Source organism: Proteus hauseri (genome assembly GCF_040139125.1).
Taxonomy (GTDB): domain Bacteria; phylum Pseudomonadota; class Gammaproteobacteria; order Enterobacterales; family Enterobacteriaceae; genus Proteus; species Proteus hauseri_B.
The window spans coordinates 57672-115342 of record NZ_JBEEUB010000008.1 but is presented as its reverse complement, the minus strand read 5'-3'; the positions used below and the strand labels follow the sequence as shown (position 1 = coordinate 115342).

The 57671-nt window shown below is 38.4% G+C and carries 49 protein-coding genes and 1 tRNA gene (2 of these 50 cut by a window edge); 21 read left to right on the top strand and 29 right to left on the bottom strand.

Features of this window, described 5'->3' with window-relative positions; genetic code table 11:
• The 12 genes from ABN099_RS13940 to greB all read right to left on the bottom strand — a co-directional run.
• Nucleotides 1-1169 carry the 5' portion of an NCS2 family permease gene (locus ABN099_RS13940; protein ID WP_432807516.1) on the bottom strand. 184 nt of this gene lie to the left of the window's left edge, so the window shows 1169 of its 1353 coding nt (coding positions 1-1169); it begins with the start codon at nucleotides 1167-1169; the stop codon falls past the left edge of the window.
• Nucleotides 1170-1404: 235 nt separating this feature from the next.
• Nucleotides 1405-2157 (bottom strand): amino acid ABC transporter permease, encoded by a 753-nt coding sequence (locus ABN099_RS13935; RefSeq protein WP_349464467.1) that lies wholly within the window; start codon nucleotides 2155-2157, stop codon nucleotides 1405-1407.
• A 1-nt stretch (nucleotide 2158) separates the two neighbouring features.
• Entirely contained in the window at nucleotides 2159-2896 is a 738-nt protein-coding gene (locus tag ABN099_RS13930) for an amino acid ABC transporter permease (protein ID WP_349464465.1), read from the bottom strand.
• A 108-nt stretch (nucleotides 2897-3004) separates the two neighbouring features.
• Nucleotides 3005-3844 (bottom strand): ABC transporter substrate-binding protein, encoded by an 840-nt coding sequence (locus ABN099_RS13925; protein WP_349464464.1) that lies wholly within the window; start codon nucleotides 3842-3844, stop codon nucleotides 3005-3007.
• Nucleotides 3845-4078: 234 nt separating this feature from the next.
• Nucleotides 4079-4810: a phosphate signaling complex protein PhoU gene (gene phoU / locus ABN099_RS13920; RefSeq protein ID WP_349464462.1), complete on the bottom strand. Its 732-nt coding sequence runs from the start codon at nucleotides 4808-4810 to the stop codon at nucleotides 4079-4081.
• Nucleotides 4811-4824: 14 nt separating this feature from the next.
• Nucleotides 4825-5601 carry a phosphate ABC transporter ATP-binding protein PstB gene (pstB, locus tag ABN099_RS13915; RefSeq protein WP_349464460.1) on the bottom strand — a complete coding sequence of 259 codons (777 nt, stop codon included), beginning with the start codon at nucleotides 5599-5601 and terminating at the stop codon, nucleotides 4825-4827.
• A 28-nt stretch (nucleotides 5602-5629) separates the two neighbouring features.
• Nucleotides 5630-6532: a phosphate ABC transporter permease PstA gene (gene pstA / locus ABN099_RS13910; RefSeq protein WP_349464459.1), complete on the bottom strand. Its 903-nt coding sequence runs from the start codon at nucleotides 6530-6532 to the stop codon at nucleotides 5630-5632.
• 1 nt (nucleotide 6533) lies between these two features.
• On the bottom strand, nucleotides 6534-7493 hold the full coding sequence (gene pstC, locus ABN099_RS13905) for a phosphate ABC transporter permease PstC (protein ID WP_349464458.1): 960 nt from the start codon (nucleotides 7491-7493) through the stop codon (nucleotides 6534-6536).
• Nucleotides 7494-7569: 76 nt separating this feature from the next.
• Nucleotides 7570-8610, bottom strand: a complete 1041-nt coding sequence (gene pstS / locus ABN099_RS13900; RefSeq protein WP_349464456.1) for a phosphate ABC transporter substrate-binding protein PstS — start codon at nucleotides 8608-8610, stop codon at nucleotides 7570-7572.
• Between the two features lie 217 nt (nucleotides 8611-8827).
• A complete protein-coding gene (gene envZ / locus ABN099_RS13895) occupies nucleotides 8828-10168 on the bottom strand; it encodes a two-component system sensor histidine kinase EnvZ (protein WP_349464455.1) in 1341 nt (446 codons plus the stop codon).
• Nucleotides 10168-10887 (bottom strand): osmolarity response regulator transcription factor OmpR, encoded by a 720-nt coding sequence (gene ompR / locus ABN099_RS13890; RefSeq protein ID WP_349464454.1) that lies wholly within the window; start codon nucleotides 10885-10887, stop codon nucleotides 10168-10170. The genes envZ and ompR overlap by 1 nt, the downstream gene beginning before the upstream one ends.
• Nucleotides 10888-11036: 149 nt before the next feature.
• Nucleotides 11037-11516, bottom strand: coding sequence for a transcription elongation factor GreB (gene greB, locus ABN099_RS13885; RefSeq protein WP_349464453.1), 480 nt, complete (start codon nucleotides 11514-11516; stop codon nucleotides 11037-11039).
• Between the two features lie 181 nt (nucleotides 11517-11697).
• On the opposite strand from greB, the gene ABN099_RS13880 reads away from it, so the two are divergent.
• From ABN099_RS13880 to hemN, 5 genes are all read left to right on the top strand, one after another.
• Nucleotides 11698-14040: a Tex family protein gene (locus tag ABN099_RS13880; RefSeq protein ID WP_349464452.1), complete on the top strand. Its 2343-nt coding sequence runs from the start codon at nucleotides 11698-11700 to the stop codon at nucleotides 14038-14040.
• 482 nt (nucleotides 14041-14522) lie between these two features.
• Nucleotides 14523-15197, top strand: coding sequence for a CsgG/HfaB family protein (locus ABN099_RS13875; RefSeq protein ID WP_349464451.1), 675 nt, complete (start codon nucleotides 14523-14525; stop codon nucleotides 15195-15197).
• 25 nt (nucleotides 15198-15222) lie between these two features.
• Nucleotides 15223-15576, top strand: a complete 354-nt coding sequence (locus tag ABN099_RS13870) for a DUF4810 domain-containing protein (protein ID WP_349464450.1) — start codon at nucleotides 15223-15225, stop codon at nucleotides 15574-15576.
• Complete coding sequence (locus ABN099_RS13865) at nucleotides 15573-16232, top strand: DUF799 domain-containing protein (RefSeq protein WP_349464449.1); 660 nt, start codon at nucleotides 15573-15575, stop codon at nucleotides 16230-16232. The genes ABN099_RS13870 and ABN099_RS13865 overlap by 4 nt, the downstream gene beginning before the upstream one ends.
• Nucleotides 16233-17109: 877 nt before the next feature.
• Complete coding sequence (gene hemN / locus ABN099_RS13860; protein ID WP_349464448.1) at nucleotides 17110-18483, top strand: oxygen-independent coproporphyrinogen III oxidase; 1374 nt, start codon at nucleotides 17110-17112, stop codon at nucleotides 18481-18483.
• Nucleotides 18484-18500: 17 nt separating this feature from the next.
• Here the strand turns inward: hemN and glnG are convergent, their stop codons facing one another.
• The 3 genes from glnG to glnA all read right to left on the bottom strand — a co-directional run bounded on the left by glnG (nucleotide 18501) and on the right by glnA (nucleotide 22581).
• Entirely contained in the window at nucleotides 18501-19922 is a 1422-nt protein-coding gene (gene glnG, locus ABN099_RS13855; protein WP_349464447.1) for a nitrogen regulation protein NR(I), read from the bottom strand.
• A gap of 10 nt (nucleotides 19923-19932) precedes the next feature.
• The gene (gene glnL / locus ABN099_RS13850; RefSeq protein WP_349464446.1) at nucleotides 19933-20979 is read right to left on the bottom strand and encodes a nitrogen regulation protein NR(II); all 1047 of its coding nucleotides are present in this window, start codon (nucleotides 20977-20979) and stop codon (nucleotides 19933-19935) included.
• Nucleotides 20980-21171: 192 nt separating this feature from the next.
• A complete protein-coding gene (gene glnA, locus ABN099_RS13845; protein WP_349464445.1) occupies nucleotides 21172-22581 on the bottom strand; it encodes a glutamate--ammonia ligase in 1410 nt (469 codons plus the stop codon).
• Nucleotides 22582-22940: 359 nt separating this feature from the next.
• Between glnA and typA the strand changes: the two genes are divergently transcribed.
• From typA to rluF, 5 genes are all read left to right on the top strand, one after another.
• A complete protein-coding gene (gene typA, locus ABN099_RS13840) occupies nucleotides 22941-24776 on the top strand; it encodes a ribosome-dependent GTPase TypA (protein WP_349464444.1) in 1836 nt (611 codons plus the stop codon).
• A 450-nt stretch (nucleotides 24777-25226) separates the two neighbouring features.
• Complete coding sequence (gene yihX, locus ABN099_RS13835) at nucleotides 25227-25844, top strand: glucose-1-phosphatase (protein ID WP_349464443.1); 618 nt, start codon at nucleotides 25227-25229, stop codon at nucleotides 25842-25844.
• Between the two features lie 83 nt (nucleotides 25845-25927).
• Entirely contained in the window at nucleotides 25928-26365 is a 438-nt protein-coding gene (gene dtd, locus ABN099_RS13830; RefSeq protein ID WP_349464442.1) for a D-aminoacyl-tRNA deacylase, read from the top strand.
• A 33-nt stretch (nucleotides 26366-26398) separates the two neighbouring features.
• Nucleotides 26399-27313, top strand: coding sequence for a fatty acid biosynthesis protein FabY (fabY, locus tag ABN099_RS13825; RefSeq protein ID WP_349464441.1), 915 nt, complete (start codon nucleotides 26399-26401; stop codon nucleotides 27311-27313).
• Between the two features lie 180 nt (nucleotides 27314-27493).
• Entirely contained in the window at nucleotides 27494-28369 is an 876-nt protein-coding gene (rluF, locus tag ABN099_RS13820) for a 23S rRNA pseudouridine(2604) synthase RluF (RefSeq protein ID WP_349464440.1), read from the top strand.
• A gap of 82 nt (nucleotides 28370-28451) precedes the next feature.
• Here the strand turns inward: rluF and ABN099_RS13815 are convergent, their stop codons facing one another.
• The 4 genes from ABN099_RS13815 to ABN099_RS13800 form a co-directional block, all read right to left on the bottom strand.
• A complete protein-coding gene (locus ABN099_RS13815) occupies nucleotides 28452-28691 on the bottom strand; it encodes a hypothetical protein (protein ID WP_349464439.1) in 240 nt (79 codons plus the stop codon).
• An 89-nt stretch (nucleotides 28692-28780) separates the two neighbouring features.
• A complete protein-coding gene (locus tag ABN099_RS13810; protein WP_349464438.1) occupies nucleotides 28781-30454 on the bottom strand; it encodes an AsmA family protein in 1674 nt (557 codons plus the stop codon).
• Nucleotides 30455-30557: 103 nt separating this feature from the next.
• Nucleotides 30558-31109: a hypothetical protein gene (locus ABN099_RS13805; protein ID WP_349464437.1), complete on the bottom strand. Its 552-nt coding sequence runs from the start codon at nucleotides 31107-31109 to the stop codon at nucleotides 30558-30560.
• A 156-nt stretch (nucleotides 31110-31265) separates the two neighbouring features.
• The gene (locus ABN099_RS13800) at nucleotides 31266-32657 is read right to left on the bottom strand and encodes a uracil-xanthine permease family protein (RefSeq protein ID WP_349464436.1); all 1392 of its coding nucleotides are present in this window, start codon (nucleotides 32655-32657) and stop codon (nucleotides 31266-31268) included.
• 242 nt (nucleotides 32658-32899) lie between these two features.
• Here ABN099_RS13800 and gltS point away from each other — a divergent pair, with 242 nt between their 5' ends.
• Nucleotides 32900-34123, top strand: coding sequence for a sodium/glutamate symporter (gene gltS / locus ABN099_RS13795; RefSeq protein WP_349464435.1), 1224 nt, complete (start codon nucleotides 32900-32902; stop codon nucleotides 34121-34123).
• A 230-nt stretch (nucleotides 34124-34353) separates the two neighbouring features.
• On the opposite strand, the gene recG is transcribed toward gltS, so the two are convergent.
• The 6 genes from recG to ABN099_RS13765 all read right to left on the bottom strand — a co-directional run bounded on the left by recG (nucleotide 34354) and on the right by ABN099_RS13765 (nucleotide 41201).
• Complete coding sequence (gene recG, locus ABN099_RS13790) at nucleotides 34354-36441, bottom strand: ATP-dependent DNA helicase RecG (protein ID WP_349464433.1); 2088 nt, start codon at nucleotides 36439-36441, stop codon at nucleotides 34354-34356.
• Between the two features lie 7 nt (nucleotides 36442-36448).
• On the bottom strand, nucleotides 36449-37168 hold the full coding sequence (gene trmH, locus ABN099_RS13785; RefSeq protein WP_349464432.1) for a tRNA (guanosine(18)-2'-O)-methyltransferase TrmH: 720 nt from the start codon (nucleotides 37166-37168) through the stop codon (nucleotides 36449-36451).
• A 2-nt stretch (nucleotides 37169-37170) separates the two neighbouring features.
• Nucleotides 37171-39297, bottom strand: coding sequence for a bifunctional GTP diphosphokinase/guanosine-3',5'-bis pyrophosphate 3'-pyrophosphohydrolase (gene spoT / locus ABN099_RS13780; protein WP_349464431.1), 2127 nt, complete (start codon nucleotides 39295-39297; stop codon nucleotides 37171-37173).
• 28 nt (nucleotides 39298-39325) lie between these two features.
• Nucleotides 39326-39601: a DNA-directed RNA polymerase subunit omega gene (gene rpoZ / locus ABN099_RS13775; RefSeq protein ID WP_064718162.1), complete on the bottom strand. Its 276-nt coding sequence runs from the start codon at nucleotides 39599-39601 to the stop codon at nucleotides 39326-39328.
• Nucleotides 39602-39655: 54 nt separating this feature from the next.
• Nucleotides 39656-40279, bottom strand: coding sequence for a guanylate kinase (gmk, locus tag ABN099_RS13770; protein ID WP_349464430.1), 624 nt, complete (start codon nucleotides 40277-40279; stop codon nucleotides 39656-39658).
• 304 nt (nucleotides 40280-40583) lie between these two features.
• A complete protein-coding gene (locus ABN099_RS13765; RefSeq protein ID WP_349464429.1) occupies nucleotides 40584-41201 on the bottom strand; it encodes a trimeric intracellular cation channel family protein in 618 nt (205 codons plus the stop codon).
• A gap of 136 nt (nucleotides 41202-41337) precedes the next feature.
• Between ABN099_RS13765 and ABN099_RS13760 the strand changes: the two genes are divergently transcribed.
• The 3 genes from ABN099_RS13760 to ABN099_RS13750 all read left to right on the top strand — a co-directional run bounded on the left by ABN099_RS13760 (nucleotide 41338) and on the right by ABN099_RS13750 (nucleotide 44158).
• Nucleotides 41338-42624, top strand: a complete 1287-nt coding sequence (locus ABN099_RS13760; protein WP_349464428.1) for a DUF3748 domain-containing protein — start codon at nucleotides 41338-41340, stop codon at nucleotides 42622-42624.
• Between the two features lie 216 nt (nucleotides 42625-42840).
• A complete protein-coding gene (locus tag ABN099_RS13755) occupies nucleotides 42841-43725 on the top strand; it encodes an endonuclease/exonuclease/phosphatase family protein (RefSeq protein WP_349464427.1) in 885 nt (294 codons plus the stop codon).
• Nucleotides 43718-44158 carry a hypothetical protein gene (locus ABN099_RS13750; RefSeq protein ID WP_349464426.1) on the top strand — a complete coding sequence of 147 codons (441 nt, stop codon included), beginning with the start codon at nucleotides 43718-43720 and terminating at the stop codon, nucleotides 44156-44158. The genes ABN099_RS13755 and ABN099_RS13750 overlap by 8 nt, the downstream gene beginning before the upstream one ends.
• A gap of 57 nt (nucleotides 44159-44215) precedes the next feature.
• Here ABN099_RS13750 and glyS read toward each other — a convergent pair whose 3' ends face one another.
• Together glyS and glyQ are read right to left on the bottom strand one after the other, a co-directional pair.
• Nucleotides 44216-46288, bottom strand: a complete 2073-nt coding sequence (glyS, locus tag ABN099_RS13745) for a glycine--tRNA ligase subunit beta (RefSeq protein ID WP_349464425.1) — start codon at nucleotides 46286-46288, stop codon at nucleotides 44216-44218.
• Nucleotides 46289-46297: 9 nt separating this feature from the next.
• Nucleotides 46298-47203 (bottom strand): glycine--tRNA ligase subunit alpha, encoded by a 906-nt coding sequence (glyQ, locus tag ABN099_RS13740; protein WP_004246832.1) that lies wholly within the window; start codon nucleotides 47201-47203, stop codon nucleotides 46298-46300.
• A 238-nt stretch (nucleotides 47204-47441) separates the two neighbouring features.
• Here glyQ and ABN099_RS13735 point away from each other — a divergent pair, with 238 nt between their 5' ends.
• Entirely contained in the window at nucleotides 47442-48026 is a 585-nt protein-coding gene (locus ABN099_RS13735; RefSeq protein WP_349464423.1) for a DNA-3-methyladenine glycosylase I, read from the top strand.
• 170 nt (nucleotides 48027-48196) lie between these two features.
• Nucleotides 48197-49456, top strand: a complete 1260-nt coding sequence (locus ABN099_RS13730) for a valine--pyruvate transaminase (RefSeq protein WP_349464421.1) — start codon at nucleotides 48197-48199, stop codon at nucleotides 49454-49456.
• 270 nt (nucleotides 49457-49726) lie between these two features.
• Here the strand turns inward: ABN099_RS13730 and ABN099_RS13725 are convergent, their stop codons facing one another.
• Entirely contained in the window at nucleotides 49727-51385 is a 1659-nt protein-coding gene (locus ABN099_RS13725; RefSeq protein ID WP_349464420.1) for a putative transporter, read from the bottom strand.
• A gap of 405 nt (nucleotides 51386-51790) precedes the next feature.
• Here ABN099_RS13725 and ABN099_RS13720 point away from each other — a divergent pair, with 405 nt between their 5' ends.
• Nucleotides 51791-52120, top strand: coding sequence for a YceK/YidQ family lipoprotein (locus ABN099_RS13720; protein WP_349464419.1), 330 nt, complete (start codon nucleotides 51791-51793; stop codon nucleotides 52118-52120).
• Nucleotides 52121-52176: 56 nt separating this feature from the next.
• On the opposite strand, the gene ABN099_RS13715 is transcribed toward ABN099_RS13720, so the two are convergent.
• Nucleotides 52177-52479 carry a DUF5339 family protein gene (locus tag ABN099_RS13715; RefSeq protein WP_349464417.1) on the bottom strand — a complete coding sequence of 101 codons (303 nt, stop codon included), beginning with the start codon at nucleotides 52477-52479 and terminating at the stop codon, nucleotides 52177-52179.
• A gap of 298 nt (nucleotides 52480-52777) precedes the next feature.
• Between ABN099_RS13715 and ABN099_RS13710 the strand changes: the two genes are divergently transcribed.
• From ABN099_RS13710 to dppB, 4 genes are all read left to right on the top strand, one after another.
• Nucleotides 52778-52854: transfer RNA gene (locus tag ABN099_RS13710), tRNA-Pro, on the top strand.
• Between the two features lie 192 nt (nucleotides 52855-53046).
• Nucleotides 53047-54735, top strand: a complete 1689-nt coding sequence (locus ABN099_RS13705) for a ShlB/FhaC/HecB family hemolysin secretion/activation protein (protein WP_349464416.1) — start codon at nucleotides 53047-53049, stop codon at nucleotides 54733-54735.
• 523 nt (nucleotides 54736-55258) lie between these two features.
• Nucleotides 55259-56866, top strand: coding sequence for a dipeptide ABC transporter periplasmic-binding protein DppA (gene dppA / locus ABN099_RS13700; RefSeq protein ID WP_349464591.1), 1608 nt, complete (start codon nucleotides 55259-55261; stop codon nucleotides 56864-56866).
• 167 nt (nucleotides 56867-57033) lie between these two features.
• Nucleotides 57034-57671: the 5' portion of a dipeptide ABC transporter permease DppB gene (gene dppB, locus ABN099_RS13695; protein WP_349464414.1), read on the top strand. The gene runs 382 nt beyond the window's last position; only the first 638 of its 1020 coding nucleotides appear in the window; it begins with the start codon at nucleotides 57034-57036; the stop codon falls past the right edge of the window.

The following is a 57671-nucleotide window of genomic DNA, read 5'->3' as shown; positions in this document are numbered from 1 at the left end:
ATTACTGCAGTAATAAATGCAGGAACAGACTCCGTTAAATCATCCCATTTCACACGAGTTAGACTGGATGTCATTAATACACCAACATAAATCAATGCACCTGCTGTTGCGTAACTTGGTACCATACCGGCTAATGGCGAAAGGAAAATTGCCAGTAAGAATAAGATGCCGACAACAACCGCAGTTAAGCCAGTACGGCCACCAACAGAAACCCCAGATGTGCTTTCAATAAATGCGGTAACTGAAGAAGTCCCCATTGCAGAGCCTGCAACAGAACTTAAGCTATCAACATAAAGCGCTTGCTTCATGTTAGGAAATTTACCTTTATCATCCGTTAGACCCGCTTTATCAGTGACACCAATTAAAGTGCCTGATGAGTCAAATAAGTTAACCAACATAAAGGCAAAGATAACACCCGATAAACCGATATCTAACGCACCCATAATATCGACTTTACCCACAACGGTGGTAATTGAAGGTGGAAGCGAGAAGATACCTTGATAGTGAACATCGCCTAACAGCAGACCAATTACGGTGGTAATAACGATAGAGATAAGAATTGCCGCATGAATATTACGCGCTGCTAAAATGGCGATAATAAAAAAGCCTAAAGCGCCAAGTAATACGTTATGGGAAGCAAAGTTACCAATAGTAACGATAGTGTCGTTATTAGGAATGATAATACCGGAGTTTTTTAGCCCCATCATGGCAATAAAAAGACCAATACCACTGGTGATACCCACTCGTAAACTCAGTGGAATATGGGCGATTATCCAGTAACGAATACGGAATAGAGTAAGAAGAAATAATCCAACAGCACCCCAGAAAATAGCTCCCATTGCCACTTCCCATGAATAGCCCATTGCACCGACAACCACAAAAGCAAAAAAGGCGTTAAGCCCCATTGCAGGCGCAACAGCTATCGGTAAATTGGCGACTAATCCCATCAAGATACTACCAAATGCAGCTATCAGACAGGTAGTAACAAAGACTGCTTTGATATCCATATTTGCCGCAGCAAGGATTTGAGGGTTAACGAAGATAATATAAACCATCGTTAAGAAAGTGGTGACACCTGCAATAAGCTCTGTGCGGGCTGTAGTGCCATGCTCTTGTAGCTTAAATACACGCTGAAGCAAACCCTGCGATGCAGAATTTGGTGATGACATGCTCATAGACAAAGGATCCCAAAAAAAATGTTTTTCGCTTTATCCTACACAAATAAAGCCAGAACTGCACCTAAAAAAGTAATCGATTGCGTGGGGAGGTTAAGTATTGGATGTAAAAATAAACTAAGATCCTTGATAAGTTAAGTTGGATAAATATGAGGTATTTAATAATGATATCGACATGATGCAATTTCAGTAGAATAAAAAGGCTAAATTTCTTTAGCCTAGTAATGTATTAACCGACACTCTTTTCAATAAATTGTCGTTTTTTAACTGGGAAAATTATTTGCCAAAAAGGGCGCTTCTCTTTTTGGGTTGAAAACCGTTTAGTCACGCTATTGGCAATAATTTCTAACGAAAAACAGAGCACAAAATAGATAAAAGCAACGAATAAGAACACTTCCATTGGGTAGACCATACTGCGGTTATTAACCTGCGTAGCTAAAAATGAAAGTTCACCCACACCAACAACATAAGCCAAAGAGGTATCTTTAATTAAGGCTATCCACTGGTTGATAAAAGAGGGCACCATCATACGTAATGCTTGTGGCAACACGATATACCAAAGCACTTGCCAACGATTAAAACCGAGTGATAATCCAGCCTGCCATTGTCCTTTACCTATTGCCAGAATACCCGCTTTTACACCATGAGCGATATAAGACGAAGTAATTAAGGCTAATGCGCAAATAACCGTGGTAATTTCTGGTATATCCATACCCAATGCCACGGGTAACAAGAAATAGAGCCAAAATATCAACATAATGACGGGAATAGCGCGGAAAAAACCTAAAAATGCAGCAAATAGATTAACCCAAATACCACGAAGCATCGCTAATGCAATACCGCCCAATGTGCCTAAAATAATAGAGGCGATACCCGCAATCAGACTAATAAAAATCGTCAATGCTGCGCCTTCTAAAGGACCATCAGGATAAGCGCCAAACAGAAGGTACTGCCAGTTATCGGCGATAACAGTAAAATCCATCTTAATACCCCTGCGCTAATTTACGTTGCTGGTGCCATTGTCCCCATGCTTCCATCAATGCAATAGCCGCAATATAAAGGATTGTTGCAACACCAAACGCCTCAAAAGTTCGTAGTGATTCTGTTTCTACTTGTCTTGATGCATAAGAGAGCTCTGCAACACCAATTGCCATTGTTAGTGATGAGTTTTTTATCACATTCATATACTGACCTAACAAAGGAGGAAGTGCGATACGAAATGCTTGAGGTAAAATGACATAACGCATTGATTGCCAATGTGTTAATCCGAGTGCCAGAGAAGCATATTTCTGTCCTTGCTTCACACCCTGAATACCCGCACGTAACTCCTCTGCAATAAACGGTGCAGAATAGAATGTCAGCCCAAGAACACCCGCTAGAAACTCAAAAGAAGGCCAAGAGAGTGTAATTCCCAATAATGAGGCTTCATGAGGGGTGTTTAACCACATCATTGCTGTTTGTGGCAAAATTTCGCCAGAAGCAAAATACCAAAAAAACAGTTGTACCAATAATGGTGTATTACGAAACAGTGATGTGTAAACGGCTGCTAACCAGCGTAAAGGCGCTAAAGCGCTATCACGTGCTGCTGTTAGGGCAAAGCCTAACAACGTGGCGATAACAATGGTCCAAAAAGAGATGAGCAAGGTGATTAAAAAACCATTCCATAGCCAGCTTAAATAGTGAGGCTCAAGAAGATAGTGAGTAAGAAATTGCTCAAACATAGTGATTACCTATTGCAGACACCAAACCCCGCTTAAGCGGGGTCGGTGTTTTAATAAAGGAATAACCTTTTTATTGATTAGCTGAGTTATTAACGACTTCTTAGATAATTAAGATTGTGGTGCTTGCTCAGATAACGGTGCAAATTTAAAGTCACCACGTGGTTGTGCTGATTTTGTTTCGGGACCAAACCAACGGTTATAAATCTCGTCAGCTTTACCCTCTTTTTCTAATCTTAATAGGGTGTTATTAATTTCGTTAATTAAGCGATCTTCACCTTTTGCAGCGGCAACCGCTTGGTATTCGCGGGTGATACTAAAAGGGGAAATTTCAAAGTCTGCTTTAATGGCGTCAGGTAAATTAGCTAATAGTCCCACCAGCTTGGCATCGTCTTGGGTAATTGCTTGGACGTTACCATTACGCAGTGCAGCAAAGGCTAACGGTGTGTCATCATAAGAGATAACTTTGGTATCAGGATAACGTTCACGCAGTGTTATCTCTTGTACTGTGCCTTTATCAGCGCCAATACGCAGCGAGTGAATTTGTTCTGGATTAGTTAATACCCCTTTACGTGCAATAAATTTTTGCCCGGTTGCAAAGTAAGGTACGGAGAAATCAACTTGTTTTGCACGCTCATCCGTAATAGTGAAGTTAGCGGCAATTAAATCAATTTTCTTTGAGCTAAGAAGCGGAATGCGGTTTGCTGGATTGGTTGGGCGCAATTCCAGTTTAACACCTAAATCTTTTGCGATTTCATTTGCGATATCTGCATCATAACCAGCAAGTTTTTTAGTTTGTGGGTCAACAAAGCCAAACGGTGGGTTGCTATCAAAAATAGCAATGCGTACCACACCGGTTTTTTTTATGTCATCTAACTTATCTGCTTTTGCAATACCAGAAAAGAGTACAGAGCCTGCAATTAATGCAGTTGCCAGAACACGTAATTTCATTATTCACCCCAGAAAAAGAATTATCATCATCGTTATGTTGAGTATCACGCTATCAAGTTGTCCTAAGTTCATAAAATAATAAAAATTGATATGGATATTCTTTTATGGAATAAGTGTTGAAAAGTGAGAAGGGTAATTTGATTCAAAGTAGCAAAGTGAATGGCTATAAATAAAAAAACAGAGGCTAAAAAGCCTCTGTTGGTAACAGAATAGAGATATTGATTGGATTACTGATTAAGATGATGAATTATCATCATTTCTTGTTAGCATCTTTTCAACTTGGTCACCACCGATATGGCGAAAATCATGACCTTTAACATAGTAGAAAATAAACTCACAAATATTTTGGCAACGGTCACCAATACGTTCAATAGAACGTGCACAAAATAGCGCAGTGAGGACGCTTGGAATTGTACGTGGGTCTTCCATCATATATGTCATTAGCTGGCGTACAATACCTTCATATTCATTATCAATTTTGGCATCTTCACGATAAATACGAACAGCTTCTTCTAAGTCCATACGAGCAAAAGCATCAAGAACATCATGCAACATCTGTACTGCATGTTGACCTAATGATTCTAAGCTTACCAACAGTGGTTGATGCTGATGTGAAAACTTCTCAAGTGCTGTCTGGCAAATTTTTTCAGCTACATCCCCAATACGTTCTAATTCAGCGATAGTTTTTGAAATCGACATAATTAAACGTAAATCACTGGCTGTAGGTTGGCGTTTTGCAATAATGCGGACACAAGCATCATCAATAGCCACCTCCATCATATTGACCTTATGGTCACCTTGAATAACTTCATTTGCCAATGCTTGGTCTTGATTGTGCATCGCCATAATGGCTTTTTTTAGTTGCTCTTCAACTAAACCGCCCATAACCATTAGTTCAGTACGGATATGCTCTAACTCAGCATTAAATTGCCCAGAAATATGCTTGTTGTGATTTAAATTATCCATTTTTCGCCTCGTTATCAGCCATAACGCCCAGTGATGTAATCTTCAGTTTGTTTTTTCGCAGGACGCGTAAATAACGTATCCGTATCGCTAAATTCGATTAATTCGCCTAAATACATAAATGCGGTGTGGTCTGAGCAACGCGCGGCTTGCTGCATGTTATGTGTAACGATAACCACGGTATATTCTGATTTAAGTTCGCTAATAAGTTCTTCAATACGACCTGTAGAAATAGGGTCTAGTGCTGAACAAGGCTCATCAAGTAGCAATACATCAGGGCGAATAGCAATACCTCTTGCGATACATAAGCGCTGTTGTTGACCACCAGACAAACTATATCCACTCTGATGCAGTTTATCTTTTGTTTCGTTCCATAGTGCGGCTTTAGTCAAAGCCCATTGAACTCGCTCATCCATATCAGCACGAGATAATTTCTCAAATAAACGCACACCAAAGGCGATGTTGTCATAAATAGACATTGGGAATGGCGTTGGCTTTTGGAATACCATTCCTACTTTGGCACGTAATAGGGCGATATCTTGCTTGTCTGTCAGAATATTGTTGCCATCTAACAAAATCTCACCTTCTGCACGTTGCTCGCCATAAAGCTCATACATTTTGTTAAAAGTACGCAGTAAGGTTGATTTACCACAGCCTGAAGGCCCGATAAATGCAGTCACTTTATTTTTGGCAATATCTAACGAGATGTTTTTTAGCGCATGGAATTTACCGTAATAGAAGTTCAAGTCGCGAACTTGGATTTTATTTCCTGCGTTATCATTAGCCATAGTCATTAACGTTCTCTCTTACTTAGCTTTGGCGTTAACCATGCTTGCTTTTAGCAAACAGCACGCGCGCAATAATATTGATAAATAGAACACAGAGGGTGATAAGTAATACGCCAGCCCAGGCAAGTTGTTGCCACTCAGCAAACGGACTCATGGCGAACTTAAAGATAGTCACTGGTAAGTTGGCTATCGGTTCGTTTAAATCTGTGCTCCAGAATTGGTTTGATAGTGAAGTAAATAGCAGCGGTGCAGTTTCGCCAGCGATACGCGCTATTGCTAATAAAACACCTGTTATAATGCCTGACACCGAGGCTTTTAACGTGATCTTTGAGATCATCTTCCACTTAGGTGTGCCTAGTGCATAAGCTGCTTCACGTAAGCTATCAGGGACCAACTTCAACATATTCTCAGTGGTACGTATCACGATAGGTATTTGTAGTAGTGCTAATGCCACAATACCTGCCCAACCTGAAAAGTGCTGCATTTGTGCTACAACGATGGTGTAAACAAATAAGCCCACCACAATCGATGGTGCTGACAGTAAAATATCATTAATAAAGCGAGTGATTTCAGCCAGCCATGAACGACGACCATATTCCGCAAGATAGATACCAGCGAGAATACCTAATGGTGTACCGATAACTGTTGCCCATAAAATTAATAGACCACTACCTACGATAGCATTGGCAAGTCCGCCACCTTCTGTATTGGGCGGTGGAGTCATCTCTGTAAACAGTGCCAAAGACATACCATCAAAGCCTTTGGTCACGGTAGAAAATAAAATCCAAACCAGCCAAAAAAGACCAAATGCCATCGTTGAAACGGAAAGGAACAACGCGATACGGTTTTTTTGACGACGCCACAATTGACGTTTACGGCGTGTACGCAATTCACTTTCTGTTTGGCTCTGTAATGAAGCAGGTGATGTTTTAGACATATCAACGCGCTCCTTCACTTTTAGATAAACGCAGTGTCATAAACTTAGATATCGCTAATACAATAAACGTAATGACAAACAGGATAAGACCTAGTTCCATTAACGCTGCGGTATGTAATCCGGTTTCTGCTTCTGCAAACTCATTTGCTAATGCTGAGGTAATGCTGTTACCCGGCATAAAGAGTGAGGCAGAATCTAATTGGTAGGTATTACCGATGATAAAGGTTACCGCCATGGTTTCTCCTAATGCGCGACCTAAACCGAGCATTACGCCACCAATTACCCCATTACGGGTATAAGGCAGAACGATATTCCAAATAACTTCCCATGTTGTACAACCAATACCATAAGCGGATTCTTTCATCATGACTGGAGTCTGTTCAAACACATCACGCATTACGGAGGCGATATAAGGAATTATCATGATTGCCAAAATAACACCAGCAGCCAGAATACCAATACCAAAGGCAGGACCAGAAAAAAGTTCGCCCACAATGGGAATAGAAGATAACACATTGCCCACAGGCTCTTGAAAATAGGTTGCAAATAGCGGCGCAAAGACGAAAAGTCCCCACATACCATAAACAATACTTGGGATGGCGGCTAAAAGCTCAATGGCTATTCCTAATGGTCGTTTTAACCAATTAGGTGCCAATTCGGTTAAGAAAAGTGCGATACCAAAACTCACTGGAACGGCAATGACCAGTGCGATAATGGAGGTGACAATGGTGCCGTAAATAGGAACTAACGCACCGAATTCTTGTGCGGGTGGATCCCACTCTTTTGTCCATAAGAAAGAAAAACCGAATTTTTGAATGCTTGGTAATGAAGCAAAAATGAGTGAAACAATGATACCGGTTAAAAGCAAAAGCGTAATCAACGCAGCTAGTCTAACTAGTGCGCTGAAAATAACGTCCCCTCGTTTACTAGGGGCCTTTATTACCGTTGTGTGCTCGGCCATAAAGCCTCTTTTATTTAGTACCCCCTGTTTTAACAGGGGGTGAACGTTAACTTATTTTTTAATGGTTGCCGTTTTATTAGTAAATTGGCTTACCATTACTGTCTTTGATACTTGTTTTCCATGCTGCTCGAACTTGTTCTACAACTTCTGCTGGCAATACGGCGTAATCAAGGTTTTTCGCTTCCTGATTACCTTTATCGTAAGCCCAGTTGAAGAAATTCAGTACTTCTTTTCCTTTTACTGCATCTTTCTGAGTTTGGTGCACTAAAATGAAGGTAGTTGAGGTAATTGGCCATGCATTTTCACCTTTCTGGTTAGTCAGGTCTTGTGCAAAGCTTTTACTCCAATCAATTTTTCTTGCCGCCGCACTAAAGCTATCTGCGGTAGGTGAGATAATTTCACCATCAGCAGTCACTAATTTAGTGTAAGCAAGGCTGTTTTGTTTTGCATAGGCATATTCAACATAACCAATTGAACCCGGTACACGTTGAACAAAGGCGGCAATACCATCGTTACCTTTTCCACCTAAGCCTGTCGGCCATTTAACCGTAGAGCCTGCGCCAACTTCATCTTTCCATGCGCTATTTACTTTTGATAAGTAGCTGGTGAAAACGAATGAAGTTCCTGAACCATCAGCACGGCGAATAACCGCGATATTTTGGTCTGGCAATGTCACACCAGGGTTCAGTTTAACGATAGCAGGGTCATTCCATTTTTGAATTTTACCCAGATAGATATTACCAACCGTTTCGCCATCTAAGGTGAGCTCACCGGATTTAATGCCCGGAATGTTAACCGCGAGTACAACCCCACCAATTACAGTTGGGAATTGGAATAAGCCATCTGCATTTAATTTGTCATCTGCTAATGGTGCATCTGAAGCACCAAAATCAACAGTATTTGCAATAATCTGTTTTACACCACCAGAGGAGCCAATGCCCTGATAGTTAATTTTGTTACCTGTTTCTTTTTGATAGGAATCTGCCCATTTAGCGTAAACTGGAGCAGGGAACGTTGCGCCAGCACCAGTCAGCGAGGTCGTTGCCTGTGCAGAAAGAGCGGTCATTGAAAACGCAGCGGCAATGACACTAGTCAGGGTGGTACGCATCAGTTTCATAATCCCTCCTGTGGGATAGGTAGAATAACTTCGACATCTATCAACTTCGGTTTCAGTTTCGGTACGCACAGACAATAGGTCAGTTAGATGACAATTAAATGTCTTAATTGTGACAGTTTTATGACAAGAGAAGAAAATGATGAAAAATAGTAAGAAATTAAAGATAAGAGAGGGGGAAAAAATAATAAAAAAGAGAGTCGGTCATTAAAAATGGAGATTAACTATCTTCATCTTCACGCTCTTTTAGTGGAAAGTTGGCTCTGATTAATAATCCGCCCTTGATGCTATCATCAAGTTCAACATAGCCGCCATGAGCATCCATAATGCGACGAATAATTGAAAGCCCTAAACCAGCACCTGTTGTGCTTCTTGCTTGTTCACCTTGTACAAAAGGTTGAAATAAACGTTGTCTATCTTCTGGTGGAATACCAGGACCATCATCCTCTACTTGAAACCATGCAAATTCTTCATTTTGCCCACTAGAAACACTGATCCAACCGTGACCATAACGAGTGGCATTAACAACCATATTGGCAAGTGCTCGTTTAACGGCTATTGGATTAGCGGTGATGTTAATCGGATAAGGATAAAGATGTTCTTCGCTAATTTTGCCTGAGTTAGATTCAGCAGAAAGAACCTCTTGTAACAGACCATTCATATCACACAATTCAAGAGACATCTCTTTCCCTGTACGCATATAGTCTAGGAATTGCCCAATAATGGCATCACAATCTTCAATATCTTTGTTAATAGAGTCCGCAAGATAGCTATCTTCAGGACTCATCATTTCAGTGGCAAGGCGAATTCGTGTTAATGGTGTACGTAAATCGTGGCTCACACCCGCCATCACTAAGGTTCTGTCATTATCTAAAGAGCGAATGCCTGAAGACATCTGATTAAATGCGCGAATAATTGATCGCATTTCTGATGAGCCAGATTCTGGAATTGGGGGTGGAATAACACCTTTACCAATGCGACGAGCGGCATATTCAACTTCATTTAGTGGGCGATTTTGAAAGCGGTTATATAACCAGAAAAAAGCGACAACAATAATAATAAAAATAATGGCTTGGCGATAAACGGGCAGTAAGAAATTTTGCCCTAATTCAGTGAGAGGAACGCGTATCCATAGAGACGGTGAAATATGGGTGTTAATCCATAAAACGGGATATTCCAGCGTGTTCTCAATCCAAATCTCGGTTTCACCATTAAGATATTCAGACATCTGTTGGCTAAGATCGTCGTCTTCTTTAGCCCAATAAAGCCCTTCTTCTAATGCCGCTTCTTTATCAAAAAAGGAGATACCTAATTCGTTGTAGATTTTATTGCGTAGTGCTGGGGAGATTTTAAGCGGAGTACCATCCACTAAAATAAGCTCTTCGGGGATCAAAGTGCGTATTTCATAAGCCAGTACTTTATTAAATTGCTGTAGGCTCGGACCGACAATAAGATGCTGTACAACAATGTAACTGGCTATCAAACTAAAAAAGAGTAGTGAGATAACCAGAAACAGAGAACGTGTAAGCTTATTGTGTGGTGAAAGCCTCAGCCTTCTCATTATGCGCTGGTTCCATCTGGAACAAACACGTAACCCAGTCCCCAAACTGTTTGAATATAACGAGGATGAGTTGGATCTTCTTCAATCATGCGACGTAAGCGAGAAATCTGAACGTCAATAGAACGCTCCATTGCACTGTATTCACGACCACGAGCAAGGCTCATTAGTTTATCACGGGAAAGTGGTTCACGTGGGTGAGATACCAGTACTTTTAGTACCGCAAATTCACCACTTGTTAGAGGCATATGCTCTTCTTCGTGGAACATTTCACGAGTACCTAAATTAAGCTTGAACTTACCAAAAGAGATAATGGCATTATCTTGTGATGGTGCACCCGGTAATTCGTTTGCTTGGCGACGAAGCACTGCACGAATACGAGCAAGTAACTCTCTTGGATTAAATGGTTTTGAAATATAGTCATCAGCACCAATTTCAAGACCAACAATTCTATCTACTTCTTCCCCTTTGGCGGTAACCATAATAATAGGGATAGGGTTATTTTGGCTTCGTAACCGACGACAGATAGATAATCCATCTTCACCAGGAAGCATTAAATCAAGTACGATAAGGTGGATAGATTCGCGAGTTAACAGACGATCCATCTGATCGGCGTTTGCAGCAGTACGGATTTGAAAACCCTGCTCTGTCAAATAGCGCTCTAATAGTGAACGTAGGCGTAAATCATCATCCACGATTAGAACTTTGTAACTTTCTTGCATTTTTTAAGCCCCCGAAGTGCAAATGCTCTTATTAGCGAATTCTATCATCGATAAGAATATTAAACCAAAAACAAAGAATAAATGTTAATGATTTATAGGTAAAACTTGTCTTCTCACTCTTTTAAAGACAAAACTACTATTTATTTGTCTTATTCCGAATGATATTTGATAGATAATATGTAGTAGTTAACCTCACCACCTGGTGTTTGAACACTAATTTCATCATCAACCTTTTTACCAATAAGCGCCCTGGCAACCGGAGAATCAATGGAAATCCACTGTTTAGCCGGATCAAACTCATCAGGTCCTACTAATCTAAAGGTTTTGACATTCTCACCATCATCTTCAAGGGTTACCCATGCGCCAAAATAGACTTTACCTTCTTGGCGAGGATCTGGGTCAACAATTTTCAGTTCATCAAGGCGTTTAGATAAGAAACGAACCCGTCTATCGATTTCACGTAGCCGTTTTTTTCCATAAATATATTCAGCATTTTCTGAACGGTCACCTTGTGCCGCTGCTTCTGAAACTGATTGTGTAACAAGGGGACGCTCTACTTTCCAAAGATATTTTAGCTCTTTGTCTAAAGCATGCCAGCCATCACGAGTAATATAGTTACTTTTTGCCATTACGGATAAAAATTATCATCAACATTGAATTTTATAAAGATACTATAGCGTGAATGATAAAATAATCTGTTATTTTCCTCATAATTGTCGAGGTTGATTTGCAATAAGCAGAATTTTTTTGGTGTACTGCGTGTATAATAGCCATCTTTTTTAACCACTCCTCTCGGTAGGTAAATATATTATGAATGAATCATTAAGCCGAATTATTGCAGAAGAGCTGACAGTTAAGCCTCAGCAAGTCCTTTCGGCCATTACGTTACTGGATGAAGGGAATACGGTGCCGTTTATCGCCCGTTACCGAAAAGAGGTGACGGAAGGGTTAGATGACACTCAGCTACGTCAATTGGAAACCCGCCTGAGTTACTTACGGGAGCTCAATGATCGTCGCCAAACTATTTTAAAATCGATTGAAGAGCAGGGGAAATTAACGCCTGAATTATCATCTTCAATCAATGAGACTCAAAGTAAAACTGAGCTTGAAGATCTCTATCTACCTTATAAACCTAAAAGACGTACTCGTGGACAAATTGCGATAGAGAATGGTTTAGAGCCATTAGCCGATTTGTTATGGAATGCGCCTCAAAACTCACCTGAAGAAGCAGCAACAGCTTATATAGATGCAGATAAGGGTATTGATGATACAAAATCAGCCCTTGATGGTGCGCGTTATATTTTAATGGAACGCTTTGCTGAAGATGCCGGATTATTGGCAAAAGTACGTCAATATTTATGGAAAAATGCACATCTTGTTGCCAAAGTGATTGATGGAAAAGAAGCTGAAGGCGCTAAATTTAGTGACTATTTTGATAGTCATGAGCCAATTGCCACTGTTCCTTCTCACCGCGCATTAGCGATGTTTCGTGGACGTAATGAAGGTATCCTCCAATTATCGCTTAACCCAGATCCGCAATTTGAAGAAGCGCCAAAAGAGAGCTATGGCGAGCAGTTAATCACTGAACATTTAGGTTTACGCTTAAATAATCAACCAGCAGATAGCTGGCGTAAAGCAGTTGTTAGCTGGACTTGGCGCATTAAAGTGTTAATGCATATTGAAACTGAACTTATGAGTCAGTTACGTGAAAAGGCAGAAGAAGAAGCGATTAACGTCTTTGCTCGTAATTTAAATGATTTATTGATGGCGGCTCCAGCAGGAATGCGAGCAACAATGGGGCTAGATCCAGGTTTACGTACAGGTGTCAAAGTGGCTGTTGTTGATAACACAGGCAAACTTATTGCAATTGATACTATTTACCCTCATACAGGGCAGAGCGATAAAGCCGCTGCCAGTGTTGCGGCACTTTGTATTAAGCATAATGTTGAACTGGTGGCGATTGGTAACGGAACCGCCTCTCGTGAAACGGAACGTTTTTTTGCTGAGACAGTAAAACGCTATCCTGAGATTAAAGCACAAAAAGTGATTGTCAGTGAAGCGGGGGCTTCGGTTTATTCTGCTTCTGAATTGGCAGCTAATGAATTTCCTGATTTAGATGTCTCTATTCGTGGTGCCGTCTCTATTGCTCGTCGTTTACAAGACCCTCTAGCGGAGTTAGTTAAAATTGATCCTAAATCGATTGGTGTGGGTCAATATCAACACGATGTGAGTCAAACATTGTTAGCCAGAAAACTTGATACAGTGGTTGAAGACTGTGTTAATGGTGTGGGCGTTGATTTAAATACGGCATCAGCACCGTTACTTACTAGAGTCGCAGGTCTTAGCCAATCTATTGCTCAAAATATTATTAACTGGCGTGATGAAAACGGTCGTTTTGTTGATAGAAAACAGTTGTTAAAAGTCGCTCGTTTAGGTCCGAAAGCATTTGAACAATGTGCTGGTTTTTTACGAATTCGCGATGGTAAAAATCCACTTGATGCATCAACTGTTCACCCAGAAACCTACCCTGTAGTAGAAAACATACTGCAAGCTATAAACCAAAAAATTGATAATTTGATGGGAAATAGCACGCTATTAGCACAAGTGAATGCAAGAGATTTTATTACTGAGCAATTTGGTCTTCCAACTATTAATGACATCTTAAAAGAGTTGGCAAAACCGGGGCGTGATCCGCGTCCTGAGTTTAAAACAGCAACATTTGCGGATGGTGTTGAAACCATGAATGATCTTGTTAGTGGCATGATCCTTGAAGGAACAGTTACTAACGTAACTAATTTTGGTGCCTTTGTGGATATTGGTGTACACCAAGATGGCTTAGTTCATATTTCATCTCTAGCTGACAGATTTATTGAAGATCCTCATACCGTAGTAAAAACGGGTGATATCGTTAAAGTCAAAGTGCTTGAAGTCGATTTACCCCGTAAGCGTATTGCCTTAACAATGCGTTTAGATGAGGTTGCTGCTGATAGCAATAGTCGCGCTACACCTAGCGTGGCAAAAGCAGATAACTCAAAAAATAGAGGGCAGAAACCAGCGAGAAATAATCGTTCATCAACAACTAATGCAGGTAATAACGCAGGTAATAGTGCGATGAGCGATGCATTAGCGGCTGCATTTGGAAAAAAACACTAACATCACTTTATTATTAATAAAGTGATAGTTATTAATTGATATTAGTGGTGGGGAAATAAATTGTTATTTCTCCACTTTTCTATTTTTTACTTTAACGTTATTAAAAAGTAATTAAATGTTTTACCTAGAAAATAAATAGATTATTTTGTAAGTATATTCATACTATTAATTATTGAAATAAGGGTTAATTTAACGCTGACTTAAGGGATATTGACAAGATAATAAAGAGTGTAACTTTCACTTTATCCTATATTTATTTGTTCTTATTTTTCTATTCTGTTAGCGGTTTCACCTGCTAGGTAATGCCATTATATTATCAATAATAGGATTGAGCTTATTTGTCCTTATGAAAACTATGGTTATCACTTATGTTAAATAATATAAAAAAATAGAGAATATTATTATTATTTATTTTATATTCGCTCCTATAAATAAAATGTATGTGTATAGTTCGCCACTTCATCTCTAACTAGGTTATTAAAATGAAATTAAATAAGTTATCTCTAGGTTTGATTATCATCTCGGCGACATTGCTTGCTGGGTGTGCATCTGAATCATCACGTTCTTTAGAAGTCGCCAAAGTTGCAACTTATAATACTACTTATGCTGGACCTAAAAGCGCTATTTCAATTGGCAAGTTTGATAACCGTTCGAGCTATATGAATGGTATTTTTTCTGATGGTGTTGATAGATTAGGTAACCAATCCAAAACTATTCTGATGACACACTTACAACAGACTGGGCGCTTTAATGTGTTAGATCGCGCTAATTTATCTGAATTAAAAGAAGAAGCGGGTATTAAAGGTCAAACTCAGCAACTTAAAGGTGCAACTTACGTTATCACCGGTGATGTGACTGAATTTGGTCGTAAAGAGGTGGGTGACCGTCAATTATTCGGTATTTTAGGTCGCGGAAAAACACAAGTTGCTTATGCAAAAGTGAATTTAAATGTCGTCAATGTTCATACTTCAGAAGTTGTATTCTCTTCTCAAGGTGCAGGTGAATATGAGCTATCTAACCGTGAAATTATCGGCTTTGGTGGCACAGCAAGCTATGACTCTACATTAAACGGTAAAGTGCTCGATTTAGCTATTCGTGAAGCGGTAAATAATCTTGTCGCAGGGATTGAAAGTAATGCTTGGCAGCCATCCAAGTAACGCTTAACTTTATAAGGATATAAACATGTCAAAATCATTGATAAGTCTTGTTGTTGGTGCATTGCTATTAACAGGTTGTACTAACGCACCAAAGCCTCTTTATAACTGGGATAGTTATCAAAATGTAGTACATCAGCATTATCAACAAAGTGAAAGTGATCCCCAATCTCAGATTGATGCATTAAAGAAAAGCATTGAGCTTTCCCGTGCTAAATCACTTGGTATCCCGCCAGGACTCCATGCACATTTAGGCATGTTATATGGTGCAACGGGTGCATTAGATTTGGCGATGGCGGAATTTAATGAAGAGAAAACACTTTACCCTGAATCAGCAGAGTTTATGGACCGCCTGATGAAAAACAAAGGAATGCAAAAATGAGACGTTTGTTAGCCTTGATGTGTGTGATATTTGCTTTTGTGCTTACAGGTTGTGCTCAACCTGTAAAAATGGACTACAGTGCATTTAAACAGAGTAAGCCAAAAAGCATTTTAGTTTTATTGCCACAAAATCATACAACTGAAGTTGATGCGGGGCATAGTTTTCTATCTCAAGTGACTTATCCTTTAGCTGAAGCTGGATATTATGTTTTCCCTGTTGCCGTAGTTGAAGAGACATTTAAACAAAATGGGTTATCAATGGCGGGTGATATTCATGCCGTTGGCGCAAATAAATTACGTGAAATTTTTGGTGCCGATGCTGTTTTATATTTAGATATCACTCAATATGGTACGTCTTATCAAATTATTTCGAGTGACACACGAGTAACTGTTAACGCTAAATTAGTTGATTTACGTAATGGTGGTCTACTTTGGAGTGGCTCTGCAACAGCTTCAAGTACAGAAAACGATTCATCATCAAATAATAGTTTGGTGGGGATATTAGTTTCTGCGGTCGTCAGCCAAGTTGTGAATACAGTGGCGGATAAAAGCTATGAAATTGCAGGAATAACCAGTGTTCGTTTACTTTCTGCGGGTGGCGAAAATGGCATTTTATATGGTCCTCGCTCTCCTAAGTATGAGAAAGAAGCCAAGTAAATTTTTGTTATAAGTAGTAATAAAAAAGGCCTCAATTTATGTTATTAAAATAAATGAGGTCTTTTTTTATAACTAAATAATAATAATTCTTATTACTAGTTATTAAATAATAGAAAATTTCTAAAATATTTAAAAAAGAGGGAAAAGTTTATTAAGTTATTAAGAATAAGAAGGTGTAGATAAAATTAAATGGGCATTATTGTGAAAAAATAAACCATCCTTGGTTGCTTGTCCGTCTCCTTCCATGGTTAATAATCCTTAATCGGGTATAAAAGAGACTGATTAAATAAGAGATATATCAAAAAGAATAAGATAAGGTATGGGGGATGCTATCTTTCCATGTAATATAGCGACCTTCATTCTTTAAATGACTCTCATATTTAAATCAAAACACGACTTAACTGGATATTAATCAATGTTTGAATCTAGGGTATGTAATATTATAAATTAGGTAAAGGTATAATTGTTACTATTATTACAATCATCATATTATGAGAGAATAAAAGAATAATAAAATTAATATAACGATATAATTAATTAATTTAAATCGTATTTTGAGTAATATCTTTTTTAAAACTCGGTGTAAAAATCACCAAAAAAAACTATTTAATCAGAATAAATGACTAACATATTGAATAAACTTAATTTATTAACAATATCTTTTTAAAAAGAAGATTATTTTATTATAATGTGACTTGTGTCACGTCAGATGAGTTTATCAAATAGCATCTGCGTAAAAAGAGAGATACCTTTGTTTTTATCCGATCTTTCTTTCATATTCAGCCAATCATTTATTGGTTACACTACTATTTCAGATGTTAATAATATCTGTTCGTTGGTATGACACACCAGCAGTTCACTTTTGGAAGGTAGAGGCATGTCAGAGCAAACAATTATTTGGGATCTTGACCTGATCCATAAGTATAACTATTCAGGTCCTCGCTACACATCATACCCAACAGCATTGGAATTTAATCAACAATATGGTGATGCTGATTTTATTAAGGCGACTCAACGTTATCCTGAGCGTCCGTTGTCACTCTATATTCATATTCCTTTCTGCCATAAGCTGTGTTACTTCTGTGGTTGCAATAAAATCATTACACGCCACAAACATAAAGCAGACGAATATCTTGATGTGTTAGAAAAAGAGATAATCAATAGAGCAACTTATTTTCAAGATAGAAGTGTAACCCAGATGCATTGGGGTGGTGGTACGCCTACATTCCTTGATAAAACACAAATTAGCCGATTAGTTGCTTTGCTGCGTAAACATTTCCATTTTGTAGAAGATGCTGAGTTATCGATAGAAATAGATCCGCGTGAGATTGAATTAGATGTTATCGATCATTTACGCCATGAAGGTTTCAATCGCTTAAGTATGGGTGTGCAAGATTTTAATAAAGAAGTGCAGCAAAAAGTTAATCGTGAGCAAGATGAAGCTTTTATCTTTTCACTTATTGAACGTGCTCGTGAAGTCGGATTTCATTCAACCAGTATCGACTTGATTTATGGTTTACCTAAGCAAACCAAAGAGAGCTTTGCTTTTACCTTAAAACGCGTTATTGAATTATCGCCAGATCGGTTAAGTGTATTCAATTATGCGCACTTACCAAATTTGTTTGCCGCACAACGAAAAATCAAAGATGAAGACCTGCCTTTAGCAGAAGAGAAACTCGATATTCTGCAAGAAACCATTACTACATTGACGACAAATGGTTATCAATTTATTGGTATGGACCACTTTGCCAAACCTGATGATGAGCTTGCTGTTGCTCAACGTAATGGCATCTTACATAGAAATTTTCAAGGTTATACCACTCATGAAGAGTGTGATTTATTAGGTATGGGTGTTTCTGCAATTAGTATGTTAGGTGATAACTATGCGCAGAATGAAAAAGTACTGAAAGAGTATTATGCTCGTGTTAATAATGAAGGAAACGCATTGTGGCGTGGGCTTTCTTTAACTGATGATGATTGTATTCGCCGTGATGTTATTAAAACATTGATTTGTAATTTTAACCTCAATTTTGCGGATATTGAAAAAGCACACCATATTGTTTTTCATGACTATTTTAAAGAAGATCTAGAATTACTTATACCAATGGAAAATGATGGATTAATTGAAATTACAGATAACCTCATCCAAGTTACACCAAGAGGTCGCTTACTTATTCGTAATATCTGTATGTGTTTTGATACTTATTTACGTAACCAAATGCGCCAACGTCAATTTTCACGCGTGATTTAATTATTAAGGTATAGAGGCTAGTAATCCTCTATACCTAATTCTTTAAGTTTGCGTGTCAGCGTATTTCTACCCCAACCTAATAAGCGAGCCGCATCTTGTTTATGACCTTGGGTATAAGCCAACGCGCTTAATAGCAAAGTACGTTCAAACTGCGGTAACGCATCAGTAAGAATATTTTCTTTACCTTCACCAAGTGCTTCATCAGCCCATAAAGAGAGATGTTGTGACCAATGTTGAGAAGTGAGCCGATTAATATTTTTGGTTTTCTCATCAGATTGGCGAATTTCAGAAGGTAGATCTTGCGGCATAATTTCTTGGCTTGCCGTCATCACTGTAAGCCAACGACACACATTCTCGAGTTGTCTTACATTCCCAGACCAGACATATTCCATCATGATTTTTAAGCTCTGTTCATGAAGGGATTTTGTTTCAACACCCAGTTCTTTTGCCGTTTTTTGTAGAAAATAGCGCGCTAAACTTGGAATATCTTCTGTTCTATCACGCAGTGGTGGTAATTGAATGCGAATAACATTAAGGCGATGGTAGAGATCTTCACGAAAATCGCCTTCATTAACTCGTTTTTCTAAATCTTGGTGTGTTGCTGCGATTATTCGGACATCCACTTTAACGGGTGCATAGCCCCCAACACGATAGAATTGACCTTCAGCAAGAACCCGTAATAGACGAGTTTGAATGTCTAAGGGCATATCGCCAATTTCATCGAGAAAAAGAGAGCCACCATTTGCCTGTTCAAAACGACCTTGGCGCACTTGAGATGCCCCCGTAAATGCCCCTTTTTCATGACCAAATAGCTCAGATTCAATTAAATCTTTAGGGATTGCCGCCATATTCAGAGCGATAAATGGTGCTGATGCACGTGGACTATGGCGATGAAGCGCATGAGCAACAAGCTCTTTCCCAGTACCAGACTCTCCATTTATTAATACACTAATCGATGAACGAGAAAGACGACCTATAATGCGATAAACCTCTTGCATTGCAGGGGCTTCACCAATCATATCGGAGACTGATTGAAGTGTATTTTCAGAAGTATTAGGCTGTTTTTGTTCACGGTAGTGAGTAATTGCTCTGTCTATCAGAGCGAGAGTCTCATCGATATCAAAAGGTTTTGGTAAGTAATCAAAAGCACCTTGTTGATAAGCATTAACTGCGGCATCAAGATCAGAATGCGCCGTCATAATAATAACGGGTAGTGTTGGATACTGTTCTTTTATTAATTTGAGCAGAGATAAACCATCAATATCAGGCATGCGAATATCTGATAGCAATACATCAGGGAGCTCAGTATTAAGTGCATTGAGCACATCATTGGCATGTTCAAATGCACGACATAACATGCCTTCTCGTGTGATTGCACGCTCAAGAACCCAGCGAATAGCGCTGTCATCATCAACAACCCAGACATTTCCTTTTTGCATTGGTTATCTCCTATTTTATTGGTAAGTAAATAGAAAACGCGGTATTACCCGGCCAACTGGTAAATTCAATTTTACCTGCGTGCTGATCAACCAAATTACGAGCGATAGATAACCCTAAACCATTTCCACCTTCTCGACCGCTTACCATTGGGTAAAAAAGCGTATCTTGCAGATGAGGAGGTATCCCGCTTCCGGTATCTATCACATCAATACGAGCAACAAGTCTGTGACGCTCACCATGAAGAGTGACTTGAAAAGCGGTACGAGTACGTAAAATTATCGTTCCACCTGTTTTTTCAACGGCTTGTAAGGCATTACGCGTAATATTAAGCAGTACTTGTTCGATTTGATCAGGATAATGTGACAGCTCAGGTAAGCTAGGATCGTAATCTTTTAATAGCGTGACGTTTTCAGGGCATTCCAATGAAATTAATTGAGCTACTCGCTCTACTACATGGTGAATACTCTGTTCTGTTTTTGTACCGGGATGTTGAGGACCTAATAGTCTATCAACTAATGTACGTAAACGGTCTGCTTGCTCGATAATAACTTGTGTATATTCGGTCAGCGCGGGATCAGGAAGCGATTTCGCTAACAACTGTGCTGCGCCTCGTAATCCCCCTAATGGGTTCTTAATTTCATGTGCCAGTCCCCTAACCAATTCCCTTGCAGCCATTTGTTGGGCTTGTTGGATCTGCTCTTGGCTTAACCGGCGTTGACTATCCATAGGCGCCAGTTCCAGCAAAATATGCTGCTCGGAAATAGGTTGGGCACTGAGCGACATTGTGTGTGATTGGTTATGAATAACCAAAATCACTTCGTTATCAGTGAAACTTTGCCCATTCGCTAATGTTTCTCGCATAAGTTCAGCATCAAAAGAGTAATAGCTAAACAGATCGGTAAAAGGTGTTTCAAATAATTTTCGACGACTTTGTGCCAATACTTGTAACGCAGCGTGGTTTGCGTAACAAATAATGAATTCTTTATTAATAACCAACACTGAGTGGATTAAAGAGTCTAAAATCAATGTGTTATCAGGTAAGTCTGCCGTTTCCATATTGAATGTCCCATTGCACCATTTTAGTGCATCTTACCTTTTTTTTCGTAAATGAACAGATGCGTAAGTGAATAGACTGACCTCTTAAGAGGGAGAAAAGTGCCCATCCGAAGATGGGCAAAATAGCTTCACGGCAACAAAAAATCATTATTTACAGCAAGGCATTAAATTTAATGCAAAAAAGAAAAGGTTTTAGGCGCTGTAATACATTTCAAATTCAAGAGGATGTGGTGCCATACGAACACGTTGAACATCGGCACGTAAAAGTGCTAAATAAGCATCAATTGAATCATCAGTGAATACACCACCACGGGTTAAGAATTCGCGGTCTGCATTTAATGCATTTAGTGCTTCTTCTAATGAACCCGCAACAGTTGGGATCTCTTTTGCTTCTTCTGGTGGTAGGTCATATAGGTTTTTATCCATAGCATCACCAGGGTGAATTTTATTGATAATGCCATCAAGACCAGCCATTAACTGAGCGGCAAAAGCTAAGTAAGGGTTTGCTAGTGGATCGGGGAAACGCACTTCGATACGGCGTGCTTTCATGCTCGCAACCACGGGAATACGAATTGAAGCAGAACGGTTACGCGCAGAATAGGCAAGCATAACAGGGGCTTCAAAACCCGGAACTAAACGTTTGTAAGAGTTAGTTGTTGGGTTGGTAAACGCATTTAATGCACGAGCATGTTTAATAATGCCGCCAATATAGTAAAGAGCCATTTCAGACAATCCACCGTATTTGTCACCCGCAAATAGATTGGTTCCATTTTTAGACAGTGACATATGGCAATGCATACCTGAGCCGTTATCACCAACTAATGGTTTTGGCATAAAGGTTGCTGTTTTGCCAAATACATGGGCTACGTTTTGTACCACGTATTTATAGATTTGGGTTTCATCTGCTTTTTTGGTCATGGTATTAAAACGCGTTGCGACTTCGTTCTGACCCGCAGTTGCGACTTCATGGTGGTGAGCTTCAACCACTAAGCCCATCTCTTCCATGATATTACACATGGTAGAGCGGATATCTTGTGATGAATCAACTGGTGGTAATGGGAAATAACCCCCTTTTACCATAGGGCGATGACCTTTGTTGCCATCTTCATATTTGGTATTGGTGTTCCATGCCGCTTCAATATCATTAATAGCGTATGACGCACCTGAAATATCATTTTTAAAGCGGATATCATCAAATAAGAAGAATTCTGGCTCTGGTCCAAATAAAACGGTGTCTGCGATACCACTTGATTTTAGGTAATCTTCAGCACGTTTTGAGATAGAACGTGGGTCACGATCGTAACCTTGCATTGTGCCTGGTTCTAATACATCACAACGAATAATGAGTGTTGGATCTTGAAAAAATGGGTCAAGCATTGCTGTAGAAGCATCTGGCATCAGCACCATGTCTGATTCGTTAATGCCTTTCCAACCGCCAATAGAAGAACCATCGAACATTTTTCCTTCTTCAAAGAAATCATCGTTAACCTGATGTGCCGGAATGGTCAGATGTTGTTCTTTGCCGCGGGTATCAGTAAAACGTAAGTCAATATATCTAACTTTATGTTCTTCAATCATGGATAATACATGTTCAAGGGACATATAAACTCTCCTGGCGAATGGTTTTATTTAGTGCAGTGGCCTTACACATTTTTTTGGTGAATTTTTTGCTCACCAAAATACTATTGCGAAAAGCATGCCAACTTATCCAAAAAGGGATATATACTGTATTCATGAAGTTTAGTGTAGAATACCCCATGTGATTTTTTAATTATTGCACAATGTTGGTGCAAATTAAGCCTAATTGAGCGCACTATTTTGGTGCAATCATGTAATGCCACTAAATTCTGAGGCGTGAAAAGGATCACAATTCAATTAATTGCATATTGTTAAGCAATCATTATTGTGATCTTGTTTAGTCTCTCGTCTAAAGCGTGTACAATAATGCGCTTATTTCTACAATGCCTGAGGCAAATTTTGTGATCGAAAACTTGCGTAATATCGCCATCATCGCCCACGTTGACCATGGTAAAACTACTATCGTCGATAAATTACTACAGCAGTCCGGTACGTTCGGTGAACGTGAGACGCTGGCTGAGCGCGTGATGGATTCAAATGATCTCGAAAGAGAGCGCGGAATTACTATTCTTGCGAAAAATACAGCGATTAAATGGAATGACTATCGTATCAATATCGTAGATACCCCAGGACACGCCGATTTCGGTGGTGAGGTAGAACGTGTTATGTCTATGGTAGACTGCGTTCTATTGCTGGTTGACGCGATGGATGGCCCAATGCCACAAACTCGTTTTGTGACACAAAAAGCGTTTGCTAACAACCTGAAACCTATCGTTGTTATCAATAAAGTTGACCGTCCAGGTGCTCGCCCTGATTGGGTTGTTGATCAGGTTTTTGACCTGTTCGTTAACCTTGGTGCGACAGACGAACAACTTGATTTCCCTATCATTTATGCATCAGCATTAAATGGTATTGCGGGAACAGATTACAATGACATGGCTGAAGATATGACTCCGTTATACGAAGCTATTGTCAAATATGTAGAGCCACCGAAAGTGGATCTGGATGGTACATTCCAGATGCAAATTTCTCAGTTGGACTACAACAACTATATGGGCGTTATCGGTATCGGTCGTATTAAGCGTGGTAAGGTTAAACCTAACCAACAAGTCACTATCATTGATAGTGAAGGTAATACTCGTAACGGTAAAGTCGGTAAAGTATTAGGTCATCTTGGCTTAGAGCGTATTGAAGTTGAAGTTGCTGAAGCAGGCGATATCATCGCAATTACTGGTTTAGGCGAACTGAATATCTCTGATACTATTTGTGAAACAGGTGCTGTTGAAGCTCTGCCAGCATTAGCCGTTGATGAACCAACAGTTAGCATGTATTTCTGTGTTAACACCTCGCCTTTCTGTGGTCGTGAAGGTAAATTCGTGACTTCTCGTCAGATTTTAGATCGTCTGAAAAAAGAGTTAGTCCATAACGTTGCATTACGCGTAGAAGAAACTGAAGATCCAGATGCATTCCGTGTATCAGGTCGTGGTGAGCTTCACTTATCAGTTCTGATTGAAAATATGCGTCGTGAAGGTTTCGAATTAGGTGTATCTCGTCCTAAAGTTATTTTCCGTGATATCGACGGTCGTAAACAAGAGCCTTTTGAACAAGTCACTATCGACATTGAAGAACAACACCAAGGTGATGTGATGCAAGCGATGGGTGAGCGTAAAGGCGAAATGCGTGATATGCAACCAGATGGTAAAGGACGTGTACGTTTAGACTACATTATCCCTAGCCGTGGTCTGATTGGTTTCCGTACTGAATTTATGACGATGACATCAGGTACTGGTTTACTGTATGCAACATTCAGTCATTACGATGATGTTCGCCCAGGTGAAATCGGTCGCCGTAATAACGGTGTTATGATCTCTAATGGTCAAGGTAAAGCGGTTGCTTACGCTCTGTATAGCTTACAAGATCGTGGTAAATTATTTGTTACTCATGGTGCCGAAGTTTATGAAGGCCAAGTTATCGGTATTCATACTCGTTCTAATGACTTAACAGTAAACTGCTTAACGGGTAAAAAACTGACCAATATGCGTGCTTCTGGTACTGATGAGGCGACAACGCTGACTCCACACCTGAAACAAACATTAGAACAAGCGTTAGAATTTATTGATGACGATGAGTTAGTTGAAGTAACTCCGCAGTCTATTCGTCTGCGTAAACGTTATCTGTCTGAAAATGATCGTCGTCGTGCTTACCGTAGCAAAGACTAATTGATTATTTAGACAACATAATTCTTAGGGCGCGTTAGCGCCCTGAGTTCATTATGTGTAAAGACGAATGCGGTAGAAAATAATCTCTGCCGCATAAGTTTTTTATCAATCCTTCCTTTCTCTCCCATCTTTTTATTTATCATTCTTTATTACAACAACTTCCAATGCTTAATGAGCATAAAGAAAAATTAACATTACATTGGGCACGACTACATGATGATTTTAAGATCTTATAGAAAAAGGATAAGTGCGTGTTTTTATCCTCACTCAACATTCCTATCTTCTTTTAGATAATGACACTTTTAGTCTCATTTTTCGTCTCTCCCTCTTCTGATTTTATGTTTTACAAAAAAATTAAGAGCGATTCTTGTACTTTTTTATTGCTTAAGCCTGTTCAGTAAGATGATTTATGATTAAAGTAAAATGAGTTTTCTATTATGGAGAGGATTTATGCTTTATATCTTTGATATGGGTAATGTGATTATTGATATTGATTTTAATCGGGTATTCGCGGTATGGAGTAAGCTAAGTGGTGTTCCATTAGCGAACCTAAAAGGAAACTTTATCGCAGGAGAAACTTTTAAATTACATGAACGCGGTAATATTACAGATATAGAATTTGCTGAAGCAATCAGCTCAGAATTAGATATTAGTTTGAGTTTCGAACAGTTTGCTGAAGGATGGCATGCCATTTTTGTTGCATTACGCCCAGAAGTCATTGATATAATGAATAAATTAAGAGAACAAGGACATCGGGTTGTAGTGCTATCAAATACGAATCGACTACATCAAGATTATTGGCCTCAACATTATCCTGAAATCGCTGCTTCTGCTGATTTTCTTTATTTGTCCCAAGATCTTGGCATGAGAAAACCAGATCCGGAAATTTATAAATATGTTTTACAATCTGAAGATGTTGAAGCGCAAGATGCAATTTTCTTCGATGATGTACAAGAAAATGTTGATGCGGCAATTGCTGTTGGTATGAAAGGCGTACATGTAATTGATAAACATACGGTAATAGATTATTTCAAAGATCACGATTTTACCTTACCGGTGGAAGAATAATGATATCGTAAGGATAGCAATCGATAGAAATTGTTATCCTTTTTTATTGGTTTATTTTTTCATGTATTTATCAGGAAGAGAGCATGATTGCGTTAATTCAACGAGTTACACAAGCAAAAGTAGATATTGAGGGTGAAACGGTAGGGGCGATTAATCAAGGATTATTAGTTCTATTAGGTGTTGAAAAAGAAGATAACGAACAGAAAGCAAAAAGACTGTGTGAGAAAGTATGCGGTTACCGTATATTCAGTGACGAAAATGACAAAATGAATCTGAATGTACAGCAAGCAGGTGGTAGTTTATTGGTTGTCTCTCAATTTACACTGGCAGCAGAAACACAAAAAGGTATGCGTCCTGGATTTTCTAACGGAGCACATCCAGAATTAGCCGAAACGCTTTATCACTACTTTATTGAGCAGTGTCAGCAGCAAGGTTTAGAGACGCAAACGGGTCAATTTGCTGCGGATATGCAAATTACACTGACAAATGATGGCCCCGTGACATTCTGGCTACAGGTTTAATTTCAACGACAGTAATGTTAGAGGAGCGCAGATATGTACCATTTACGAACCCCAAAAACAGAGGCTGAATTTGCAGCCTATTACTATTTTCGCTGGGAGATGCTTCGTAAACCATTACATCAGCCTGAAGGCTCCGAAAAAGATGGTTATGATACTATTGCACTTCATCAAATGGTTGTAGATGAAGATGGGCAACCTGTTGCGATAGGGCGGCTTTATATCAATGCAGATAATGAAGGTGCTATTCGTTTTATGGCAGTGCGCACTGATGCCCAAGGTAAAGGGCTAGGAACACTTGTTGCAATGGCGCTGGAATCTTTAGCACGACAAGAAGGCGTAAAACGAATTGTATGTAGTGCGAGAGAAGAGTCAGTTAGCTTTTTTCAAAAGTTAGGATATGAGAATTGCGGTTTAGTCACGGGACCGCAAACAACACCAATTAAACATTACTTTATGAAAAAAAGTATTGAGTCTTTAGATGATATTTTACATCGCCCAGATTGGTGTGCTGAATTACAAAAACAGTGGCATCAACATATCCCATTAAGTGAAAAAATGGGGCTACGTATCACGCAATATACGGGAACGCGTTTTTATACCACTATTCCTGAAGCTGGAAATCAAAACCCACACCATACCATTTTTGCGGGAAGCCAATTTTCTTTAGCAACCTTAACAGGATGGGGACTTATCTGGTTGTTGATGCAAGAGTATAAGCTTCAAGGCGATATTGTACTGGTGGATGCGCATATCCGCTATCGTAAGCCTGTCTCAGGGCGACCTGTAGCTATTGCTGATATGGAAAACTTAAGTGGAGACTTGGGGAGACTAGCAAAAGGCAGCAAGGCGAGGATCAAGCTTGATGTTGATATTTGTGGTGATGACAGTGTTGGCGCGATATTTAGCGGTACTTATATTGTATTACCATCACAAAACAAACAGTGCTAACTCATCTGTTTTTTCGTTAATCTGATGAAAAATCGCTATTTTTCTTTTCATTTCTTCTGCTGAATTTGTTCGTTTTTTATTAAAAAAAATAAACATAGAAGATCAATTCTCCAATGCTGATGTTATACAGTTTCTATCGCTATCCAATTGATGTATATTTCGCAGTTTACGGAGGGAAGCATGGACACCAATTTATCTACTCGTCTTAATAAATATATCAGTGAAAGTGGGATTTGCTCTCGGCGTGAGGCTGATCGCTATATTGAGCAAGGGCTTGTTGTTGTTAATGGCAAACGTGCCAGTATTGGTACACAAGTTTTTGCTGGCGATGAAGTCAAAGTTAATGGCCGATTGATTGAAGCAGAGAATAACTCTGAATTAGTTTTAATCGCGCTAAATAAGCCTGTTGGTATCGTGAGTACCACTGATGATGGCGAGAAAGATAATATTGTTGATTATGTTAATCACAGTACTCGAGTTTTCCCGATAGGACGTTTAGATAAAGACTCTCAAGGTCTTATTTTCCTGACTAACCACGGTGATTTAGTCAATAAAATCTTACGTGCAGGAAATGATCACGAAAAAGAGTATCTTGTAACGGTTAATAAGCCAATTACTGATGAATTTATTCATGGTATGTCTACTGGCGTTCCTATCATGGGACAAAAAACCAAAAAATGTAAAGTAAAGAAAGAAGCGCCAATGGTGTTTCGCATTACTTTAGTTCAAGGTTTGAATCGCCAAATTCGTCGGATGTGTGAATATTTCGGTTATGAAGTAACTAAGTTAGAACGTATTCGCATTATGAATGTAAGTTTGTCTGGATTACCTGTTGGCGAATGGCGTGATTTAACCGATGATGAATTAGTTACGCTATTTGATGCTATTGAAAAATCGAGCTCAGAAGCCCCAAAAGCAAAACAAGATAAACCTAAAAAACAGGTCAGTAATGCAAAAGCATTAGGAATACATATTCCTCAAACTAAAGTAAAAGAGACAGAAAATAACTCTCGTAAACGCTTTGTTCAGCCTGGTCGTAAAAAGAAAAAACGTTAATAGTATTAGCCGACTTCAATTCTGAATAAAAAAACACCTTGTGAGGTGTTTTTTTTGCATCGCTATAAAAACTAAATATAAATTAGTCTAAATTGAGCTCATCAAGTTTCTTTTGGCGGCGCTCAAGCACAATGGCAGCAAGTTCAGCATCCATAACGCGCTCTATAAGTGAATCATAATCTTGTTTAGAAAGGCAATAAAACAGGGGCGTCTTATCAGCATCACAAACTTCAACGGTGCTGTTTTCTTCAAGCGCAGTTAAAGGAGAGTGTTGAAACTCGGTCAATGATATTTTTTGTGGGGAAAAATCGTCGTCAGACATGAAAACTCCGCAATAAGAAAACAGGGAAGATAATGCATTGTAACGTTTTTTGTTAAGGGAGCAATCCGTGCTCCCCCTAAAAATAGAGATTATAAGTTATTAATTATTTCACCATTTTGCATTGTTGAATTGATGATTTGTTGCTCATCTTTTTTACCAACTAATGTACCATTCAATGTAGGAACAATGGGGTCAGCCCGTAAATTACCACTAAGTTTTAATGTAAATTGCCCTTTTTCATTCAATGGTGCTGTTTTCCATCCCATTACATTGGGAATAGATAAAGGTACATTCAATCCATTCGCTATTAATGAAAACGTTCTTTGGTTATTTGATTGTACTAATGCTGCCGATCCCCGAACTATTCCTTCATCAATCAATGCTGAAAATTGTTCTGCAATTGCTTTATCTTGCAAGGTAACAATTTTTAAATCAGGGCGACGTATTTCAATACGGTTTAATGTTCCACTATCAGCATTTAGTATTGCTGAGCCTTGCCATAATCCCCATTCACCCTCTTTTGCAACGATCAGATTTTGCAGTTTTCCGGTTAATCCGGTGAATTGAAATGGAAAGTTGGGAGAAATATCAATAAGTATGGATTGATTAATTGAGAGTTGCTCAATATTAATATTTTGAATTTTGCTATTTAGAGGGGAGGAGAAAATAGATAACCAATTTTCAGGTAATGTATATAAAATGCCTGAAAGAGTACCGTCTTGAATAGTTAAAGTATTACTATTTTGATCCCAATTGCCTGCTAATTTAATTAGCCCCTTTTCATAGCGTAAGCTTAATGAATCGAGATTCAGTCGATTATTTTGTTGGTTCATTTTGGTAATAACATCAGTGAAGTGTTGATCCTCTATCACAATGTCATTGGTGTTAAATTCACCGGTGGTAAAAGAGACTGCTTTATCAATATCTAATTGAGAAAACTTACCATCAAATCCGCTAACTGCCCACTGTTTACCTTCAGCTGTAAAATCTACGATATTTAATAGTCTTACGTTCACTGTTGGATGTTTATCTAATGAATTAATTAACTCATTTAAGGTTTGAGACGACTGCCAACGTATACCATTTAAATATACTTCGTTTAATTTCCAGTGGTTATCTTGATAGCGACCATTTAACGATAATGTACCATTTAGCAATCTCGTGCCTAGCTTATCAATATTAATATCATTTGGCTTATACTCACCTGATATAATAAAGTTACTGAAATCATTATTATTTATAGTTCCTTGCGCTACTGAGAATTGAAAATGTCCAGAACCAAAAGTGTCTGTTGGGGTGGGATACCAAGGAGTAATACCACCTGTGATTTTCTCAGCCGTAAAAGAAAAATCTGACTTAGTGCTACTTAATGCCATGTTTTTAAATTGCAGAATATCAGCACTTAAAGGGATTACGGTTGTTGTTTCAGCTAAAACAATGTTGCCATTTTCTAGGGTGATTTTTTGTAAGTGAGAAGGGGTGATAAAAAGTTGCCAGTTAAATTTAATCTGTGCCGATTTGGCTGAAACTGTGGTTTTATTCTGTTTTTGGTTAATCAGTAAATCGTGTACAACGATTTGTTCTGGTTGAGTAAAATTATGCTCTACACCCGAAAAATGAATATCGTAATCAGTGTATTGGGTTAGCCACTCACTGGTCTTTTGTGCTCCCCATTGGGTCTGAATAAAAGCATAAATTATTATAATAAATAAAATGACGATAAGTATCAGAGATACCAAACTTTTCATCAGCCAACGCATCATCCTTCTCCTGTTTTACTACCCTCCAAAAGATTATACAGTTATGCCTGAAAATTGAAATTTGCTCAAGTATTCATCACTATATAAAACAAGATTATTTAACTGCTTATGCATTTATGATAGTGGATATCTTGTTTCTCAATTCGATCGTGGGTTGAGTATTTTCCCCTAGTAAATAGGTTTCAATATCACTCAATGTTTCTCTTATAGAGGTTTTATCCCATTGTTCTTTATCATTTAATTCTTCTTTCATTAACTTATTGCCATAGTAGTTAATAAGCTGAGAAATTAATTCATTAGGTTCAAGACTACCTGAGCGATAAATATCGTAAAAATTAGGGAGAATACCCGCGTGTGTTGGTAAATACTGAAGTTCATATGCCAGAAACCCCTCTTTATCTTTATATTGTGACTTATTAAGATAAGGGTTTTTTAAAAACGTCGCTAAATCCTCCTTAATATGTTTTAAATTGAACTCAGGAATAGACTTATTTCCTAAGTGTGTAAACTTATGATTTGTATTAAATAACAATAAAATCGAATCTTTTAAATAAGTGAAAAATTGTCCTACTGTTTTTATATGATAATTTTCAGTTGATGGATGATTTTTAAGATATTGACGTCCTTTATTATTAACAATATTAAGTGGAGTTGGCATAGTATCTCTCTTTTGTCGGTAGCGTGAGTAAACATACTAATTATCGCAATTTGAAGAGGAATACTTGTGTAAAAAGACCGTAGATTTAATATCTAAAATAAAGCGTTACTCTAATAATGGAAGAGTAACGTTTTACGATTTTTATTTTATTGGAAACTATTTTTCTTGAGGGAAAATAAGATTAAGAATAATTGCAGTTAATCCACCAGCAGCAATTCCTGATGACAATAATGTTTTTAACCAATCAGGGGCAAATTGTAATATTTGTGGCTGTTGTGATACGCCTAAGCCTATTGCTAATGAGATAGCGAGGATCATCACTGCTCTGCGATTTAAAGCCTCTTTAGAGACAATACGCACACCTGATGCCGCAATAGTGCCAAACATGACTAACGTTGCACCGCCTAAAACAGGTTCTGGAATTTTTTGCACAAATTCTGCAACTGACGGAAATAATCCCAATAAGATAAGCATTGCTGCAACAAAATAACCTACATAGCGACTTGCTACACCAGTTAATTGAATGACACCGTTGTTTTGACCAAAACATGAATTTGGGAAGGTGTTGAAAAATGCCGATACCATGGAGTTTATTCCATTGGCTAATACACCGCCTTTAATACGTTTCATATATACAGGACCACTAACGGGTTGCTCTGAAACATCTGAGGTCGCAGTAATATCACCAATAGTTTCAAGGGAGGTGATCATAAAAACTAACATTAATGGGATAAGCAAATGCCAATCAAATGAAAGTCCATAATAGAAAGGCTCAGGAATAGTGATAAATGGGGTTTCTTGATGTGCTGGCGGTGTTGGCAGCATATCTAATGCCCAAGCAAGAATGTATCCCACCGCCATTGCAATAACTAATGATGCAACACGTAAGTAAGGATTTTTTTGACGATTAAGAAGAATAATGACAGCGAGTACTGAACCTGCAAGTAATAAATTTTGTGGCGAACCAAAGGTATTATTTTCAATAGCAGCGTAACCACCACCAATGGATGTTAAGCCAACTTGAATTAAAGAGAGCCCGATGATCATAACTACAACCCCAGAAACTAAAGGGGTGATAATACGTCTTGCTAGGTGCAGTACCCGAGAAAGAATAATTTCGGTAAGTGATGCAACCATTAATGTACCAAAGAGCGCTGCCATCATCGTCGGAATATCAGCACCGCCATTCTTAAGTGCTAACCCACCCATAATCAGTGGTGCAACAAAATTGAAACTGGTACCTTGAATTGAGAGCAATCCAGAACCCACGGGTCCCCAAGCACGAATTTGAATTAATGAAGCAATGCCTGATGCAAATAAGGACATGCTAATAATGCGTTGAGTATCGTGTGCTGGTAGACCTAATGCTTGGCAAATTAAAATTGCGGGTGTAATAACAGCGACAAACATCGCTAATAAATGTTGCCCTGCGGCAAAAAGAGTTTGAGGTAATGGCGGCTTTTCTTCAAGAGCAAAAAGGAGCTCGCTATTCGCTTTACTCGCAATATCACTACTTTGTGGCAATTTTTGATTTTCTGATGTAACCATGATGTGAATTTCTTATCCGACAAAAAATGTATTTTAATGATCTACACCACAAAAGCAATCGTTTGCGCAAGATTAATGTTTTTAAAATGCAATATGAGGGGCTCACATTTTTATATGTTTTAACTTGTGTTTGTCGCGAATTTTTTTTCTAATCGGGGGTACCTGCTTTTGGCGTTGTTTATGGATGAACGTAGCGTCGTAGTATTCTTATATAAAATTAACAAATAAGACGGGGTACATAAATGTATCATCTCGATGTTTATGGCACGCTAGTCGCTGCCACTTTGGTTTTATTGCTCGGACGTAAGTTAGTGAAATCTGTTCCTTTTTTAGAACGGTACACGATCCCAGAACCCGTTGCAGGTGGATTACTTGTTGCAGTTCTTTTATTAGTATTTAAATCTTTTATGGATTGGGAAGTGAGTTTTGACCTTTCATTAAAAGATCCATTAATGCTAGCCTTCTTTGCAACGATCGGTTTAAACGCAAACCTCGCGAGCTTAAAAACGGGAGGAAAAGCGCTTTTTATTTTCATATTTGTTGTTGTTGGGTTGTTGCTAGTGCAAAACACAGTCGGTATTGCATTGGCAAAAATGTTAGGACTTGATCCTTTAATGGGATTACTTGCAGGTTCTATTACTTTATCGGGTGGTCATGGTACAGGTGCTGCTTGGGGGAAAACCTTTGTAGAAAACTATGGCTTTATGAGTGCTTCAGAAGTAGCAATGGCTTGTGCAACCTTTGGTCTGGTGTTAGGGGGATTAATTGGTGGTCCTGTTGCTCGTTATTTAATCCGCAATATTCCTACTCCAGGATTAGGTGCTGATGATCACGAAATGCCAACAGCATTTGAGAAACCAACAACAGGTAGAATGATAACGTCAATGGTACTGTTAGAAACCATTGCAATGATTTCTATCTGTTTAATGGCGGGTACTTTTTTATCTCAGCTATTAGAAGGTACAGCATTCTCACTGCCTACGTTTGTTTGTGTGCTCTTTATTGGTGTAATTTTAAGTAACAGTTTATCAATGCTAGGTTTTTATCGAGTGTTTGATAGAGCGGTTTCTGTTTTAGGTAACGTTAGCTTATCGCTATTTTTAGCCATGGCATTGATGAGCTTAAAATTATGGGAGTTAGCATCACTCGCGTTACCAATGATTGTTATTTTGGGTGTTCAAGCGGGTGTGATGGCGTTATATGCCATTTTCGTCACATTCCGTGTTATGGGTAAAAACTATGATGCCGCAATTTTAGCCGCTGGTCACTGTGGCTTTGGCTTAGGGGCAACACCGACAGCCATTGCTAATATGCAAGCAGTAACAGACCGTTTTGGTCCTTCACATCTTGCTTTCTTAGTGGTTCCAATGGTAGGTGCATTCTTTATTGATATCGTCAATGCGATAGTTATTAAGCTCTATTTACTTCTACCGTTCTTTACTCCTATTACCCCTATCGTAGGATAAATAACTCTCTTTCCCACCCTGATGCCACAGAATTTTCTGTGGCATTTTCTTTTGTTATTCTATTTATTTTGCAGGCAAATATACTTATCTATATTGGTATTTATCCCTCAGAGATATTGATGATTAATATCATGAGAATTTTATTGATATATAAGTAATGTATGCTGATAGTGGGTAATTAACCGCTATTAGCGCCTTAAAACAACGCTACAGCGATTAATTGTTATAACCTAAGCTTGGCTATATTGTGTTTTTGCGGGCAACCAGCGTTCGATTAAGGCTTGAGAGTGTTGAGGATAGTGTTGATGTAAGTAACGAGCGATTCGCTGTACTTCAGGAATAAGCCCTTGGTCACGTAATAAGTCAGCGACTTTAAACTCAGCATTCCCTGTTTGTCTGGTTCCTAGCAGCTCTCCCGGTCCTCGAATTTCAAGATCTTTTTGCGCGATAACAAAGCCATCGTTGCTATCTCTTAAAACTTGCAAACGTAACCGAGCCGTCTGCGTTAAAGGGGTTTTATATAACAACACACAATGTGATGCGATAGCGCCTCGTCCAACTCGACCGCGTAATTGGTGTAATTGGGCTAATCCTAATCGTTCAGGATTATCAATAATCATCAAACTGGCATTAGGGACATCGACACCGACTTCAATTACTGTTGTAGCAACCAAAAGCTGTAATTCATTTTCTTTAAATTCCGCCATAACAGATTGTTTTTCAGCTGGTTTCATCCGACCATGAACTAAGCCTATTTTAATTTCAGGAAGTGCTAGTGTGAGCTCTTCATAGATAACTTGCGCCGCTTGGGCTTCTAGCACTTCAGAATCTTCAATTAAGGTACATACCCAATAAGCTTGACGTCTCTCTTCTGTGCAAGCAAGTCGAATTCGTTCAATAATCTCATCACGACGACTATCTGGAATAGCAACAGTCGTAACGGGAGTTCTACCAGGTGGAAGCTCATCGATAATAGAGGTATCCATATCAGCGTAAGCGGTCATCGCCAATGTTCGTGGAATAGGGGTTGCCGTCATAACCAGTTGGTGAGGATGAAAACCTTGTTCTTCGCCTTTTTTCCATAGCGCTAATCGTTGATGCACACCAAAACGATGTTGCTCATCAATAATGACTAAAGCAAGAGAATGAAACTTCACTTGCTCTTGGAAAATCGCATGAGTACCAATAATAATGGAGACTTCACCATTTGCTATCGCGTTTTGCTGTGTTTCGCGTGCTTTACCTTTTTGTTTACCGGCAAGCCAGCCCACTTGAATACCAAAGGGCTCAAACCACTTTCTAAAGGTGATTGCATGTTGTTCGGCAAGCAGCTCTGTAGGTGCCATTAATGCTACTTGCTTACCATTTGCAATAGCGCGTAATGCACTTAGTGCAGCAACAAGTGTTTTTCCTGACCCCACATCACCTTGAATGAGGCGCATCATGGGATAGTTTTTTTCTAAATCTATCTCAATTTCATGAACAACGCGCTGTTGTGCATTTGTGGGGGAAAATGGAAGTGCTTCAAGAAATTGCTGACGTAATGTGGAAGAGGCTGGCATAAATAAAGGCTCAGCACGATAAGATTGCGCACCAGCACGGGCATTTAACATCCCCAAATTGTGAGCGAGGAGTTCTTCAATAATTAGACGTTTTTGAGCAGGGTGCTGCCCTTTTTCCAATTCAGCAAATTCAATATCAGGAGGAGGGGTATGTAATGTACGTAATGCGGTCGCTAATGGGGGTAAACCATGAATAAATTGCTCAGGAAGTAATTCATTAATTGCACAAGTATCGAGTAACACAAGCGCTTGATCAATCAACTTACGCAATGAGGTTTGTCGTAAACCTTCTGTGGTTGAATAAATTGGTGTTAGCGTTTCTTGTAATTGAACTTCAGAACCAGCAACCTTAATTTTATATTCAGGATGAATAATTTCAGGACCACGGCTTCCTCGTTTAACCTCACCATAGGCTGTAACTTGTTTACCTTGAGCAAGGTTATTTTTCATTGCAGCAGTGAAATTAAAAAATCTTAAAGTAAGAATACCTGAGCCATCAGAAATTTGGCATGTCATCATTTTTCGACGACCAAAATTGACTTCTGTTCGCAGAACTTCACCTGAAACGGTGGCTGGAATACCGGGAAGTAAGTCGCTTATTGCGTAAAGATGAGTTTGATCTTCATAACGTAAAGGTAGGTGAAGAAGTAAATCCTCAATGGTAACTAACCCTATTTTTGCCAGCTTATCTGCCTGACTTGCACCTACGCCGTGAAGAGTGGTTAAGGGGATTGCATCAAGCAGTTTTCCTTTCATGGGAAAGTCACTCCGTCTTTTTTAATTTCCTAAGTTGTTTTTGCGTCATCTGCATTTCTGCCCACCATAAATCGGGTGCTTCAATTTCACCACAATTATTAATATAAGGGCGAGGTAATCCTTTACGACGAGAGACTTCAGCAAGCACCGGATAGCCACCTTCAAACAATAAAATTTGTTGCTCTTCTGGTGTTAAAGTACTTTCTGCTCGGTTATACATACCCGCAGCCTGACGTTGGCGTTGCGCTTCATATAAAATTAACGCACTAGCAACAGAAACATTTAGCGATTGTACCATTCCCATCATGGGAACGATAATATCTTGATCAGCTAGTGCGATAGCGTCTTGTGAAATACCCGTCTTTTCTTGTCCCATAATAATACAGGTAGGGCGAGTGTAATCAATCTCACGAAAATCAATTGCTTTATCAGAAAGATGGGTTGCAAGAATTTGCATGCCTTTATTGCGAAATGAAGAGACCGCATCTGTAATGGTTGGGTGTGTTTCAACATTTACCCAACTGTTACTGCCTGCTGCTGGTGATACCAGCATGCGCATTTTTTCTTCAGGCCAAATAGCATGAATTTTAGGGATACCCACAGCATCAGCAGTTCTTATTACGGCTGCAACATTATGGGATTTATGCACTTCTTCAAGGCAAACCGTGAGGTCAGGTTGCCGCATCGCCATCATTTGGCAGATGCGGGCATATCGAATTGGATTCATTGTTAGTTTTTATTGCGGCTAACGCGTAATACGTCTGGCATGATACGAAGTTTACGCATGATATTGGCGAGTTGGATACGATCTTTTGCGGTTAATCGTATGAATGCGCAATAGACACGACCATCTTTCTCTTCTGTATTCATGCTTTGAATGCTTGAGTTCGCATCATTAATAGCGGCAGTTAAATTCGCTAAAGCACCTTGGTGGTTTATCATATCGACTTTAATTTCAGTAATAAAATCGCTATTAATGTCTTTATCCCACTCAACAGGCATAAATTTTTCAGGCTCTTTTTGGTAACCACGAATATTGCGACAAGATTCATGGTGGATAACTAAGCCTTTGCCCGGGCTAATATGAGCAACAATAGGGTCACCCGGAATTGGACGACAACATTTTGCAAACGAGATTAGTACGCCATCAGCACCTTTAATCGGTAATTTCGGTGTTTCATCACTGTTTGAGTCTGCTTGCGGATTATCGTCTTGATTTTTTAAATCTAACAGTAAGTTACGAGCAACGACGACACTCATTGCATTGCCTAAACCAATTTCAGCCATTAAGTCATCTATTGAGTGAAGTTTCATACGTTTCAATTCACGTTCAATATTTTCAGCTGAAATATCGGCTAATTTACTATTGCCTAAAGCATGGTTTAGTAAACGACGACCTAAATTAATGGAGTCTTCGCGTTTTAGATTTTTTAGTAGTTGCCTAATTTTGGATCGTGCTCTAGAGCTCACTACAAAGTTTAGCCATGCCGCATTTGGTCTTGCACCCGGAGCCGTAATAATTTCAACCGTTTGACCTGTACGCAGTGATTGAGAAAGCGGGTAAGGTTGTCTATCAACCCTAGCACCAACACAAGCATGACCAATATCTGTGTGTACGGCATAAGCGAAATCAACAGGGGTTGCACTTGTTGGTAGCTCAACAATACGACCTTCTGGCGTGAAAACGTAAATTTCATCAGGAAATAGATCTGATTTTACGTTTTCAATAAATTCAAAAGAGCTACCTGCACTCTGTTGTAGCTCAAGTAAGCTTTGCATCCAACGTTGAGCTCTAACTTGTGCGGTAGTACCGGGTTGCTCACCTTGCTCTTTATAAGCCCAATGTGCAGCAACACCCATCTCAGCCATTTGATCCATATCTTCAGTACGGATTTGCACTTCAACAGGGACACCATGAGGGCCAATAAGTGAAGTATGCAGAGATTGATAGCCATTGGCTTTTGGGATTGCAATATAGTCTTTAACTCGACCCGGGCGAGGTTTATAAAGGCTATGCATCTGACCTAATACGCGATAACAGGTATCCACTTCTTTCACAATGACGCGAAAGGCGTAAATATCCATTATCGAGTGAAAACGTTGCTCTTTGAGTAACATTTTGCGGTAGATAGAGTAGAGGTGTTTTTCGCGACCATTAACTTTGCACTCAATGTGTGCTTCGGTTAAACGACCATCGATTTCAGAGAGGATTTTATTAATCATCTCTTTACGGTTACCACGAGCTGCTTTAACAACTTCTTTGATAACTCGATAACGATTAGGGTGAAGCGCCTCGAAACCCAGCTCTTCAAGTTCTGTTTTGATATGATGTATACCTAAACGATGAGCTAGAGGACTGTAGATTTCGAGAGTCTCACGAGCAATACGGCGACGTTTATCTGGGCGTAATGAACCCAGTGTGCGCATATTGTGAGTGCGGTCTGCCAGTTTGATCAAAATGACGCGGATATCTTTTACCATCGCCATGATCATTTTTCGGAAGTTTTCTGCCTGAGCTTCTTTTTTGTCTCTAAATTTAAGTTTATCAAGTTTAGAAACGCCTTCAACAAGACCGGCAACCGTATTACCAAAAAGGTTTTCGATATCTTGAAACGTCGCAGGAGTGTCTTCGATAACATCATGCAGTAATGCGGCCATCAAAGTTTGGTGGTCTAATCGCATATCAGCAAGAATACAAGCCACAGCAACTGGGTGAGTAATATAAGGCTCACCACTTGAGCGAGCTTGTCCCTCGTGGGCATCTCTGGCGACGATAAAGGCTTTTTTTAGTTGCTCTACTTGCTCATCAGGCAAGTATTTCTGAACAATTTGATTCAGGCTTTCAAACAGGTACAAGGCAGACCTACCCCTATTTTATAAACGACTAACGACGACCTTCTGCTATCGCTGAAACAGCTTGTAATTCTGCTGCTTCTTGTTCTTGTTGCTCTTGGCGTTCACGAGCATCAAGAATTTTGCCATTGATTAGGCCTTCTTCGATTTCACGTAGCGCGACAACAGTCATTTTATCATTTTCTTCTGGAACTAAAGGATCTTTAGCGCCAATTTGTAACTGACGCGCACGACGTGCAGCGACCAGAACGAGGTCAAAACGGTTACCAATTTTTTCTACAGCGTCTTGAACGGTTACGCGTGCCATATTTGTGTTACTCCACCATTAACGAAATGACTGGGCATAATACTGAAACTTATCTCAGTCTGCCAACAATTTGCTGATTAAATCACCATGTCGTAGTGTTTGACGATCAAGGCGTAATTTTTCTGAGCGAATAATTGATTGTAAATCAGCAAGCGCAGTATTGAAATCGTCATTAATGAGCAAATAATCATACTCATTAAAATGTTCCATTTCAGATACCGCTTGTGACATACGTTTTGCAATGACTTCTTCGCTATCTTGTCCACGTCCACGAAGTCTACGATAAAGCTCTTCTTTTGAAGGTGGCAGAATAAAAATACTGCGGGCTTCAGGCATTTTGTTACGTACCTGTTGAGCGCCTTGCCAATCGATATCAAGAAAAACATCGACACCACTGGCTAATATCTCTTTGATAACTTTACCAGAAGTACCGTAATAGTTACCAAACACACAAGCATGTTCGAGAAAATCACCGCTTTCGATCATGCTTTTAAATTCGGCTTCAGTGACAAAGAAATAATGTTCACCATGGTTCTCTCCTGGTCGCATAGGACGAGTTGTATGAGAGACAGAAACCTGAGTGTCATATAAAGGCTGTGTTTTTAACAGTGCCTGAATAAGACTTGATTTACCCGCACCGCTTGGGGCGGAAACAATATAAAGTGTTCCTTGGATCATGATGACTTTCTGAATTTGACTGGAGAATTAAGTATAAATGCATATTTAGGGAGTAAGTCCCTAGCATATTATACACGTACAACGGATCACATACAGTGCCCACGCTTAATACAGGGCTATTTTTTTCTCATAGCACTATTTTTATGCCAATTTAAACAAGAGAAAAATTAAACTATCTCAATATTAACATACAATTAAAGGCGAAGTGATAGGAATCACCTTTTATCATAATAGGTGGGGTACGTTATATTTTGAGATACGCCACAGAATCTACAATAACTGCTGTTGTTAAAACAGCGATTAGTTAATCTTGATTCTCATAATTAAATACAGGTAATCCCAATTTATAACGAATAGCAAGCAAGCGGGCAGTTAATCCAGCGACAAGTGTAATAATAATAATGACGTCTTTGGGTAAAGGGGTATAGAACTGTAGCCCCATATAAAGCCAAGCTGCACCAAAGGCGATACCTGCATAAATTTCTTTTTGAAAAACGAGAGGAATGGTATTACAGAGCATATCTCTTAAAACACCACCAAAAGCGCCAGTAATAACGGCTGCAATAGCAGCAATAATTGGACCATAGTCCATATCAAGCGCGATTTGTGCACCGATAATAGAGAAAACCATAAGACCGATAGCATCTAGGATGAGGAATAACCGCTGTAAATGTTTCATCATGGGGGCAACCCACATGGTAATGACAGCAGCACATGCAACAGTAACGATATATTCAGGATGTTTTACCCAACCTAAAGGGTAGTGTCCTAGCAACATATCTCTTACAGAGCCACCGCCAATTGCGGTTGCAGATGCAATAATGATAACGCCAAAGACATCCATTTTTCGACGACCAGCCGCAAGTGCGCCAGTCATGGCTTCTGCGGTAATACCGATAATATAGAGAACACTAAGTAACATGATTTTTTAATTTTCTGACTATTTAGTGAGGATAGAGTAATCACCTTGCGAAAAAGTCTCGACTGAGTTTTTTTAGTGCCAGGTAAAATCAATTAGTTTTTATAATGTGGAAATTTATTTCCCGATAAGGATAAATATGTCTTTTCAGGAACACCAGATTACGTTTGATAGCCGTCATCATCAGTTAACTAATATAAATGTTTGGACACCAGATAGCCAGTGGTTAGTTTATGATGTGCGTCCTAATGGGGGATCTTTTACAGGTCTAACCATAGAAAAAATTCATGCGAAAACAAAACTGCAACAGATAGTTTACACCGCGTCAAAAGGAGCTCATGTAGGCGTAGCTACTGTAAGCCCAACAGAACCAGTGCGTTATGCTTTTATTCATGGACCAGAAAATCCGGATGATGAGTGGCATTATGATTTTCATCATCGTCGTGGCGTGATTGTTGATGGATCACAAAATAATTATGCCTTCAATATTGATGCGTGTTCTCTAACATCACCTTATCAAGCAGGTGCTTTACGAGGTGGTACTCATGTTCATGTATTTAGCCCCGATGGCTCTCGTTTAAGTTTTACTTATAACGATCATATTATGCATGAGCTAGGTGCGGAATATGATCAACGTAATGTTGCCGTTGCGGTTCCTCTAAAAACGGTTAAAGTCGCTAAAAAGCACGCTCGTGAATATGATGGTGAATATTTTTGTACTGTTATTAGCCAAACTGTTGCTCATCCACAAAAAGGCAGTGACGAAATTAACAAAGCTTATGAAGAGTGCTGGATTGGCTCTGAAGGTTATACAAACGCGGATGGTACTCATCAACGCTGGGCGATAGCTTTTATTGGCGATACAGTCAGTGAAAAAGGCGATAAAGTTTCCGAGATTTACGTAGTGAATTTACCTGATGAAAATAATGCTTTTAGCATTGAAGGCGATAAACCCTTAGCAGGAACAGACTCCACATTGCCTGCACCCGCTAAAAATATTCATCAAGTTCGGCTGACTTATACCGCAGATAGAAAATATCCTGGTGTATTAAATCAGCCCCGCCATTGGTTAAGAAGTTCGCCTCAAGGTGATGCGATAGCTTTTTTAATGAAAGATGACAACGGTGTTGTGCAGTTATATACCGTTTCACCAAGTACAAAAGAGATTAAACAAGTCACATCACAAGCGTGGGATATTCAATCTGCGTTTACGTGGAATAATAATGGGCAATACCTCACTTTTATTTGCGATAACAGCGTAATGTTATGTAATGCAAAAACAGGTGAATTGACTCGATTAACTAAAAAAACAGAGCAAGCACCCAGCGCTGATGCCGTAGTTTTTTCACCAGATAGCAAACAAGTTGCATTTATGCGTGATATTGAGGGTTTCCGTCAGATATTTACGGTAGAGAGTGGGTTGTAAAGTTTTACAATATATTGAGAAGGTATCTTAAATAATAAGATACCTTTTTATTTAATAAAAAACTAATAGTTTAAATATGAATTAAAATATTTATTTGTTTTGATTTATTTTATTGTTTTTTCTATTTTTATTTATTGTGCTAAATTAATAAACTTTAGTGAGACAATAACTAGTAATATTTAAAGAAATTTATTATTAATGGAATGATATATAAAAATGGAATTGAATTTATGCTGGTGGAATATGGGGTTATCTCCACCAATAAGATCAAGTAAGAAAATAAATATAGAAGATGTTGGGTTGGCAAAACAATACCTTGGGAGAATGATAAAAAAAAGAACACTGGATATAGTTGCACTTTGTGAAATATCTAAAAGAGAGAATCTAGATTTTAAACAATTAGCTTGCGAATTAAACATGGAATATATCGATTTATCAGGAAGGATAGGACGTATATTTATTGATATATCTATAATGTACAATATGAATAAATTAGCATTTATCTCAAGTAAGTTTTTAACTAAACTTCAGCCTGATAATAGAACAATAAGAGTAGGCGTAAGTGTTCTATTTAAAGAAATTGAAAATCAAAAAATGATCACACTCTTTTTATCACACTGGCCATCTGTGCTAAGTGCTGACGAAAAAACCAGACATATAGCAGCCCAAGAATTGAGAAATAGTATTGATAAGCTATTTGAAAACCAAGGGAAAAACACTCAAATTATTTGTATGGGAGATTATAATACAGAACCCTATTCTGATGTGATGATTAATACATTATATGCAACAAGAGACTACCACATCATAAAAAAGAAAAGAGAACTACTATTTAATCCATTTTGGTATCTTTTGTCAGATAAGAAGACAAATAATTTAGGTACATATTATTATAATTCAGCATCAATGAGTCGATGGTATGTTTTTGACCAAATGATTTTTTCTTCTTCATTTTTATATGGGAAGGAAGACTGTTTTAAGTTAGATCTCGAACAACTTGATTTCTATCGGATCTTAAATGATGACAACCACTGCCTCGATGATGTTTTCTTTAAAAAGTTCGATCATTATCCAATATTTTGTAGGGTTTCACATGAATGATGAAAATAATTTTTTTGAAAAGATAAAGGCTTCATTGGATAGAGCATCATCTATAATTGATATAAAAAAACAAATAGAAAATAAAATAAGCATAGTTATCGAAAAACTAGAAATGATCACTAATAATAAAATTAAAGTATTATTTAAAGATAATCATCATTACTGCCCTAAATTTATTAATAGCGAAAGACTTATTTATATCGATAAAGTAACTGTAAGTAATGAGGCTGGATTTATACTATTTGGTTATAGTTTTAGTAAAATAAATGGTTTTCCTATTGAAATAGAAACTGAAATTGAATCTTTTCATGCGGAAGATATTGATGATTTATTACATATCATTGTGAATATCATTGATAGAGAATCGATAAGAATTATGGAGCTTGTTCATCATCCTCTCAACGATAACTCAAGTAAAAACAGTGATGTTTGATAAAAAAACCGGCACTGTTTTCACAATGCCGGTTTTCGCTTTATTACGTTTTACAATTTATTGTAAAACTGAAATATCAGCAACTTTTAGGAACAATTCGCGTAACTGACTTAGCATGGTTAAACGGTTAATACGAATCGCTTCGTCTTCATCCATTACCATCACTTTATCAAAGAAGTTATTTACAACATCACGTAAAGAAGCCAGTTCGACTAATGCTTCTTGATATTTACGTTCTGCAAATAATGGCGCTAATTTATCTTGTAATACAGCAAGATTAGCCGCTAACTGGACTTCTTCAGGCGCTTTTAGTACCGATGCTAACACTTTATCGTTCAGCTTAACGTTAGCCGATTTGGCTAAAATATTAGAAACACGTTTATTCGCTTCGGCTAGTGCTGATGCTTCTTCTAAAGTACGGAAGTAAGTTACTGCTTTTACGCGAGCATTGAAGTCAGCAGGTTGTGTCGGACGACGTGCTAACACCGCTTGAATAGTATCGATGCTGTAACCTAATTCTTGATACCAAGAGCGGAAACGACCTAACATAAATTCAACTACATCACTGACAACATTTTTGTTAGTCAGTTTGTCACCATAAAGGCGGGCAGCTTCTTGCGTTAACTCTTCAATATCTAATGGTAAATCTTGCTCAACGATAATACGCAATACACCTAATGATGCACGACGTAGCGCAAATGGGTCTTTATCCCCTTTAGGGTGTTGACCAATACCAAAGATACCCGCAAGCGTATCCATCTTCTCTGCTATCGCGAGTGCACTAGCAACTGGGTTTGATGGTAGCTCATCACCAGCAAAACGAGGTTGATACTGTTCTTTCAGTGCAACGGCAACTTCTTCTGCTTCACCATCATGACGAGCATAATGCATACCCATAACACCTTGGGTATCTGTGAATTCAAAGACCATATTGGTCATTAAGTCACATTTTGATAGTAAACCAGCACGGGTTGCTTTATTAATATCAGCACCCATTTTGCCAGCAATAAAGCCAGCTAATGCTTGAATACGATCTGTTTTGTCACGCAATGTGCCGAGATCTTTTTGGAATAGCACCGTTTCAAGGCGTGGCAAATTATCTTCTAAACGCTGTTTTCGGTCAGTTTTGAAGAAGAATTCTGCATCCGCTAAACGAGGGCGTACCACTTTTTCGTTACCACTGATAATCTGCTGTGGATCAGAAGATTCAATGTTAGTAACAAAAATAAAGTTAGGTAACAGAGCGCCTTGTTTATCGTAAACAGGGAAGTACTTTTGGTCACCTTTCATGGTGTAAACCAGTGCTTCAGCAGGAACATCAAGGAATTTTTCCTCAAATTTTGCCGTTAACACAACTGGCCATTCAACCAATGAAGCGACTTCTTCTACTAAGCTATCGCTTAAATCTGCAATTCCGCCTAATTTCTCGGCTGCAAGACGCGCATCATGTAAAATGATTGATTTACGTGTTTCGTAATCAGCAATCACTTTTCCGCGCTCATAGAGAATTTCAGGATATTGTTCAGCGTTATCAATCGTGAATTCAGCTTCACCCATAAAGCGGTGACCACGAATAATACGGTTACTTTGGATGCCTAAAATTTCACCATCAATAACGGTGTCACCTAATAGTAAAGTAACGGTATGAACAGGACGAACAAAGTGAGTATCTTTATCGCCCCAGCGCATTAGTTTTGGAATTGGCAGTTTAGCAAGTGAGTTGCTTACCATGCCAATAAGCAGATTATTAACCGCTTCACCTTTTACTTCTGCGCGATAAAATAACCATTCGCCTTTATCTGTTGATAAACGTTCAGCTTGATCAACAGTAATACCATTACCTCTTGCCCAGCCTTCAGCCGCTTTAGTTGGCTTACCTTCAGCATCAAAAGCTTGTGCAATAGCAGGACCCCGTTTTTCAACGGTTCTGTCTGCTTGCGATTTTGCCATATTAGCGACTTTAATCGCTAAACGACGAGGGGCAGCAAACCACGATACTTCGCCATGATTGATATTGGCGTTATCGAGTTCAGCAGTAAAATTGGCAGCAAAAGATTCGGCTAAAGAACGAAGCGCTTTCGGCGGTAACTCTTCCGTGCCGATTTCCACAAGGAAAGTCTCAGTTGTCATGATAGCCTCTTACTTTTTACACATAGGGAAACCAAGCGCTTCACGAGAAGCATAATATGCTTCAGCAACCGCTTTGGTTAAAGTACGGATACGTAAAATATAGCGTTGACGCTCTGTAACAGAGATAGCTTTACGCGCATCCAATAAGTTAAAGGTGTGTCCTGCTTTTAAAATACGTTCATAAGCAGGTAAAGGCAGAGGTTTTTCTAACTCTAACAACTCACGTGCTTCTTTTTCATATTGCTCAAAGCAAGAGAATAAGAAGTCCACATCGGCATATTCAAAGTTATAAGTAGATTGTTCAACTTCATTTTGATGATAAATATCGCCGTAGGTGGTTTTACCTAGTGGGCCATCACACCAAACTAAGTCATAAACGCTATCTACACCTTGAATATACATAGCAAGGCGTTCTAAACCGTAAGTAATTTCGCCAGTAACTGGTTTACACTCTAGTCCACCCACTTGTTGGAAATAGGTAAACTGAGTCACTTCCATGCCGTTGAGCCAAACTTCCCAGCCTAAACCCCAAGCACCCAGTGTTGGGTTTTCCCAGTTATCTTCAACGAAACGTATATCGTGAATAGTTGGATCTAAACCTAATTCTCTTAATGAACCAAGATAGAGTTCTTGGATATTATCAGGAGAAGGTTTAATGATAACTTGGAATTGGTAATAGTGCTGTAAACGGTTAGGGTTTTCACCGTAACGTCCATCAGTCGGACGACGTGAAGGTTGTACATAAGCCGCTGCAATAGGTTCTGGACCTAATGCTCGTAAACAGGTCATTGGGTGTGACGTGCCTGCACCAACTTCCATATCTAATGGTTGGACAATGGTACAGCCTTGACGAGCCCAGTAATCCTGTAGTGTCAGGATAAGCCCCTGAAAGGTTTTGGTATCAAACTTTTGCATGTTATATCCGCATGGCGATACATAGAATAAAAAGAAAGGTTTCAGTATACCTTCTAGACGAAAGATATACAGCAAGGAATGCTGGCAATTTTTCTTCGATTAAAAAAATAATACCTTAATCTTATTCATGACTATGCTCAAATAATCAGATTGATTTTTTACTCGACTATTTACATGTATATTTATACAGTATATAAAATAGTGACATTAAGCGTTATTTAAAACAAGGAACGAAAAAATGAGTAAATCACGCTGTGATTGGGTTACCAGTGATCCTGAATATCTTGCTTATCATGATAATGAATGGGGCGTACCAGAAAAAAATAAATATAAATTATTTGAAATGCTCTGTCTTGAAGGACAACAAGCAGGGTTATCTTGGTATACCGTTTTGAAAAAACGTGAAGGTTTTCGCCGCTGTTTTTTTGAGTTCTCACCTAATAAAATTGCCGCAATGACAGAAAAAGATGTCGAAGCACTATTACAAGATCCCTCCGTTATTCGTCACCGAGGTAAAATTAACGCCATAATTAATAACGCGCGTATTTTTTTAGCAATGGAAGAGCAAGGTGAAGATTTCAGTCAGTTTATTTGGCAATTTGTTGAAGGGCAGCCCATTGTGAATCAATGGCGTGATATCTCACAAGTCCCCGCTTCAACTGAGATATCAGATCAAATGGCAAAAGTATTAAAGAAAAAAGGATTTAAATTTGTTGGTACCACAACCTGTTATGCTTTTATGCAAGCGGTAGGTATGGTAAATGACCATATTCTCTCTTGTATTTGCCGTCAATCACCAGAGAAAATAGCAAATTCAAAATAAAAAATTAGCTTAGTTATCTATGATTCAGCTTATTGATGGTTTTATATTTCAATATTCACACTTGTATTGATATTGTTATTCAATTATCCCTGTTTAAACTGTTGATGCAGACGAATCCTCGCGGTATGGTGTTTATCTAACAAAAAACAACATAGAAGATACCTGCAAAAATGACTCAACTATCACAATTTGGGCAAAAGTTCGCTCGCCATTCAGGCATTGCGCGCCTAATGCAAGATTTAAACGAAGGGATCCGTACTCCTGGCGCTGTGATGTTAGGGGGAGGAAACCCTGCTCATATTACTGAAATGGATAATTATTTTCGTCAATTACTTAAAGAGATGACGGAAAATGGCACCTTGAGTGATGCATTATGTAATTACGATGGACCTCAAGGTAAAGATGCCATGCTGCAAGCATTGGCTGCCAGTTTACAAGAAAAATTAGGCTGGAAGATTTCGGCAAAAAATATTGCACTGACTAACGGTAGTCAGTGTGCTTTCTTTTATCTATTCAATTTATTAGGTGGAACCACAAAAGAAGGGAAAAAACGGAAAATCTTATTTCCTATCGCCCCCGAATATATAGGTTATACCGATTCAGGTTTAGATGAAGACCTCTTTGTCGCGAATAAACCAACGATTGAAATGCTTCCTGATGGGCAATTTAAATATCATGTCGATTTTGCTCATCTAGAGATTGGTGATGATATTGGTGCCATTTGTGTCTCAAGACCAACTAATCCAACAGGTAATGTTATTACTGATGATGAAGTTAAAAAGTTAGATGAGCTGGCTAAACGACATAATATTCCTCTAATTATTGATAATGCTTATGGTGTGCCATTCCCGGGAATTATTTTTACTCAAGCCACGCCACATTGGAATGACAACACGATCCTTTGTATGAGCTTGTCTAAATTAGGCTTACCAGGAACGCGTTGTGGCATTATTATCGCGAATGAAGAGATAATTTCAGCAGTAACAAATATTAACGGTATTATTAGTTTAGCTCCGGGCGGTGTTGGTCCTGCAATGGCATTAGAAATGCTCAAACGCGATGATTTAATTCGTCTATCACAAGATGTTATTGGACCTTTCTATCATCAGCGAGTCTTGGAAACTATCGATATTATCCGCCGTTATTTACCTGAAGATCGTTGCCTTATTCACAAACCTGAAGGTGCTATTTTCCTTTGGTTATGGTTTAAAGATCTCCCTATTTCAAGTGAAGAGCTTTATCGACGACTGAAAAAACGCGGTATTTTAATGGTGCCAGGACATTACTTTTTTCCAGGATTAGAAGATTCTTGGGATCATGCCCACCAATGTATGCGTATGAATTATGTACCTGAGCCAGAATTAATTGAGAAGGGAATAAAAATTCTGGCTGAAGAAATCAAAATTGCTTATCAGCCAGTGAATATTTAATAAAAAATAAAAATGCCCCTTCAGCGAGAAGAAGGGGCAAAGACAATAACGAGGACTTTTGAGCATAAGTTTGACGGAAAGAAATTGATTACTAAAGTTAGCAATCCGTCTCAATCTAAATTTCTTAGCACGAGAAGTATTAAAACAGATATTGATAAAATCTATGGCTTAAATAAGCGCCATTCGGTGCCTTAATTATTCCACTGCTAAGTGAAATGCTGATTTTGATAACATATTTAATGCAACTCGTTAATATATTTATTATTTTTGCTACAAAGTCCAAATTATTATTGCCATTAACTGCGGTGTGATAATGCGTAAAAACATGGCCAATGGATAAACAGTGGCATAAGAGAGAGCCGCGGCACCACTGGAGTTATGAATTGAATTGGCAAAAGCAAGGGCGGGTGGATCTGTCATTGAACCCGCTAACATACCGCAAAGACTAAGATAGTTTAATTTAAAGAAAACACGCGCTATTACGCCAACAATCAGCAAAGGCAGTAAAGTGATTAAAATACCGTATCCTACCCAGCTTAGCCCTTGTCCATAAACTAAAGTATCAATAAATTCACCGCCAGAATTTAATCCCACTACAGCCAGAAACATAACAATGCCCAATTCTCGTAACGCAAGGTTTGCACTCGGAGGCATGAACCAATAGAGTTTTCCCAACGTACCTATACGTCCTAAAATTAAAGCAACAACAAGAGGACCTCCTGCTAACCCTAATTTTAGTGCTACAGGAATGCCAGGAATAAAAATAGGGATAGAACCAAGTAAAACCCCCAAGCCAATACCAATAAATACAGGCAGCATTTGTACTTGCTCTAGTTTTTGGCGTGCATTGCCTAATAACACAGTAATTGCTTCTATGGATTCCGGGCGACCGACTACGTTGAGAATATCACCAAACTGTAATGTGCTGTTATTACTAGGGATAAGGTCGATACCAGCACGATTAAGTCGAGTAACAACCACATCATATTTTCTTTTTAGATCAAGCTCTTTTAAGCGTTTGCTTAAAACAGAATCATTGGTGACAACAATACGAACTGATTGCAATAAGTTTGTTGAAGTAGAAAGTGATGCATCAACTTCTTCACCTAAAACAATACGCACTTTATTTAAATCTTCTTTTGACCCAACAATATGAAGTAAATCACCAAGCTGAATAATCGTGGATGGCATTGGTACCATAATATTATCGCCTCGTTTTAAACGAGAGCAGACAATGGCATCTTCATTGAGTAAAGGAATATCTTGCATTAGTAATCCATCTAAATTGGGATTTCGTATTGCAATATTGATGGTGTGAAGAGCATCTTTAGTACTGTGTTGCAAACTACTAAAGGCTTTTGCCTCTTGCTCGATATTCACTTTAAAAAAGACACGAATAAGCCACATTACTAAAAGAATGCCACAAATTCCCATTGGGTATGCCATGGCATAACCCATTCCCATTTGCCCAACGGTAGAGGGGTCAACATGAAGATCAGTAAGAATTTGCTGACCAGCACCTAAAGAAGGTGTATTGGTTACAGCACCAGAGAAAATGCCTAAAATAATAGGTAAAGGGACATCAAATATACGATAAATAGAAGCAGTAATTATGGAACCAAGCAGAATAATTAATATGGCAAATGCATTTAGTTTCAAACCAGATACACGTAAAGAGGAGAAAAACCCAGGACCCACTTGGATCCCAATTGTGTAAACAAACAGAATAAGACCAAATTCTTGGATAAAATGAAGCATTTGAGCGTTAAGTAGTAGGTCATAACGTTGAGCAATATGACCAATAATAATGCCGCCAAATAATACACCACCTATTCCTAAACTAACTCGGTAAATTTTGATATTACCAATCCAAAGCCCCAGAGCGCCTGCCAATGACAACATCACCATCGTTAATGCAATATCACTCATAAAAAGCACATCCTGTTTCAATTAATATAAATGAGGAAAAGAAACGTTATGACAATAACTAGAAAAATATAAACTAATTTTGGCAAAGATATAACAAAACCACTGTGTCTTATCGCACAGATTCAGCATATAAAGAGATCAAAAAAATAAAAAAGATAAATAAATAGTTAAAATATTTATTTAAACTAAATAGGGTCGAATTTTAATATTATTTGGCATAATAATAAATTATATTATTATATCGTTATTAATTAAATTTAATTAACATATTGTAATACTAAGCTAATCTGTTTTTTATTAAAAATAGGATGTTTTGCATCATCTTTCTCTTGTTCTATAGGAGAAAACAGGTTTAACTATATGTTAAGGGAAGTTGATTCCTTATTGTCATTTTATAGGTGCCTTATGATATCCAGAACGACTAAAAAATTAACATTAATAATCCTTTTTATGACATCTCTTACGGGTTGTTCTAGTGTAATGACCCATGCTGGACCGAATAAAGATCTTTATTCTGGAACAAAAAATAATGTGAGTATGCTTTCTGACGAGGAAACAGGTTGGGCTATAAAACCATTGGTTATTCTTGACTTCCCGTTTAGTGCGGTATTAGATACGTTGTTACTTCCTTATGATTATTACACAATCTCTGATGATAAAAGCGAGAACTCGCCAAAAGAGCGCATTAAGAAACTCGACAGTACTAATACTACAACTCATGAAAATAAGAATTAATCGCAAAAATAATGGCTAGAAAATAAATAATTATATATAGCCATTATTTATTTCTATTATTTTTTATCGGTAACTTCTTTCGGTCCAAACATTTCATTTAGGCTTTTTAATTCTTGCATTCCTTTTTCACATATCTCTTTTTGCTCTGTTAATGATGCTGCACTTATCTGCTTTTTATTTTGTTCAAAATTACCATTGATTTCAGGCATATTATGCTTCAAATCATCTCGCGTAGAAATATACGCAAGAAATTTATCTGCTTCTTGAAAATAAACTCGGCATGTATGTGCTGTTGATGCTTGAGCTGAGAGTGTTGTTGATAATAAAAGCAGTGCAACACCCCACCATTGTGGTTTCATTCTCTAAACAACCTACCTTGTTTTACATAGGTTAATTATATAAAAAGTGAATAAAAGAAACGATAAGATTAAGGAATAATTTTGTCATTTTTCCTCTATTTTTTCTTGCTGATGTAAACAAATCGATATAAAGCCTAAAGAGTTAAATTGAAATGTTAAAATAGCGCTAAAGATTACACGTTATGATGATAAAAAAGTTAAAAATCAAACGTTTTGATTGAAAACCATACGAACGATCAGGGTTTATTAAAAAACTATTGACGACATGGTCTTCTGGCAGTAAGATGCACCTCGATTTCGGCGAGTAGCGCAGCCTGGTAGCGCAACTGGTTTGGGACCAGTGGGTCGGAGGTTCGAATCCTCTCTCGCCGACCATATTAAAAACCCCGCTTTTAAAGCGGGGTTTTGTCATTTCAGCTTCGGCAAAATTTAAACCTCTCTACTAAAAAACACGCATTTTTCATCCTACCTTCACCTTCTATTTAAAAATGACGTTTTTCCTAAATTAATTTTCTCTTGTTTATCTTATACCTAGCACCTTATTTTTCTCTATAGAGTGTAAAGTGAATGCGTATTGGATTAACTGTCTTTACTATTTTGTTTATTTATCACAACAGCTCTTTTGCTGATGACAATGATGTCATGATATCTGAGACATTCTCAGTGCCATCAGAAGCGATGTTTAGAGATGAAATGTCACAACAAAATGACGATACTTACTTTCAACTTCCCAAACCTAATGAAGTGAGTTTTGCTGCATCTTCATCACAATGCTTCTCTATAAAGCGTGTGGTTTTGCACCATCAAAATCGTTTTACTCAATATTCATTCCAACAACAATTGAATAAATGGAAAAAACAGTTAGAAGGGCACTGTCATTCGGCGGTGTTATTAGAACAAGATATCAATATTCTAAATGCGATGCTTTATGATGCAGGATATGTCACCAGTGAAGTTGGTAAGGTCGATCTATTTGCAGATAAAGAATTGTTAGATATTACTCTAAAAGCTGGAATAGTAGATTCGGTAATATCAGGCGAACCAGCAAAGCGCTATTTAATATCGCAAGCAATCCCAGTGAAAGCAGGTGAGGTATTAAATATTCGCGATATTGAACAAGGTGTCGCAAACCTGAAAGATAAACCTAATAGTGACGTAAAAATTGAATTAAAATCCGCTTCTCAAAACGATAACGATAACGAAGATAGAAAAACCGTTATTTCAATTAATCAGATAGGTAAACGCACTTTTAATGGTTCATTAGCTCTTCATAATAGAGAGCAAAAAATCTATGGTGATTGGTTTGGTACTGCGAGATTTAATTTTGGAAATTTATTACAATTGAATGATTTTTCTAGCATTATTGTTTCAAGTAATCTTGATAAAATGAAGTCTCAAGGGATCAGTAAGCAAATTTTCTTTCTACAAGTGCCTTATCATAATTGGCGTTTTTCACTGTTTGGTTACAATATTGAGTCTAAAAATAAGTTAGTAAAAGAAGGCTCTAAATTACAAACAACCCAACAACAGCATCTCTCTTTTGAAGTGCAGCGTTTCTTTCGACCCTCTTCTCAACGGACGGTAACGCTTATGGGGGGGTTACAGTATTACACCTACCGAAATCATATTTTAAATAAAGAGATTTCAGTACATTTACGCCGTAGCCCATATATTACCGCAGGTATTGAGCAAAATTATCGGTTTCAGCGTGGCGGAAATATTCGCGTAAAGTTTAATTATAAACAGAGTATTCCCTTGAAAGGTGCGCGTCTCTCTCCAATAGAATCGGTTAATGGTGTACCTATTTTTGATTTTAATCTTGATGGTGTGATTCCATTTTCTATTGCTTCACAACAACTTTTTTATCAGCCAAATATCAATCTACAATTAACTAAATCTGCTATCGATGGTTTGCTAGATAAAAGCACTATTGGTGGGTTTTATAGTGTTTATGGCTTCTCTTCAGGTCAAGGATTCTCTGCTGCGAACCAATTTTTATTTAGGCAAAAATTATCTTGGATAACACCAATTAATAATCAGCTCCTTTTCTCTGCATTGGATTATGGTTCTGTTTCAGATGATCGTGGAAATGTTTTCCATAATAAAGAGAAATATTTAGCAGGTATCGCATTGGGGCTAGAGGGAAATATTCAAAAATTAAGCTATCAGTTTTCCTATGGAGTGCCGTTATTAATGCCAAGCAAAAAAGTGAAAAATTCTGCTCAATTTTATTTTAATGGGCAATGGAACTTCTGATAATTAAATTTAAATTATTATTTTTCACTATTCTTATATTGGTAAGTATTGATTAATCACTGAAAAAAGTAGCTTTGTTAGCAGAGCTACTTGTTGGTGTAGTCTGTTATTATTTCTTTCTGTGTTTACCCTTTCATGATTGGGCTGATGATGTGCTGGTTATGTGATTATTCAACTTCGCTAGCAGAATAAATCACCAAGTTCTTTGTTTTATTTCAAAACATTCGTTCAATATTTAAGCGGTTAATCACAAATTATCATTTTTTTTCAAATGGTCATTTCACTTAAGTATCACCCAATATATGGTTTTATTAACTGTAAACTAAGTTAATAGTTAATTTTTTATCCTGCCATTGTTCGATATTCGTTTAATTTATGTTTATAACTTGTTCTTTCTATCCAGCTCCCCCTTATTGACGGAAGGGGATTCAGTTGGTTAATTGAACAATGACAAAATAAAAAGGCATTCCGTTTTAAAAATAGGAAGCCAAAAAACACAACAGAACAATTTCGGAGAGTGATGATGAAAAGCTCCAAAAAACAGGCAGGAATTTTAACCGCAACTATCGGATTATTAGCATTAGCTGTTTCCGCGAGTGCACAGGCAAAAACGTTGGTGTATTGCTCTGAAGGTTCACCTGAAGGCTTTAACCCGCAATTATTTACTTCGGGCACAACTTATGACGCAAGTTCAGTGCCTCTTTATAACCGTTTAGTTGAATTCAAATTAGGTACTACAGAAATTATTCCAGGCTTAGCTGAAAGCTGGGATGTGAGTGATGATGGTAAGGTATACACCTTTCACTTACGTAAAGGTGTGAATTGGCATACGAGTAAAACATTTAAACCTAGCCGTGAGTTTAATGCAGATGACGTCATGTATACCTTTATGCGTCAAATGGATCCTAAACACCCCTATCATAAAGTTTCAGGTGGAAGTTATGAATATTTCACTGGAATGGATATGAATAATATGATCGCGAAGATCGAAAAGGTTGACGATTACACCGTTCGTTTCGTTCTCACTCGTTCTGAAGCGCCTTTTATTGCTGATATGGCGATGGACTTTGCTTCTATTCTCTCTGCTGAATATGCTGACAATATGATGAAAGCAGGTACACCAGAGAAAGTCGATTTAGATCCCATCGGAACGGGACCTTTCCAACTATTACAGTATCAAAAAGATTCACGTATTCTTTTTAAAGCTAATGACCAATATTGGGGTAAAAAACCTGAAATTGATCGTTTAGTTTTCTCTATTACACCTGATGCCTCTGTTCGCTATGCGAAACTGCAAAAAAATGAGTGTCAGGCGATGCCTTATCCAAATCCTGCTGATATCGCTAAAATGAAGCAAAATAACGATATCAATTTACTGGAACAACCGGGTTTAAACGTAGGTTATATCTCGTTTAACGTTGAGAAAAAACCACTCGATAACCAAAAGGTTCGTCAAGCATTGAGTATGGCGGTAAATAAAGACGCCATTATCGAAGCGGTTTATCAAGGTGCAGGACAAAAAGCGAAGAATTTAATACCACCTACCATGTGGGGTTATAACGATGCGATTACCGATTATGAATATAACCCTGAAAAAGCGAAAGCCCTATTAAAAGAAGCGGGTCTTGCTGATGGTTTTACTATCGATTTATGGGCAATGCCAGTTCAACGACCATATAATCCAAATGCCCGCCGTATGGCAGAAATGGTACAAGCTGACTGGGAAAAAATTGGTGTAAAAACCAAAATAGTTAGCTATGAGTGGGGCGAATACCTTAAACGAGCTAAGTCTGGTGAACACCAAGCTGTAATGATGGGGTGGACTGGCGATAATGGTGATCCTGATAATTTCTTTGCAACACTGTTTAGTTGTGCTGCGAAACAGCAAGGTTCTAACTATTCTAAGTGGTGTTACCAGCCATTTGAAGATCTCATCCAACCTGCTCGAATTACTGCGGATCATGACAAACGTGTTGAATTGTATAAACAAGCGCAAGTTGTGATGCATGAACAAGCGCCTGCACTGATTATTGCTCACTCTACCGTTTATGAGCCAGTAAGTAAAAAAGTTGAAAACTATGTGGTTGATCCATTAGGAAAACATCACTTCGACAACGTTTCAGTTAAATAATTGAGATGTCATAACGTTTGAACAGCCTTAAGTACGGTGTCTTCTAATATCAGAAGACACCGTAATTCAATAATAATGAATACATTCAGTACACTGTGAGCGCAGGAGAATTTCTCCTGATTTATCAGCGCTATCTTTTAGCTGATGTCTAAAAAGAGAATTAGGATATGTTGCAATTTATCCTTCAACGTTTGGGGCTCGTGATCCCAACATTTATCGGAATTACGTTACTCACGTTTATCTTCGTCCATCTTATTCCTGGTGATCCGGTTATGATCATGGCGGGAGAGCGTGGTTTATCACCTGAACGCCACGCCTATTTAATGGCAGAATTAGGACTGGATAAACCCTTATGGCAACAATATCTGAATTACCTCAATGGTGTACTTCATGGTGATTTAGGTATTTCATTAAAAAGCCGAATTCCTGTCTGGGATGAGTTTTTACCTCGCTTTAAAGCAACCCTTGAATTAGGCGTTTGCGCCATGATTTTTGCTGTTTCAGTTGGTATTCCTGTCGGTGTGCTTGCTGCGGTAAAACGTGGTTCTATTTTTGATCATACTGCGATAAGCGTCTCTTTAGCCGGTTATTCCATGCCAATTTTCTGGTGGGGGATCATGCTTATTATGTTGGTTTCAGTACAGTGGGATCTCACTCCGGTATCTGGTCGACTGAATGATAGTGTCTTTTTGGATGATAGCTATCCTCTAACCGGATTTATGCTGATTGATACCCTATTTTGGGGGGAAGAAGGTGATTTTGGAGATGCTGTCCATCACATGATTTTACCTGCGATAGTATTAGG

Excerpts from the sequence above, each read along its gene's own strand:
- ABN099_RS13810 (WP_349464438.1), bottom strand. The coding sequence starts at position 30,454 with ATGATGCGTTGGCTGATGAAAAGTTTGGTATCTCTGATACTTATCGTC.
- ABN099_RS13730 (WP_349464421.1), top strand. The coding sequence starts at position 48,197 with ATGACTCAACTATCACAATTTGGGCAAAAGTTCGCTCGCCATTCAGGC.
- envZ (WP_349464455.1), bottom strand. The coding sequence starts at position 10,168 with ATGAGAAGGCTGAGGCTTTCACCACACAATAAGCTTACACGTTCTCTG.
- fabY (WP_349464441.1), top strand. The coding sequence starts at position 26,399 with ATGTACCATTTACGAACCCCAAAAACAGAGGCTGAATTTGCAGCCTAT.
- ABN099_RS13805 (WP_349464437.1), bottom strand. The coding sequence starts at position 31,109 with ATGCCAACTCCACTTAATATTGTTAATAATAAAGGACGTCAATATCTT.
- ABN099_RS13870 (WP_349464450.1), top strand. The coding sequence starts at position 15,223 with ATGTCAAAATCATTGATAAGTCTTGTTGTTGGTGCATTGCTATTAACA.
- ABN099_RS13755 (WP_349464427.1), top strand. The coding sequence starts at position 42,841 with ATGGAATTGAATTTATGCTGGTGGAATATGGGGTTATCTCCACCAATA.
- recG (WP_349464433.1), bottom strand. The coding sequence starts at position 36,441 with ATGAAAGGAAAACTGCTTGATGCAATCCCCTTAACCACTCTTCACGGC.
- ABN099_RS13815 (WP_349464439.1), bottom strand. The coding sequence starts at position 28,691 with ATGTCTGACGACGATTTTTCCCCACAAAAAATATCATTGACCGAGTTT.
- glyQ (WP_004246832.1), bottom strand. The coding sequence starts at position 47,203 with ATGCAAAAGTTTGATACCAAAACCTTTCAGGGGCTTATCCTGACACTA.
- ABN099_RS13705 (WP_349464416.1), top strand. The coding sequence starts at position 53,047 with ATGCGTATTGGATTAACTGTCTTTACTATTTTGTTTATTTATCACAAC.
- pstS (WP_349464456.1), bottom strand. The coding sequence starts at position 8,610 with ATGAAACTGATGCGTACCACCCTGACTAGTGTCATTGCCGCTGCGTTT.
- ABN099_RS13735 (WP_349464423.1), top strand. The coding sequence starts at position 47,442 with ATGAGTAAATCACGCTGTGATTGGGTTACCAGTGATCCTGAATATCTT.
- ABN099_RS13760 (WP_349464428.1), top strand. The coding sequence starts at position 41,338 with ATGTCTTTTCAGGAACACCAGATTACGTTTGATAGCCGTCATCATCAG.
- dtd (WP_349464442.1), top strand. The coding sequence starts at position 25,928 with ATGATTGCGTTAATTCAACGAGTTACACAAGCAAAAGTAGATATTGAG.
- ompR (WP_349464454.1), bottom strand. The coding sequence starts at position 10,887 with ATGCAAGAAAGTTACAAAGTTCTAATCGTGGATGATGATTTACGCCTA.
- rluF (WP_349464440.1), top strand. The coding sequence starts at position 27,494 with ATGGACACCAATTTATCTACTCGTCTTAATAAATATATCAGTGAAAGT.
- ABN099_RS13715 (WP_349464417.1), bottom strand. The coding sequence starts at position 52,479 with ATGAAACCACAATGGTGGGGTGTTGCACTGCTTTTATTATCAACAACA.
- gltS (WP_349464435.1), top strand. The coding sequence starts at position 32,900 with ATGTATCATCTCGATGTTTATGGCACGCTAGTCGCTGCCACTTTGGTT.
- yihX (WP_349464443.1), top strand. The coding sequence starts at position 25,227 with ATGCTTTATATCTTTGATATGGGTAATGTGATTATTGATATTGATTTT.
- ABN099_RS13930 (WP_349464465.1), bottom strand. The coding sequence starts at position 2,896 with ATGTTTGAGCAATTTCTTACTCACTATCTTCTTGAGCCTCACTATTTA.
- glyS (WP_349464425.1), bottom strand. The coding sequence starts at position 46,288 with ATGACAACTGAGACTTTCCTTGTGGAAATCGGCACGGAAGAGTTACCG.
- ABN099_RS13750 (WP_349464426.1), top strand. The coding sequence starts at position 43,718 with ATGAATGATGAAAATAATTTTTTTGAAAAGATAAAGGCTTCATTGGAT.
- ABN099_RS13925 (WP_349464464.1), bottom strand. The coding sequence starts at position 3,844 with ATGAAATTACGTGTTCTGGCAACTGCATTAATTGCAGGCTCTGTACTC.
- glnL (WP_349464446.1), bottom strand. The coding sequence starts at position 20,979 with ATGGAAACGGCAGACTTACCTGATAACACATTGATTTTAGACTCTTTA.
- pstC (WP_349464458.1), bottom strand. The coding sequence starts at position 7,493 with ATGGCCGAGCACACAACGGTAATAAAGGCCCCTAGTAAACGAGGGGAC.
- glnG (WP_349464447.1), bottom strand. The coding sequence starts at position 19,922 with ATGCAAAAAGGAAATGTCTGGGTTGTTGATGATGACAGCGCTATTCGC.
- greB (WP_349464453.1), bottom strand. The coding sequence starts at position 11,516 with ATGGCAAAAAGTAACTATATTACTCGTGATGGCTGGCATGCTTTAGAC.
- pstB (WP_349464460.1), bottom strand. The coding sequence starts at position 5,601 with ATGACTATGGCTAATGATAACGCAGGAAATAAAATCCAAGTTCGCGAC.
- ABN099_RS13875 (WP_349464451.1), top strand. The coding sequence starts at position 14,523 with ATGAAATTAAATAAGTTATCTCTAGGTTTGATTATCATCTCGGCGACA.
- typA (WP_349464444.1), top strand. The coding sequence starts at position 22,941 with ATGCCTGAGGCAAATTTTGTGATCGAAAACTTGCGTAATATCGCCATC.
- ABN099_RS13720 (WP_349464419.1), top strand. The coding sequence starts at position 51,791 with ATGATATCCAGAACGACTAAAAAATTAACATTAATAATCCTTTTTATG.
- ABN099_RS13765 (WP_349464429.1), bottom strand. The coding sequence starts at position 41,201 with ATGTTACTTAGTGTTCTCTATATTATCGGTATTACCGCAGAAGCCATG.
- gmk (WP_349464430.1), bottom strand. The coding sequence starts at position 40,279 with ATGATCCAAGGAACACTTTATATTGTTTCCGCCCCAAGCGGTGCGGGT.
- ABN099_RS13865 (WP_349464449.1), top strand. The coding sequence starts at position 15,573 with ATGAGACGTTTGTTAGCCTTGATGTGTGTGATATTTGCTTTTGTGCTT.
- trmH (WP_349464432.1), bottom strand. The coding sequence starts at position 37,168 with ATGAATCCAATTCGATATGCCCGCATCTGCCAAATGATGGCGATGCGG.
- ABN099_RS13725 (WP_349464420.1), bottom strand. The coding sequence starts at position 51,385 with ATGAGTGATATTGCATTAACGATGGTGATGTTGTCATTGGCAGGCGCT.
- ABN099_RS13800 (WP_349464436.1), bottom strand. The coding sequence starts at position 32,657 with ATGGTTACATCAGAAAATCAAAAATTGCCACAAAGTAGTGATATTGCG.
- dppA (WP_349464591.1), top strand. The coding sequence starts at position 55,259 with ATGAAAAGCTCCAAAAAACAGGCAGGAATTTTAACCGCAACTATCGGA.
- ABN099_RS13880 (WP_349464452.1), top strand. The coding sequence starts at position 11,698 with ATGAATGAATCATTAAGCCGAATTATTGCAGAAGAGCTGACAGTTAAG.
- rpoZ (WP_064718162.1), bottom strand. The coding sequence starts at position 39,601 with ATGGCACGCGTAACCGTTCAAGACGCTGTAGAAAAAATTGGTAACCGT.
- phoU (WP_349464462.1), bottom strand. The coding sequence starts at position 4,810 with ATGGATAATTTAAATCACAACAAGCATATTTCTGGGCAATTTAATGCT.
- hemN (WP_349464448.1), top strand. The coding sequence starts at position 17,110 with ATGTCAGAGCAAACAATTATTTGGGATCTTGACCTGATCCATAAGTAT.
- glnA (WP_349464445.1), bottom strand. The coding sequence starts at position 22,581 with ATGTCCCTTGAACATGTATTATCCATGATTGAAGAACATAAAGTTAGA.
- ABN099_RS13935 (WP_349464467.1), bottom strand. The coding sequence starts at position 2,157 with ATGGATTTTACTGTTATCGCCGATAACTGGCAGTACCTTCTGTTTGGC.
- pstA (WP_349464459.1), bottom strand. The coding sequence starts at position 6,532 with ATGTCTAAAACATCACCTGCTTCATTACAGAGCCAAACAGAAAGTGAA.